The organism is Pseudomonas sp. zjy_15 (assembly GCF_043101865.1).
In the GTDB taxonomy this organism is placed as follows: domain Bacteria; phylum Pseudomonadota; class Gammaproteobacteria; order Pseudomonadales; family Pseudomonadaceae; genus Aquipseudomonas; species Aquipseudomonas putida_Y.
The window spans coordinates 1-42,103 of sequence record NZ_JBICII010000071.1 but is presented as its reverse complement, the minus strand read 5'-3'; the positions used below and the strand labels follow the sequence as shown (position 1 = coordinate 42,103).

The window sequence follows — 42,103 nt, the reverse complement described above, 5'->3', positions numbered from 1 at the left end:
GGCGGGTGGAAATTGGCCAGCAGGTCCGGCCCTTTCGCGGGTGAACCCGCTCCTACGACGACCTGCGTCCAACCACCGATGCGTATGCAGGAGCGGGATATCAATGAGCCCAAGGCAGGATCGGAATAGCAGTCACCGCATTCTGCGGGCTGCCTTCGATCATGCGGTCGCTGTAGACCAGGTACACCAGCGTGTTGCGCTTCTTGTCGAGAAAGCGCACCACCTGCATGGTCTTGAACACCAGCGAGGTGCGTTCCTTGAACACTTCCTCGCCATCCTTGAGCTCACCCTTGAAGTTGATCGGCCCGACCTGACGACAGGCAATCGATGCCTCCGCCCGGTCCTCGGCAAGCCCCAAGCCCCCCTTTACCCCGCCAGTCTTGGCACGCGACAGATAGCACGTCACGCCCTCTACCTTCGGGTCGTCGAACGCCTCGACCACAATGCGGTCGTTCGGCCCGAGGAACTTGAACACGGTGGACACCTGGCCGACCTCTTCGGCGCCGGCCAACATCGGCAGCACGCACGCTGCCACAGCGATTACGTTCTTCAGCAGGCTCATACCAGCACCAGATTGTCGCGGTGTACAAGTTCCGGCTCGGCGCTGTAGCCAAGGATCGACTCGATGGCTTCGGACGACTGACCAATGATCTTCTGCGCCTCCAGGGCGCTGTAGTTGGCCAGGCCGCGAGCCACTTCAACACCGTCCGGGCCGACGCACACCACCATCTCGCCACGACGGAAACTGCCCTGCACAGTCTTCACGCCAACCGGCAACAAGCTCTTGTTGGCCTGGCGCAGCGCTTGCACGGCACCGGCATCCAGCACCAGGGTGCCACGGGTTTGCAGGTGACCGGCCAGCCACTGCTTGCGCGCAGCGAGCATGCCGCGCTCAGGGGACAGCAAGGTACCCAGGCGCTCGCCCGCCTTCAGGCGGTCCAGTACGCGTTCGATGCGGCCACCGATAATGATGGTGTGGGCACCGGAACGGGCAGCCAGGCGCGCCGCACGCAGCTTGGTCTGCATGCCGCCTCGGCCCAGGGCGCCACCAGTACTGCCAGCTACGGCATCCAGTGAGGGGTCGTCGGCACGGGCCTCGTAGATCAACTGCGCTTCGGGGTTGTTGCGCGGGTCGGCATCGAACATACCATCGCGGTCGGTGAGGATCACCAGCAGGTCGGCCTCGACCAGGTTGGCCACCAGCGCCGCCAGGGTGTCGTTGTCGCCGAAGCGGATCTCGTCGGTGACCACGGTGTCGTTTTCGTTGATCACCGGCACCACGCCCAGATCGACCAAGGTGCGAAGGGTGCTGCGGGCATTCAGGTAACGCTTGCGGTCGGACAGGTCGTCATGGGTCAGCAGGATCTGCGCGGTGTGCTTCCCGTGCTCCCCAAAGCTCGACTCCCAGGCCTGCACCAGGCGCATCTGGCCGAGCGAGGCAGCCGCCTGCAGCTCGTTCATCGCGCTCGGTCGCTTGGTCCAGCCCAGCTGGCTCATACCGGCGGCCACGGCCCCGGAGGAGACCAGAACCAACTCCACGCCTGCCTCACGCAGCGCGACCATCTGCTCGACCCAAACGGCCATTGCACCGCGGTCGAGGCCCTTGCCATCGGCGGTCAGCAGAGCACTGCCAATCTTAACGACCCAGCGCTTGGCGCCCGTCACCTTGCTTCGCATCTTCTTCCAACCTATGTCGAATCTGTAGATACCGTGGATACAAAAACGCCGCTCCAGAGAGCGGCGTTTAGTGTACTGCAACCGATCAGTCGCGCACGTAAATGATTTCCGGACCGTCTTCGTCGTCCTCGAAATCATCGTCCCAACCGTCATCGTCGCCGATGTCGTGCACGCTCTTGACGCCGGTACGACGCAGGGTGCGGGCGTCGTCCAGGGCCTGCAGCTGGGCACGGGCTTCGTCTTCGATGCGCTGGTCGAGGTCGGCCAGCTCTTCGGCGTAGGCCGGGTCGTTGGCCAGGCGGTCGGCGCGGTCTTCGAGGTAGCGCATCAGGTCGTGGCTGAGCTTGTCGGTGCCCTGCTTGGAAATAGCCGAGATCACGTAGACCGGGCCTTCCCACTCCAGACGATCGATCACTTCCTGCACACGTTCGTCACGCTCGTCGTCCATGACCATATCGGCCTTGTTCAGCACCAGCCAGCGCTCACGCTCGGCCAGCGACGGGCTGAAGCGGGTCAGCTCGTTGACGATGACTTCGGCGGCATCGGCCGGGCTGCTTTCGTCCAGCGGCGCGATGTCCACCAGATGCAGCAGCACCCGCGTACGCGCCAGGTGCTTGAGGAAGCGGATACCCAGGCCGGCACCTTCAGAGGCGCCTTCGATCAGGCCGGGGATATCGGCGATGACGAAGCTCTTCCAGCGGTCGACGCTGACCACGCCCAGGTTTGGCACCAGGGTAGTGAACGGGTAGTCGGCGACTTTCGGCTTGGCGGCCGAGACCGAACGGATGAAGGTACTCTTGCCGGCGTTGGGCAAGCCCAGCAAGCCGACGTCGGCCAACACCTTCATTTCCATCTTCAGGTCACGCTGCTCACCCGGTTTGCCTGGGGTGGTCTGGCGCGGCGCACGGTTGGTGCTCGACTTGAAACGGGTGTTGCCCAGCCCGTGCCAGCCACCTTGCGCGACCATCAGCTTCTGGCCAGGGGTAACCAGGTCACCGATCACTTCCTGGGTGGAAGCATCGATCACGGTGGTGCCGACCGGCACGCGCAGGAACAGGTCTTCACCCTTCTTGCCGGTGCAGTCGGTGCTACCGCCGTTGGAGCCACGCTGGGCTTCATGGTGACGGGTGTAGCGGTAGTCGACCAGGGTGTTCAGGTTATCGTCGGCAATCATGTACACCGAGCCGCCGTCACCGCCGTCACCGCCGTTAGGGCCGCCGTTCTCGATGAACTTCTCGCGACGGAAGCTCATGCAACCGTTGCCACCGTCACCGGCCTTGACCCGAATGGATACTTCGTCAACAAACTTCATTAAAACCGCCTCTCGTCGGCAGACGAGCTGAATGACTCAAAAACATGAGGCTCTTGCAAAAATGAGCGCGGCGGCCCCGTACGACCGTAGAAACCAACGCCGGCAACCCAGACAAACAGCTTTGCAAGAGGCTCACCACAAACGAAAAAGCCCCGTCGCATGACGGGGCTTCTGGAGCGACGTCGCGATTAAGCGGCGACGATGCTCACGTAACGGCGCATGAACTCGCCTTTCTTCTCGAACTTGATCACGCCTTCGATCTTGGCGAACAAGGTGTGGTCCTTGCCCATGCCAACGCCGTAGCCAGCGTGGAATTCGGTACCGCGCTGACGGACGATGATGTTGCCTGGCTTGATAACCTGGCCGCCATACATCTTCACGCCAAGGCGTTTCGATTCTGAGTCGCGACCGTTACGAGTACTACCACCAGCCTTCTTGTGAGCCATGGTTCAATTCTCCAAATAAATTCAGGGGATCTAGGGGATTAAGCCTGGATGCCGGTGATTTTGATCTCGGTGAACCACTGGCGGTGGCCCATACGCTTCATGTGGTGCTTACGACGACGGAACTTGATGATGCGAACCTTGTCGTGGCGGCCTTGCGAAACGACTTCGGCCACTACTTTAGCGCCAGCAACAACTGGAGCACCGATGGTGACTTCTTCACCGTTGGCGACCAGCAGAACGCGATCGAAGGTCACGGATTCGCCAGTGGCGACTTCCAGTTTTTCGATCTTGAGGAATTCACCTTCAGCGACTTTGTACTGCTTGCCGCCGGTAACGATTACTGCGTAAGACATGGTATTTCTCCGATAATCCTGCTCACCCAGCGCTTTATATGATGAGTATTGGCTGGCATGGCTGCACAGGGCTGGAACGGCCCGGCGCAATTGCGTAAGGCAGGTGCTGCCCAGGAAGTTAGGGTGCGCGATTGTACGCAACCGCGGTTTTGCTTGCAAGTGCCGCCCCCGGCCAGCTGGCACAGCGCCTTGACACACCGGGACCCGCGACCTAGCATGCCGCGCAACCTCACTGGAGCAGCCGATGCAACCCCAAACCTTCTACCGCGCGGTGGCTGATGATTTCAGCGCCGTCGACGAGATCATCAAGAAGCAGCTGACCTCGCGCGTGCCGCTGGTATCGAAGATCGGCGACTATATCACGTCCGCCGGTGGCAAGCGCCTGCGTCCCCTGCTGGTACTGCTGTGTGGCAAGGCCCTGGGCCGCGAAGGCGACGACCTGCGCCTGCTGGCCGCCACCATCGAGTTCCTGCACACCGCCACCCTGCTGCACGACGACGTGGTCGACATGTCCGGCATGCGCCGCGGCCGCTCTACCGCCAATGCCCTGTGGGGCAACGCGCCAAGCGTACTGGTGGGCGACTTCCTTTATTCGCGCTCGTTCGAAATGATGGTCGAACTGGGCTCGATGCCGGTCATGCAGATCCTGTCCAAGGCCACCCGGGTGATTGCCGAAGGTGAAGTGCTGCAACTGTCGCGTGTACGCGACGCCAGCACCACCGAGGAAGTCTACATGGAGGTCATTCGCGGCAAGACGGCGATGCTGTTCGAAGCCTCTACCCACAGCGCTGCGGCGCTGGCCCAGGCCACCGACGAGCAGCGCGAAGCCCTGCGGACCTTTGGCGACCATCTGGGCGTGGCCTTCCAGCTGGTCGACGACCTGCTGGACTACAAGGGTGACTCGCAGACCCTGGGCAAGAACGTCGGTGACGACCTGGCCGAGGGCAAGCCTACCCTGCCGCTGATCTACACCATGCGCGAAGGCTCTGCCGAGCAGGCTGCACTGGTACGCCAGGCGATCCAGAAGGGTGGCCTGGAGGATCTGGAGCAGATTCGCGTTGCGGTCGAGGAATCGGGCGCACTGAAGTACACCGCCGAGCTGGCGCGCGATTACGTGAAACGCGCCATCGCCTGCCTCGAAGTGCTGCCTGCCAGTGAATACCGGGATGCGCTGGTTGAGCTGAGCGAGTTTGCGGTCGCGCGTACGCACTGACAGACCGAGTCGCATTCATTCGCGGGCAAGCCCGCTCCTACACCATCTGTGGGAGCAGGCTTGCCCGCGATGTTTTTGTCCGGACATAATCACTTCCGGGAAAATACCTTTTACAATGTGGGCTTTTAACCGCCCGTCTGTTTGTTTGAGGAACCGAAGTGAGCACTCTGCCACCCTGCCCAAAATGCAACTCCGAATACACCTACGAGGATGGCACTCAGCTGATCTGCCCTGAATGCGCCCACGAGTGGTCGGCCAGCGGCGATGCCGAGGCGGCCAGCGACGAGGTGGTGAAAAAGGATTCGGTCGGCAACATCCTGCAGGACGGTGACACCGTTACCGTGATCAAGGACCTCAAGGTCAAAGGTTCGTCGCTGGTAGTCAAGGTCGGCACCAAGGTCAAGAACATCCGCCTGTGCGATGGCGACCACGACATCGACTGCAAAATCGACGGCATCGGGGCCATGAAACTGAAGTCCGAGTTCGTCCGCAAAGTCTGATCACAGAAAAATCCGGCAATTGGCGCTTGCCATTCCAGTAATAAGAATTATTCTCATTGGAACTGCTATCCAAGGAGAATCGCCATGACTTATCTGATCGACGCCTGGCTGGAACGCCCTCACCCCTACCTGCGCATTCTTCATCGGGAAACCGGCGAAGTGTGCGCGGTCCTTGAAGAAGCAGCCCTCGACGAACTGCGTGAGCAGGGTGACCTGGACATGAGCGGGCTGAATTCGAGTGAGCCGGGGGTGCTCAAGGAACTGGTACGGAATCTGTTTCTGTTCTGCTATTCGCGGGCATTGCGCCCTGGGGGGACAGACTGGAATTGAGGCCGGCAGGGCCGGCCTCTTCGCGGGTGACCCCTACCCCTACAGGGAGGAGCGGGTTTACTCGCGAACGGGCCGCAAAGCGGCCCCAACGACCTTACAGAACGTCGAGCAGCTCGACGTCGAACACCAGTACGCTGTGCGGCGGGATGCTGCCAACGCCTTGGGCGCCGTAAGCCAGCTCGCTTGGCACGTACAGGCGCCATTTGCTGCCAGCGTTCATCAGCTGCAGGGCTTCGGTCCAGCCAGCGATCACGCCGCCTACCGGGAACTCAGCCGGCTGGCCACGCTCGTAGGAGCTGTCGAACACGGTGCCGTCGATCAGGGTGCCGTGGTAGTGGGTACGCACGTTGTCTTCGCGAGACGGCTTGGCGCCTTCGCCGGCGGTCAGCACTTCGAACTGCAGGCCCGAAGCCAGCGTGGTGATGCCTTCACGCTTGGCGTTCTCGACCAGGAATTCCTTGCCAGCGGCAGCGGCGGCTTCGGCCTTGGCTGCAGCTTCGGCTTGCATCACCTCGCGGATGACCTTGAAGCTGGCCGACAGGTCGGCTTCGCTGACGCGGCTGTCGGCACCGTTGAAGGCATCGGTCAGGCCGGCCAGGATGGCTTCCAGGCTGACGCCAGGTGGCGGGTTGTCGCGCAGCTGGCCGCCCAGCTGACGGCCGATACCGTAGCTGACGCGAGTTTCATCGGTAGACAGGTTGAGTTCGGACATTGTCGTGCTCCACTGCAGGGCGCAGTGCAGCCGCGCCCTTGATAAAAAGGGCGAGCAGCCTAGCACACTGGGGCGCTGCGAGCAGCTACCAGGCCGAACGCTGGGAAATCGGCACCTTCAGGTCTTCTTCCGGATGCGTCCCCATACCACACATTTCATCCTGCACCGACCAGTGCACCAGGTTCATCGAGACCATGGGGATGGTTTGCAGCAACTTGCGCGCATCTTCCACCGAGTGCACGCGCAAGCGTTCACCGCGGGTATCGGACAGGGGGTGAGGATGGCCTTTGACCCGGGCCTCGAGCAGGTAGTCACCGCCTTCGATGGCGATCAGGTTCAGTTCGTCGACATGGCCAGCCCTGGCCTCGGTATTGAGCTGATGCAGGTTCATGAGAGCACCTCGCGATGGGAACCACGCATGAGAGCTCATTTTTTGTACAGGAAGGGAGAATGCGCAAGGCATGACTGACGCCACTCGTCAGTTGAGCCTCGATCTCTGTGGGAGCGGGCGTGCCCGCGAAGCAGGCCACGCGGTGGCTGGCACCGGCTTTGCCGGTGTTCGCGGGCATGCCCGCTCCCACAGGAGTTGCAGTGAGGCCTGGCGGGACTCAGTGCTTGGTCAGCTTGTCCAGGTAGCCCATGCAAAACGCCGAGACCACGAAGGTCATGTGGATGATCACGTACCACATCAGGTAATCGGTGGAGATGTTTTGCGCATCCATGAACACCCGCAGCAGGTGAATGGACGAAATCGCCACGATCGACGCGGCAACCTTCATCTTCAGCGACGAGGAGTCCATCTTGCCCAGCCAGTTGAGCTTTTCCTTGCTTTCATCGATGTCCAGTTGCGAGACGAAGTTCTCATAGCCGGAAATCATCACCATCACCAGCAAGCCGCCGACCAGCGACATGTCGATCAGAGACAGGATCACCAGGATCAGGTCAGCTTCGCTCAGCGCGAAGACATTGGGCAGGACGTGGACCACTTCCTGAAAAAATTTCAGTGCCAGGGCCAGCAGACCGAGGGACAAGCCGAAGTAAATCGGGGCGAGCAGCCAGCGCGAGGCATACATCGCGTTTTCGAGGATACGTTCCATGAAGTTCAGGACTCATCAGGTGACTAGAAAAGCGACGGCGAGTATAGCCAGCCACCTGTTACAGCAAAAGCCCGGGGGCCGCTTTGCGGCCCCGACATTCTTCAGGTCTCAGGATGAAACTGGTAATCCCCAAGATTCCGGCACCGCTCGCCATTGATCCGCCGCAACTGCGCCTGCAAATGCAGACACCAGATCTGCGGGTCTTCGGCCACCTGATAACCATGCGTGGTCAGGCTGTCGACAATGGCATTGAGCACCGATTCGGCCACCAGCGGCCCGTGAAACGGCCCCTGTGCCTTGATCGCGGAGGGTTGTTCACCGGCCATGCCGGCGGCGAACAGCAGGGTCCACATGCCGTTATCCCCGGCCAGTGGACGAATGCTGCATTCGATACGAGTCACCAGGCCCAGGCACTGGCGTGTGAGGCTGAGGTTGCGCATGGCCGCGTCCCCTCCAAAGAGCCTTGTTCAGCCTGAGTATCAGGCTGTTTCCATCCTGAACCTGATTCTGTCCTTAAGTTCCAGCATAGAGGAATCGTTCAGAAAGATGAAAAACTGGCGCTGAACGGTAGCACATCGCCGCTAGCGCCAGTTTATTGACTCAGACCGGTTTGGCCTGGGCAATCACGTCTTCAAGGCGTTCCTTTTCTGCCTTCTCGATATCTTCCTCGCTGATCATCTCGGCAATTTCACGCAGGCGCTCCACCACCCGGGCATTGACGCTGCCCTCGGTGAAAAGCCCCTTGTCGTCGAGTACCCCGGCCTCCTCGCCCACCAGCAGGCTCAGCGCTTCATCAGCCTGGCTGACCGCGTAGACGTGGAACATGCCGTTCTCCACCGCCTGCAACACGCGCTCGTCAAGCATCAGGGTGGCGACGTTGGCACGCGGAATGATCACCCCCTGCTCGCCGGTCAGGCCACGGGCCTCGCAGAGGCGGAAGAAGCCCTCGATCTTCTCGTTGACCCCACCCACCGCCTGCACTTCACCAAATTGGTTGATCGAGCCTGTGATGGCAAAGCACTGCTTGAGCGGCGTGCGCGACAAGGCCGAGATCAGCGTGCAGGCTTCGCCCAGCGAGGCGCTGTCGCCGTCCACGTAGCCGTAGGATTGCTCCAGGGCGATGCTCGCGGAGATCGCAAGCGGGAATTCCTGGGCATAGCGGCTGCCCAGGTAACCGGTGAGGATCATCACCCCTTTGGAGTGGATCGGCTGGCCAAGGTTGACCTCACGCTCGATATCGACAATGCCGCTGCCGCCCGGGTACACGGTTGCCGAAATACGCGCTGGCATGCCGAACGCCGAGTCGCCCACTTCCAGCACGGTCAGCCCGTTGCACTTGCCAATGGCAGCGCCTTCCGTGTCGATCAGGATGATGCCGGCGAGCATGTCGTCCAGCACCCGTTGCGACACGCGGCCGGTACGGGTGGCCTTGGCCTTGAGCGCCCGCTCGATGTGGCCTGCGTCGGTCATTTCGTCACTGGCCAGTTGGCGAATGAAATCAGCCTCGCTGACCAGCTGGAACAGGTCGCCGATACGCGCCGACAGGCGCGACTGGTTCTCGGCCAGACGAGCACTGTAGGTGGCCAGACGCGCCACCGCGTCGCTGGTCAGCGGCGCCATGCCCTCTTCGTTGGTGCGAGTGCGCAACAGTTGGGCGAACTGCTCCAGGTTCTCGTCGACCATCGGCATGTCTTCATCGAAGTCCACCAGCACGCGGAACATCTCCTGGAAGTCCGGGTCGTGGTCCTGCAGTGCGTAGTACAGCTGGCGCGAGCCGATGATCACCAGTTTGACGTTCAGCGGAATCACCTGCGGCTGCAGGCTGACGGAGGCAACACGGCCCAGCTCACCGATTGGCGACTCCATCTTCAGCTTGCGCGACTGCAACGCACGCTTGAGCGCATCCCATACGAACGGCTCGCCCAGCATCTTCTCGGCTTCGAGAATCAGGAAGCCGCCGTTGGCACGGTGCAGCGCGCCGGGGCGCAGTTGGCGATAGGAGGTATACAGCGCACCTTGGTCGGTGCTGTATTCAATACGGCCAAACAGATTGTCGTAGGTTGGGTGCGGCTCGAACACCACCGGCGCCCCACCGTCAGCATGGTGGCCCACCACCAGGCTGGGCGCGTACTGCTCTTCGAGCAGCTTGCGGGCCACGGCGTCGGACTTGCTGTCATCGACCAGTTGCTCGACCACGGTACGCAACAGGTTCAACTGCACCGATTGCAGGTAGGCGCAAACCGCCGCGTTTTCGGCGTACTTTTCCGACAGCGGCGCCAGCAACGGCTGCAGCGCCAACATGATGGTTTCTTCGTTGAGCTGGCGCAGCTGGTTGTTCGATTCGCGCTTCCATTGCGGCAGGCTGGCCAGTTCTTCGTTAAGGCGCTCCTCAAGCAGGGCAATGTCCTCGTGGAACTGCTCGCGCACCTCTTCCGGCAATTGGGCAAATTCCGCTTCATCCAGCGCCTTGCCATCAGCCATCGGCGTGAAGGCGACGTTGCTGGCATCGCGGTACAAGGCCACGTCCTTTTCCAGCGACGCGCGCTCAATCACATCCAGCGCGCGGTCATAACGCTGGTTGAAAGCGCGGTCGATGGCGCCCTTCTTCTGCTGGTAGGACGGGTGTTCGAACACCGCCGGGAACGTCGACAGCAGGTTGTCGATCAATCCGCCCATGTCGCTGATGAACTCGGCGGCGCTCCCGGACGGCAGCTCCAGTGCGCGTGGTTCACGGGTGTCGTCGAAGTGGTTGACGTAGACCCAGTCGGCCGGGGTCTGCTGGCGCTTGCCCTCGGCCTTGAGGTAGCGCTTGACGAACGAGAAGCGCCCGGTGCCGGGCTCGCCCATCACGTACACATTGTAACCGGGGCGCGGCATGGCCACGCCGAACTGCAGGGCCTCGACAGCACGTTCCTGGCCCAGGACTCCGCGAAACGGCTCCAGATCGTCGGTATGGGTAAAAGCAAACTGCTCGGGGGAGAAACGCCGGGTCAGGGCTTCAGGCGCAAGACGCAGGCGCGCAGCGACAGGATCGGGCATTGGGTTTCCTTACTTCGGCGGGGCAGATAAGCAGCATTCTGGCGCTGCCCGCGCGCGCCTTGCAAGGCTCCACGGGACTTTATGTCGCAGCCGGTGCAGTCATGTGACAGCAAATTTTTCGCAATCAACAACGCAACCTTTAGATCATGCCTAAACTCCAAGCTGCGCGGGTGGGTGAAAAGCTTTCCCGACCTGGCAACCGAGTTGCCAGAAACCCTGACCCTTGGTTAAGACAAAGAGAACAAATGCTATGAAACGGATTCTTCTGGGTACTCTGTTCACCGTGGTCTCGCTGAACGCCATGGCCGAAGCGCCAGGCGGCCCGAACTGCGGCTGGGGCAACATGCTGTTCGAAGGCCAGCGCGGCACGCCGGCACACTTCCTGGCTTCTACCACCAACGGCACCTCCGGTAACGCCACCTTCGGCATGACCTCCGGTACCAACGGCTGCTCGACCAGGGCTTCGCTGACCTATGGCGGCAAGTCCTGGTTCGCCATGAACGGCATGATGAACGAGCTGTCCGAAGACATGGCCATGGGCCAGGGCGAAGCTCTGACCACCTATGCCGTCGTTCTCGGCGTAGCGCCGGAGGACCGCAGCTACTTCAACTCGGTCACCCACCAGCACTTCAACCAGATCTTCAGCAGCGCCGACGTCACTGCCGAAACTGTCCACAGCAACACCCTGGCCGTTCTGAAGAGCGACCCACGCCTGGCCAAATACGCTACCGAGGCCTAAGCACAGCTGCTCCCGCCCCACCCCTGGGGCGGGTTTCGCCTTTTTCGGCATCGTCAAGAAGTAGTTGCCCGATATGCTCAAACGCTTCGCTTGCCTGGCGCTGTGTGCCTGCGCCCCTGTTCATGCCGCCCCTGTGCTGGATCCAGGCCGTCTCCAGCAATTGGCCAATACCCCTTACTGGCTCGCCATTGGTCATTACGAAACCGCCAAGCTCGGCGGCTGGCGCAGCTATGTGGATGATGATGCGTTCTTCCTCGCCGCAGAGGGCGCGCACCATCCGGATCAGGAACTCAAGGCTACGGTCGACGCGCTGTATGCCCCGGCCAGCCTCGGTGACAAGCACGCCCAGTGCGTATTCCCCGCGCGCACCCGCTGGCTGCGCGAACAGCTCGACCTGCAAGACTTGCCGCAACCGGATTGCCAGGAATTCAAGACCTGGTACCAGTCGATCGACCCGCACAGCGCCGCGTTGATCTTCCCGGCAGCCTACCTGAACAGCCCGTCGTCGATGTTCGGTCACACCCTGCTGCGCATCGACCAGTCCAACACCCGCAGCGACGACACCACGCTGCTGAGCTACGCGATCAACTTCGGTGCCTATATCGAAGGCAGCGACAACAGCATCCTGTACGCCTGGAAAGGCCTGATGGGTGGCTACCCAGGGCTGTTCGCGCTAATGCCCTACCAGGAAAAACTGTCCGAATACCGCAGCCTGGAAAACCGCGACCTGTGGGAATACCAGCTGGACCTGACCCCCGAAGAAACCGGACGCATGGTCGAGCACGTATGGGAGTTGAAGCAGATCCAGTTCGATTACTTCTTCTTCGACGAGAACTGCTCGTATCGTCTGCTGGAGCTGCTGCAAGTGGCCCGGCCGAGCCTGGACCTGACGTCTCAGTTCCCGCTGACCGCCATTCCCACCGACACGGTAAAAGCCGTGAAACAGTCTGGCCTGGTCGCCAGCGAAACTTACCGCCCCTCTCGCGAACGTGAATTGCTGGCCAGGGCCGAGCCACTCGAGCTCAACGAAAAGCGCCAGGTGCTGGCTGTAAGCGCCGACACTGCGCAATTGCAAAGCCCTGAATTCCAGGCGCTGCCTCGTGAACGCCAAGCATTGGTGCAAGATGCCGCGTATCGCCTTGAGCGGTATCGGGCCAATGGCCAGGAACGCGATCCAGGACAGGCCAAGCGCAGTTTCGAGTTGCTACGGGCGATCAACAGCAACCCACCGCCCCCCCTGCAGATCGAGCGCCCCGGGTTGCCCGAGGATGGCCATGACTCGCGCACCTGGCAGTTGGGCGTGGGCACCCGCGAAGACCGCGCCTACGCCGAATATGGCCTGCGCATGGCCTACCACGACCTGAATGACAACGCCTATGGCTTCCCGCTGGGCGCACAGATCGAAATCCTGCAATTGAAGCTGCGCCAGTATGAAGGCAATGATTGGCAGGTGCAGCGCCTGGACCTGGCCACCATCCGTTCACTGACACCCCGTAACGAGCTGCTCAAGCCTTGGTCATGGCAAGTGGCTGGCGGGCTGGAGCGGGTACCGGGCAAGCATGACGACGAAGTGCTGGTGAGCCATGTGAATGGCGGCGCTGGCGGCACCTGGCAGCTGGCCGACGGTTTGCTGGGATTTGCCTTGGGCACGGTGCGGGTCGAGCATCACAACGACTTCGCTCAATTCATTGCCCCGGCGGCAGGCTTCAATGGCGGCCTGCTCTGGCGCAACGCGCTGGGCAACATGACGCTGGAGGCCAAGGGCGATTACTTCACCAACGGCGAAGTGCGGCGCAGTGTAAGCCTGAACCAGCAGTGGGAAATCAGCCAGAACCTTGGGCTTCGGTTGAGCGCTTCGCGTGAGTTCAGCCACCTGGCCACGGCACAGAACGAGGTGATGCTCGAGCTGAAGTGGTATCACTACTGAGGCCGCTTTGCGGCCTTTCGCGGGCACGCCCGCTCCCACAGGGTCCCCACAGGATTCGAGGCCTGGCAAGTACCTGTGGGAACGGGCTTGCCCGCGAATTGGCCGGTTAGGCTAGCAAAGCAGTATGACCGAACCAACTCTTTGACACTGTTTTGACACCTACCCGACAAATAGCCACCTAGACTTTCCACCATCAACTGGAGGGTTTTGTGGCTATGTCGCGGTACTGGTTCGGCGTGTGCGTCGCGTTGTTGCTGTCAGGTTGCGAAACCACCCACGAGCAGATGGTCAACCACGGTTACCCTCCCGCCTATGCGGATGGCTTCCAGGACGGCTGCAGCAGTGGCCGCCAGGCGGCCGGGCTGATGGTAGGCAACTTCCGCAAAAACGTACCGCGCTACCTGCACGAGCGTCAGTACGAAACCGGCTGGGACGATGGCTTCCGCCAGTGTCATGCCATGCAGAACAGCGAAGAACAGCGCCAATACCACGAGCGTTTCTGGGACCAGCGTGACCGCGAGTGGGAGCAGGAAAAAGACCGCGGCGCAGCCAAGGCCTATCGCCACAACTGAGTCGCAAACGGACATTCCTTTAAACCGGCGGCCTGCCATGATGGTCTCACGCACAAGGAGGCCCTTCATGAGCCGAGCATTCGTCAACGAGGACCAAGCCGCCGCCCAGGCCGACCAACCGGTTGAGCGGCGCATCAGCGAACAACCCAACTACGTCACCGCCAGCGGCCTGCGCCAGCTGCAAACGCGTGTGGCCGAGCTGAATGCCTTGCGCAGCGAACTGCAGGCGCAGGGCGAACGGGGTGACAAGCAACGGCTGGCCGATACCGAGCGGGATCTGCGCTACTTCAGCGCGCGGGTGCAAAGCGCCCAGGTGGTACCCGCGGCGACTTCCCATAGCAAGGTACAGATTGGTAGCCGGGTGCGGTTTGTCGATGCGCAGGACCAGGAGCAGGTGGTGCAGCTGGTGGGCGAGGATGAGGCGGATGCCGGGCGGGGCTTGATCAACTGGGGTTCGCCATTGGGGCGGGCATTGCTCGGGGCTGGGCCGGGTGATGAGGTGGTCTGGCAGCGGCCGGTGGGGGAACAGGTGATAGAGGTGGTTGAGATTCTGGGTGAGGGTTGAGGGCCTGGGGCTGCTTTGCAGCCCATCGCGACGCAAGGCCGCTCCCACAGGCCCTTGACTGCCCCCAAGGGTTGGATGGGTGTCCAACTTCTCGGGTGCAGTCCAGCCTGTGGGAGCGGCCTTGCGTCGCGATGGGCCGCAAAGCGGCCCCCTACCGTCTCAGATCAGACCACGCCCTGAGCCAGCATCGCATCGGCCACTTTCACGAAGCCCGCGATGTTCGCACCCTTGACGTAGTTGATACGACCATCAGCCTCTTCACCGTAGTGCACGCATGCATGGTGAATTGACTGCATGATGCTGTGCAGCTTGCTGTCCACTTCACCGGCAGTCCACAGCAGGCGCATGGCGTTCTGCGACATTTCCAGGCCCGACACGGCGACGCCGCCGGCATTGGAGGCCTTGCCAGGGGCATACAGAATGCCGGCGTCCAGGAAGATATCCACAGCCTCGAGGGTAGTCGGCATGTTGGCGCCTTCGGCCACACAGATACAGCCGTTACGCAGCAAGGTGCGGGCATCTTCGGCGCCCAGCTCGTTCTGCGTGGCGCACGGCAAGGCGATGTCGCACGGCAGGCTCCAAGGGGTCTGGCCCTTGCGGAACTCCAGGCCGAACTGCGCGGCCAGCTCGCTGATACGGCCACGCTTGACGTTTTTCAGCTCCATCAAGGCGTCCCACTGGGCGTCGGTCAGCCCGGCTTCTGCATACAAGGTACCTTCAGAGTCAGACAGCGAGATCACCTTGCCGCCCAGGTCCATGACCTTGCGCGCAGCATACTGGGCGACGTTGCCCGAACCAGACACCGCCACGCGGCGGCCGTCGATACGCTTGTCCTGACGCTTGAGCATTTCTTCGGCGAAGTAAACGCAGCCATAGCCGGTGGCTTCCGGACGGATCAGGCTGCCGCCATAGGTCATGCCCTTGCCGGTCAGCACCGAGGTGAACTGGTTGGCCAGGCGCTTGTACTGGCCAAACATGAAGCCGATTTCGCGGGCACCCACGCCGATGTCACCGGCCGGTACGTCGCAGTCGGCGCCGATGTGGCGATACAGCTCGCTCATGAACGCCTGGCAGAAGCGCATCACTTCAGCGTCGCTCTTGCCTTTCGGGTCAAAGTCCGAGCCGCCCTTGCCGCCGCCCATGGGCAGCGAGGTCAGCGAGTTCTTGAACACCTGCTCGAAGGCCAGGAACTTCAGCACGCTGAGGTTCACCGACGGGTGGAAGCGCAGGCCACCCTTGTACGGGCCAATGGCACTGCTCATCTGAATGCGGTAACCGCGGTTGACCTGCACCTTGCCCTGATCATCGACCCAGGAGACGCGGAACAGCAAGGCGCGCTCAGGCTCGACCATGCGCTCCAGGATACCGGACTGCAGGTAGTGGGGGTTGGCTTCAAGGAATGGCCACAGGGTGCGAAGCACCTCTTCTACGGCCTGGTGGAATTCTGGTTGACCAGGGTCACGTTGCTTTAGGCGTGCAAGGAAATCGTCGACAGATTCGATCATGGTAGACATCTCACCAAGAGGATTGGACTTATTGGTTTTTTCAGGAATGTACCAAGAAGCAATCGCACCGGAACAGGGCGAGATGTCGTTTTTATGAAATTATTTGGTGCGTTTTATGTAAGTGTATACAAAATCCATCCCAATTACCCCGCTCCCAGCCTTCCGCCAGGCACAAAAATGGGGCCCTTTGTGGCCCCATATTTGTGCGCCAGTAAACCGGCTTACTGGGCCAGTTTCTTGTGCCGTACACGGTGCGGCTGGGCAGCAGCATCACCCAGACGCTTCTTGCGGTCGGCCTCGTACTCGGTGTAGTTACCCTCGAAGAAGACCACGTTCGAGTCGTCTTCGTACGCCAGGATGTGGGTAGCCACGCGGTCCAGGAACCAACGGTCGTGGGAAATCACGATCGCGGCGCCCGGGAAGTCCAGCAGGGCTTCCTCCAGCGAACGCAGGGTTTCGACGTCGAGGTCGTTGGACGGTTCGTCGAGCAGCAGAACGTTACCGCCTTCCTTCAGGGTCAGGGCCAGGTGCAGGCGGCCACGCTCACCACCGGACAGGTCCTTGACGAACTTCTGCTGATCGCCACCTTTGAAGTTGAAGCGGCCAACGTAGGTACGCGAAGGGATCTCGTAGTTGCCGATGCGGATCTGGTCGGAACCGTCGGAGATCTGCTGGAACACGGTCTTGGCGCCGTCCAGGTCCTCACGGCTCTGGTCCACACAGGCCAACTGCACGGTTTCACCGATCTCGATGCTGCCCGAGTCCGGCTGCTCCTTGCCCATCAACATGCGGAACAGGGTCGACTTACCGGCACCGTTACCACCGATCACGCCAACGATGGCGCCTTTGGGCATGGCGAACGACAGGTTGTCGATCAGCACACGGTCGCCATAACCCTTGGTGACGTTCTTGAACTCGATAACCTTGTCACCCAGGCGCGGACCGGCCGGGATGTAGATTTCGTTGGTTTCGCTGCGCTTCTGGAATTCCTGCGACTGCATTTCTTCAAAGCGCTGCAGACGGGCCTTGGACTTGGACTGGCGGGCTTTGGCGCCTTTGCGCACCCACTCCAGTTCCTCTTTCATGGCCTTCTCGTGGGCGCTCTGCTGCTTGGATTCCTGCGCCAGACGCTCCGACTTGGCTTCCAGCCAGCCCGAGTAGTTGCCTTCGTACGGGATGCCGGCGCCGCGGTCCAGTTCCAGGATCCAGCCGGCGACGTTGTCGAGGAAGTAACGGTCGTGGGTAATGGCTACCACGGTGCCCGGGAAGTCGTGCAGGAAGCGCTCCAGCCAGGCCACCGAGTCGGCGTCCAGGTGGTTGGTCGGTTCGTCGAGCAGCAGCATGTCGGGGGCCGACAGCAGCAGGCGGCACAGGGCCACACGGCGCTTCTCGCCACCGGACAGGTGTTCGATGCGCGCATCCCAGGCAGGCAGCCGCAGGGCGTCGGCAGCGACGTCCAGCTGGCGCTCCAGGTTATGGCCATCAGCGGCCTGCAGGATGGCTTCCAGCTTGGCCTGCTCGGCGGCCAGCTTGTCGAAGTCGGCATCCGGCTCGGCGTAGGCCGCGTAGACCTCGTCCAGGCGGGCCTGAGCGTCCTTGATGACGCTGACCGCTTCCTCGACCACTTCGCGCACGGTCTTGGTTGGGTCCAGTTGCGGTTCCTGTGGCAGGTAACCCACGTTGATGTCGGGCATCGGACGGGCTTCGCCGTCGAATTCCTTGTCGACGCCCGCCATGATCCGCAGCAGGGTCGATTTACCGGCGCCGTTCAGGCCAAGTACGCCAATTTTGGCGCCTGGGAAGAACGACAGGGAAATGTTCTTGAGAATTTCCCGCTTCGGCGGCACGACCTTGCTCAGCCGATGCATGGTGTAGACGTATTGAGCCAAAACCAAGCCCTCTAATCAGATAGGTAAAGACATCACCGATCGCCCCGGCACGCGGTGGCCAGGGGGATGTGTTTACGGGGTGTCATTGAACAAAGTCGACCATTCTACGCCAACGCGCGGCGTTGCATAGAAGGGGCCGATGGTGGGGTGTGATCGGGGTGATCCCTGGGGGAATCTATTGCCTGTCCTGGCCTCTTCGCGGCTAAAGCCGCTCCTACAGGGATCTGACTGCCTTCAAGGGCAATGCAGTACCTGTAGGAGCGGCTTTAGCCGCGAAAGGACCGGCACAGCAGCCGAAGAGGCTCAGACGTGACGCTGTTTGGCCTTGCCCCGCGGCAGGCGGCAACGGTCGCCCTGCTCGGCCAGGCGCGCGGCCCAGGCGGACTTCACGCTGAAGGCGCCGCTGCGGGCAGGTTGCTGCTCGGCCGCCTTGGCCGGTTTGCCAGGTGCAGGCGCAGTGCTGACCACCTTGGCTCCCGGCTTGACCGCCGGTACTGCAACAGCCGGCTCTACTGCCACCTTGGCAGTCTTGCGCAGTTCAGCCAGCGATGGGGCCTTGCTTTTGGCGGCAGCGGCCGCCTCGGGTTTGCCCAGCGAACGCTGGCAAGACTTGCAGGATACGTCCTCGGTCACGGCAGTGCTGACAAGGGTCTGACTGCTGCGCCCGCAGGCGGAATCGAGGCCATTGGAGGAAAAGTGAGTAACCAAAACCGAACATCTCCGATGCGTTGTCATGTGAAGCGGGCGCTATTCTCGCACAGGTTACAGGGGCTTGCCGAACCACCGGGCAGCCACCATCGGTCAGCATGGCTGGCACTTTGCCATAATCCGAGGCATGCTAGCCGGTTTCGGGTGTCCGGCCTTATAGTGCGCCACCGCGGTGCGCAAGCCCGGCGCCGGCACGCACCGTGTACGATCCTTCCCTGCCATCGCCAGCCCAATCGCAGGATCAACGCTTGACCAACCTTACTCATCCGTCGTCATTGCGTTCCGCACCACAAGCACCCGCTACTCTCCTGCGCGGGTCGATCAAGGGTGCGCTGGCGCTGCTGGCCCTGATCCTGCTGGGCCTGTTGCTGTGGCAGCTGTTCGCCCAGTTCAATCATACCCAGGCCGACTTGCGCAAACAGAGCCTGGACGCCTCCGCGGAACTGGCCGACCACCTGAGCCTGAACATGGCGCTCAAGGCGCAGCAGGCCGTGAACGTGGTACAACCCTACCTTGATGCACCAAGACCTGCCGCCCTGCCCAGTCTGATCGGCACCCTGCGCGAGCGCCTCCCCGCCCTGCAGAGCGTGGCCTGGCTGGACAACACCGGGCAGCTGCGCGCCGACAGCCTGGCCGGCAGCCCCGACCGCACATTGTTTGATGAGTTGCTCGCGCTGAGCCAGGGACGCCCGTACTTCTTCACCAATTCGGCCGACAACCACATCCTGTACCTGTTGCTGCACCAGGATGCCGCACAGGGTCGCGGCTACTGGCTACTGCGCCTGTCACCGGACTATTACCGCGAGCTCACCCTCCACCTCGAGGGCAGTGGCCACCCACTGTGGCTGCTGGAAAACAGCCGCAGCAGCGAGGTGCTGCTGCGCCACGCCGCAACCAACACCAGCAACGAACCGCTGCAAAGCGTGATGCTGGCGTTCATCGAAAACAGCACCTGGCAGCTGCGCGGTCTGTTCGACGCCAAACTGGCCCGGCAAACGTTATTGCCGGCGCTGCTCGGCAAATGCCTGCTGGTGCTGGTCTGCGCCCTGCTGCCGGTGCTGGCGCTGATCAACATGCGTCGCCGCCAGCGGGCGCTGCAGGAAGACCGCCGGCGTTATCAGGAAATTTTTGAAGGCACTGGCGTTGCCCTGTGCGTGCTCGACCTGTCCAGCCTGCCCGGCCAGCTCGATCGCTACCACCTGCGTAACCGGGCCGCGCTCAAGCACAGCCTGGCGCTGGACCCGAACCTGCGCCGCTCGCTACTGCTGGAGCTGAAGATCACCGAGGTCAACCAAGTGGCGCGCCAACTGCTGAACATCGACTGCCACGAAGGTGCCTGGCAGCGGCTGATCGATGGCACTGGCGACAGTCGAGACAGCGTTGGCATGCAACTGATCGATGCACTGATCGAACAACGCCCGTTGCTGGAGCTGGAAGTGCGCCTGCCGACACCGCAGGGCACCGAGCTGCACCTGTGGCTGATGGCGCGCCTGCCGCTGCAGCGTCGTGATTACCAGGCGGTGATCCTCAGCATCAGCGATATCACCAGCCGCAAACAGGTGGAGCTGTCACTACTGGAACGCGAAGGCTTCTGGTCGGACGTGGTACGCACCGTACCCGACCAGTTGTATGTGCAGGATGTGCCCAGCCAACGGATGATCTTCAGCAACCGCCACCTCGGCCAGACTCTGGGCTACGACCGCACCGAGCTGACCCAGATGGGCGACCGCTTCTGGGAGCTGCTGTTGCACCCTGAGGACGCCGAACACTACCAGGCACTGCGCCGGCAACAGCGCGACAGCGGTCATGACCAACCGCTGCACTGCCAGCTGCGCTTCCGCCACCGCGACGGAAGCTGGCGCTGCTACGACATCCGCGAGCAGGTGCTGAGCCGCAACGCCGAAGGCCTGGTTACGCGCATCATCGGTGTGGGCAAGGATGTGACCGTTCAGATCGAGGCCAGCCAGTCGCTACGTGACAGCGAGCAACGCTACCGCATGCTCGCCGAAAGCATCAGCGACGTGATCTTCTCCACCGACAGCCAGCTCAAGCTCAATTATGTCAGCCCCTCGGTAAAGAGCGTGCTGGGTTACCAGGCCGACTGGATCTTCGCCAACGGCTGGCAGTCCATCGTCGCCAACCCGGCCCAGCTCACCGGCATCTACAGCCTGATGGAGCGCGTCAGCAAGGCCATGGTCGATCCGGCGCAGATGGCGCAACTGTGCAGCCAGTTACCCACCCAACTGTTCCTGTTCGACTGCCTGCGCGCCGATGGCCGCAAGATCCCGATCGAGCTGCGCCTGGTGCTGGTGTGGGACGATGACCAGCGCTTCGAAGGCGTACTCGGGGTGGGCCGCGATATCAGCCAGCAACGCCGTGCCGAAAAAGACCTGCGCATGGCCGCGACCGTATTCGAACACTCCACGTCGGCGATCCTCATCACCGACCCGGCCGGCTATATCGTTCAGGCCAACGAAGCGTTCAGCCGCGTGAGCGGTTACGCCGTCAGTGAAGTGCTCGACCAATTGCCGGGCATGCTCACTGTCGACGAACAGCAGGAAGGCCACCTGCGCTATGTGGTCAAGCAACTGCATCAGCGCGGCAGCTGGGAAGGTGAGGTGTGGCTCAAGCGCCGTGACGGCGACCACTACCCGGCCTGGGTCGGCATCACCGCGGTACTGGACGACGAAGGCGACCTGGCCAGCTACGTATGCTTCTTCACCGACATCAGCGAGCGCAAGGCCAGCGAACAGCGCATCCACCGCCTGGCCTACTACGACGCCCTTACCCACCTGCCCAACCGCACACTGTTCCAGGACCGTTTGTACAACGCCCTGCAGCAGGCCGAGCGGCAGAAAGCCTGGGTGGTGCTGATGTTCCTCGACCTCGACCGCTTCAAACCGATCAACGACTCCCTCGGCCATGCGGCCGGCGACCGCATGCTCAAGGACATGGCCCTGCGCCTGCTGGCCTGCGTGGACGACGACGACACGGTGGCACGCATGGGCGGCGACGAGTTCACCCTGCTGCTGCAGCCGCGCCCCACCCGTGAAATGGCCCTGAACCGCGCCATCCACGTGGCCGAAAACATCCTCGGCAGCCTGGTGCGGCCGTTCGTACTGGAAAACCGCGAGTTCTTCGTCACCGCCAGCATCGGCATCGCCCTCAGCCCGCAGGATGGCAGTGAGCTGAGCCAGCTGATGAAGAACGCCGACACCGCCATGTACCACGCCAAGGAACGCGGCAAGAACAACTTCCAGTTCTACCAGGCCGAAATGAACGCCAGCGCCCTGGAGCGCCTGGAGCTGGAAAGCGACCTGCGCCATGCCATGGAGCAGAACGAGTTCATCCTCTATTACCAGCCGCAGTTCAGCGGCGACGGCAAGCGCCTGACCGGCGCCGAAGCGCTGCTGCGCTGGCGTCACCCGACCCGCGGCCTGGTGCCGCCGGGCGACTTCATCCCGGTGATCGAGGAACTGGGCCTGGTGGTGGACGTGGGCGACTGGGTGCTGCGCGAGGCCAGCCGCCAGCTCAAGGCCTGGCACAAGGCCAAGGTGCGGGTGCCAAAGGTGTCGGTGAATATTTCGGCGCGGCAGTTCTCCGACGGCCAGCTGGGCACGCGGATTGCCAACATCCTGGAAGAAAGCGGACTACCGCCGGCATGCCTGGAACTGGAGTTGACCGAAAGTATCCTGATGCGCGAGGTAAACGAGGCGCTGCAGATTCTTGCCAGCCTGAAGAACCTTGGCCTGAGCATTGCGGTAGACGACTTCGGCACCGGCTACTCGTCGCTCAACTACCTCAAGCAGTTCCCCATCGACGTCCTGAAGATCGACCGTACCTTCGTCGACGGCCTGCCCGAAGGCGAGCAGGACGCGCAGATTGCCCGGGCGATCATCGCCATGGCCCACAGCCTCAACCTGGCAGTCATCGCCGAGGGCGTGGAAACCCACGAACAGCTGGAGTTTCTGCGCGAGCATGGTTGCGACGAGGTGCAGGGCTATCTGTTCGGGCGGCCGATGCCGGCGCATCAGTTCGAGGCGCAATTCTCCAACGAGACCTTGTTCATGTTCCATTGACCCGCACGCTGCCTGCTCGCAAGGTCCCCCGTAGGAGCGGGTTTACCCGCGAACACCGGCGAAGCCGGTGCCATCCACCGCGCCGCCTTCTTCGCGGGTAAACCCGCTCCTACAAGTACGGTGCCGCGACTGAATTCTGCATAAAAAAGCGGACCTGCGAGTCAACTCCCGCCCCCGCCAAGCCCAGAAACGGCGCGGGATGCAAGATGAAGCCCATTGGTCCGCGACTTGATGCCACTTCATATGCCAGCCGCGAATCAATCGGTTAGAATGCACACCCAAATTACCCCGATCCTTGAGGACCGCCATGTTCAGCCGTGATTTGACCATTGCCAAGTACGACGCCGAGCTCTTCGAAGCCATGCAGCAAGAAGCTCTGCGCCAGGAAGAGCATATCGAGCTGATCGCTTCGGAAAACTACACCAGCCCGGCAGTCATGGAAGCTCAGGGCTCGGTCCTGACCAACAAGTACGCCGAAGGCTACCCAGGCAAGCGCTACTACGGCGGTTGCGAGTACGTCGACGTCGTCGAGCAACTGGCCATCGACCGTGCCAAGGAGCTGTTCGGCGCCGACTACGCCAACGTACAGCCGCACGCTGGCTCCCAGGCCAACGCTGCCGTCTACCTGGCCCTGCTGTCGGCCGGTGACACCATCCTGGGCATGAGCCTGGCACACGGTGGCCACCTGACCCACGGTGCTTCGGTAAGCTCCTCGGGCAAGCTGTACAACGCCATCCAGTACGGCATCGACGGCAATGGCCTGATCGACTACGACGAAGTCGAGCGCCTGGCTGTCGAGCACAAGCCGAAGATGATCGTTGCCGGCTTCTCGGCCTACTCGCAGGTTCTGGACTTCGCCCGCTTCCGCGCCATCGCCGACAAGGTCGGTGCCTACCTGTTCGTTGACATGGCCCACGTTGCCGGCCTGGTTGCCGCTGGCGTGTACCCGAACCCTGTTCCGTTCGCCGACGTGGTCACCACCACCACCCACAAGACCCTGCGCGGCCCGCGCGGCGGCCTGATCCTGGCCCGTGCCAACGCCGACATCGAGAAGAAGCTGAACTCCGCCGTCTTCCCGGGCGCACAGGGCGGCCCGCTGGAGCACGTCATCGCGGCCAAGGCCATCTGCTTCAAGGAAGCCCTGCAGCCAGAGTTCAAGGCTTACCAGCAGCAGGTCGTGAAGAACGCCCAGGCCATGGCCAGCGTGTTCATCGAGCGCGGTTTCGACGTGGTTTCCGGTGGCACCCAGAACCACCTGTTCCTGCTGTCGCTGATCAAGCAGGAAATCTCCGGTAAGGATGCTGACGCCGCCCTGGGCAAAGCCTTCATCACCGTCAACAAGAACTCGGTACCGAACGACCCGCGTTCGCCATTCGTCACCTCGGGCCTGCGTTTCGGCACCCCAGCCGTTACCACCCGCGGTTTCAAGGAAGCCGAGTGCAAGGAACTGGCAAGCTGGATCTGCGACATCCTGGCCGACCTGAACAACGAAGCGGTGATCGACGCCGTCCGTGAGAAGGTCAAGGCCATCTGCAAGAAGCTGCCGGTTTACGGCAACTGATTGGCGCTTGCCTGAAGTGAAAGAGCCCGGCCCAGTGCCGGGCTTTTTCGTGAACGGACCATGAAACACGTTCGCAGGCCTGATACACATCCTGTGGGAGCGGGCGTGCCCGCGAAGAAGGCTACGCGGTGGATGGCACCGGCTGCGCCGGTGTTCGCGGGCACGCCCGCTCCCACAGGGAATGATTTCGAGCAGCCACGTGCCATCACGTATTACCCTGTTTGACACCACCAACCACAGGCCACACCTTGACCAGAGAGCAACTCGAAACCCGGCAGATCCCCATCTACTTCGCCGCCGTACTGGCCGCGATCGTTTTCGGCCTGCTGGCCAGCGACACTGCGCGCCAGCTTGAAGCCCTGATCACCCCCGCCATCGCCGTGCTGATGTACGCGATGTTCCTGCAAATACCCTTCCTCGACCTGCGCCAGGGCCTGGGTAACCGCCGCTTCATCACGGCCCTGCTACTGGCCAATTTCGTTCTCGTTCCGCTGCTTGTCTGGGCCATTACCCGCGGGCTGGTGGAACACCCGGCGATCCTCGTCGGGGCCTTGCTGGTGCTGCTCACGCCCTGCATCGACTACGTGGTGGTGTTCACCCACATTGGCAAAGGCGACTCACGCCTGACCCTGGCCGCCACCCCCCTGTTATTGCTGGCGCAACTGGTGCTGCTGCCGGTGTACCTGGCCCTGATGCTGGGTGGCAGCAGCCAGGTGGCAATCTCCATCACTCCGTTCATGGAAGCTTTCGTGCTGTTGATCGTGGTGCCGATGGCCCTCGCGGTACTCACCAGCGCCGGTGCCCGGCGCTCGCGCGCCGTCGCGACCTGGAACGACGCCTGGGCGTGGTTGCCGGTGCCGGCCATGGCCTTGGTGCTGATGGTGGTGATCGCTTCGCAGATTGTCGTGGTACTGCGTGATTTCGACCGCCTGCTGCCGGTGGTTCCGGTATACATCGGCTTCATGCTGCTGGCGCCGGTGCTCGGCTTTATCTGTGCGCGCCTGCTACGCCTGCCTGCCAGCGAGGCACGCTCGGTGACCTTCAGCGCAGCCACGCGCAACTCACTGGTGGTGCTGCCGCTGGCGCTGGCGTTGCCAGAAGAGATGCGCGGGTTGGCGGCAGCGGCGGTGATCACACAAACCTTGGTAGAGCTGGTGAGTGAACTGATCTATGTACGGGCGGTACCACGGTTTGTGCGCTGACCCGTGGCACTCGTCATAGAGAAAAAGACTATTCGGGGCACACAGCGAACACCTGCACCTCTACCAGGTAGCCATCCCCCAGGTCGGCGCCCACGCAGGCCCGCACCGGTTTTGCACAGCCTTGCAACCAGGCGTCGTAGACTTCGTTGACCAGGTCGAAGTGGCGGTAGTCGGCAAGCCACATCTGAACCCGCGTCAGCTGCGCCTTGCCGACGTTGGCCTGCACCATCAGGCCGTCGATCACGCTCAGCGCCTGACGCAACTGCCCCTGCACATCCTGTTGCAGGTCATCGGCCACGATGCCTGCCGTTTCGAACAGGCCCCTGTAACTGACCGCCAGTGACATCCGCGCGCTTGATCCGTAGCGAGTGATCATCGAGGTACCCTCCCCCTCAACCCATCTGGTTGAAACAGACGACTTTGGGTTGGGTCATGTCCTCGTAGGCGAACCGCACCCCCTCACGCCCAAGACTCCCATACTTGGCGCCACCAAATGGCATGGCATCGAAGCGGTAGTCGGAAGAGTCGTTGATCATTACACCGCCGGCCTCGATACGCCGGGCCAGGCTCAACGCCAGCGACAGGTCGCGGGTGAACACACCGGCATGCAAGCTGTACTCCGGGGCATTGGCCAGCGCTATCGCCTGCTCGACAGTCTCGAAGGGCGCCAGCATCACCACCGGCGCAAAAACCTCCTCAAGCCACAGCCGGCTGACGGGGTCAACGCTTTCGAGCACTGTCGGCGCATAGATCGCCCCCTGACGCTGGTGGCCGCAGAGCAGGCGGGCACCGCCCTCAAGCGCCTGGTTGACGCGTTCTTCGATCTGTCGGGCAGCCGCTTCGGTGATCATCGGCCCCATATCCGTTTCGCGCCGGCCCGGATCGCCCCAGACCATCGCCTGGGTCAATGCCACGAAGCGTTCGCGGAACGCCTCATAGATCGAGGCATCTACGAGAATGCGCTGGGTGCCGATGCAGTTCTGCCCGGCCGCCCAGAACGCGCCCGACACACACGACTCGACCGTGGCCTCAAGGTCGCAGTCCTTGAGCACCAGCACCGGGGCATTGCCGCCAAGGTCCATGGCAAGCTTTTTCAAGCCAGCCCCGTGCGCAATCTGTTCGCCCGTCGCGAAACCGCCCGTAAAGGAAACCATGCGCACCTCACGCACAGCCACCAGCGCCTTGCCCAGTTCGGCGCCCCCCGTGGCTACGGTAACGACGGCCTCCGGCAGCCCTGCATCAACCAGGTACTGCACCAGTTTCAGGGCAGAAAGAGGGGCCAGTTCCGAGGGTTTCAGAATGACCGCATTGCCCCCTGCAAGTGCTGGCCCCAGCTTGTGCGCCACCAGGTTAAGCGGGTCGTTGTACGGGGTAATGGCCAGGATCAACCCCAACGGCTCGCGGGTGAACCAGCCCTGACGCGACTCGGAGCCTTCATAGGCATCGAAAGGCACCACCTCACCGGCGTTGCGCCGCGCCTCTTCGGCAGACAGCTTGAGCGTGTTGATGCAGCGTTTGACCTCTTTTTCGGCCTGGCGCAGGGTCTTGCCCGCTTCATCGACGATCAGGCCGGCAAAGTCTGCCGCATCCCGTTCAATGAGCTGAGCGGCGTGTTCAAGAATGTGCGCCCGGCGGTGCCGGGGCAGCGCCGCGCTTTCACGCACACCCTGACGGGCACGGGCGAGCAATGCAGGCACCGCTTCTGCGCCGAGGTTGTCGACGCTGCCAACCAGGCTGCCATCGAAGGGGTTGTACACATCGATCAAGGCGGGTTGCTGAACAAGCGCCCGCGATACGGAAGTCAGGCTCATGAACGTTGCTCCTCAGGCCGAATGGCCGGCCGCGTGAATGGCGACAATGTCCGACAGCAGGGCAAAAGCCGTTTCGATGCGCCCCGCCCCCGGGCCGGACACGGTTACAGCCCCCAGCAACTCGGTGTCGAACGCCAGCGCATTGGTGGCGCCTGAAATACCCGCCAGGGGGTGATGGCCAGGCAACAGCATCGCTTCGACGCTGGCTCGCACCGAACCATCGGCTTCACGGCGGGCACTGCCGATCAGCTTCCAGCGCTCGCCCGCCGCCCGTGCTTGCTCGATAGCGGCGCTGTCGATGGCACTGATACCGCTGCAGGCCACATCACCCACCTGCAGACAGGCGCCGAGCAACTCATTGGCGAGGATCACCACCTTCAGGCGTACGTCATGGCCTTCCACATCGGCGGTCGGGTCAGCCTCGGCAAAGCCAAGCGCTTGTGCCTGGGCCACCGCCTCGTTGAAGCCAAGCCCTTCCTCCATGCGCGTGAGCACATAGTTCGAAGTCCCGTTGAGAATGCCCTCGAAACCCACCAGGCCGGCGCCCGCCAGGGTCTGGCGCGCCATGCGCAGTACCGGCGTGCCGCTCATCACGGCGCCTTCATATTCGAACGACACTTCGTTGGCCTTGGCCAAAGCCTTGAGCGCCTGGGCATGCAAGGCAATCGGCCCCTTGTTGGTGGTCACCACGTGCTTGCCCGCCTCCAGCGCCCAGCGGCAGAAGGTTGCTGCCGGCTCACCGTCCTTGGGGTTGGTGAATGTGGCCTCGGCGATGATGTCGGCGCCTGATTGCTTGATCACCGCCTCATTGAACGCCTCGGCCGAACCTTGAGGGAGTTGCGCCAGCGCGCCCTTCTGGGCCGGCAGCGCGGCCAGCATGGCGGCATCCAGGCCGTCGCGGTCGATCACCGACCCCAGGAACAAGTCGGTGACACCAACGATTTTCAGGCCAAAGCCCAACTCTTGCTGCCAGCGCGCATTGCGTTCGGCGATCAGTTGGGCAAGCGCGCGGTTAACGCCACCAAAGCCAACGAGTGCAATTTTGTATTCGGTCATGGTTTGCTGTCCTGTCCAGGCAGTGGGTCGATGAGGACAAGCGTAAGAGCCGAGCACTGCCAGTTGAATATGGCAATCCGCTGTATTTATTGGCCAATCTGGCCAGTGCAAAACGCACGCTTGCGCCAGGGCAGAACGCACAACGCCGCCTGGGCGCGAACCCAGGCGGCGTTGTGCTAGCCAATGCTAAGACGCGCTTCAGACCACCGCAGCCAGGACGAACGATGTCACCGTGTTCTCCACCCCAGGCATGGCAGCGATTTCCTTCCACACATGGTGCACCCGCTCCGGGCTGGAGGCCTCGACGCGCAACATCAGGTCGAACTCGCCGCTGAGCACTTCACACTGGATCACCTCGGGGATCTGGCGCAGCGCATCGAGTACCGCCTCACCGCGCATGCGGTCATAGCGGTAGACGAAGATCACCGCGTTGATCAACGACGCCGGCCGCCTGCCCTCACCGATGCGCAGGGTATAACCCTGAATGGCGCCGTCGCGCTCCAGGCGCTCGATGCGCTGGCGTACCGCATTGCGCGACAGGTTCACCTTCAACCCCAACTCGGCGTGGGCGATACGCGCATTGGCGGTGAGCTCGGCGAGAATGCGCTCGTCCAGGGGGTCGAGGATGCGCTTCATCGCCCAGCCTGCAACCGGGCCAACAAGGCATGAACACCGGCCAGATCGTCAGGTGCCAACAGCGGCCCATCGCCCGCTGTGCCGACCGCGCCGGCGGGCACCTCACCGTGCCAGGCCCCCAGCTCCGCCAGCAGCCCGGCAGACTTTTCGGGGGCAAACTGCCCCAGCGTGACGATGGGCGCACCGATGTTGCGCCGGTGCAGGCGCCCGGCGAATACCCCGGTTGCGGCATGGGGGTCTACTGCGCTGCCCGTTTCGTGGAACAGCGTGACAATTTCTTCGCGAATCAGCACGTCGTCCACGGCATAGGAGTCGAACAGCATGCGCGCATGCAACCACTGGCGGTTGCCGATGCTCAGCTCGCCACACGCCTCGAAGTGCTCCATCAGCGCCCGGGTCGCCCCACCATCGCGGTCATACAGTTCCCAGACGAAGCGCTCCAGGTTGGAGAACAGCGAAAAGTCCATGACCGGTGACAAGGTCTGGCTGGGTGAACCACGGCTGTAGCGGTTGCAGTGGATGAACCGATGCAAGGCATCGTTGCGGTTGGTGGAGACGATGATCTGGTTGATCGGCAAGCCCATTTTCTGGGCAAGGAACCCCGCGTAAATCTCGGCAAAACTGGCCGTGGGGATGCTGAACCCGACCGGGCGTATCCCGCCACCGAGCTGCAGCGCCGCGTGGAAATAGAACACGATCTGCGCCAGCACGCCGACCCAGTTGGTGGAGTTGAAGCTGACCGGAATCAGCCCGGGGCATGGCCAGTCACGCAGCAGCGCCGACACCAGCGACTGGCAATCGTCAAAGCTGCCATCCACGGCCACGCAGCTCACGCTGTCGGACGCGGCGCTACGCATCACTGCCGCGCGGTCGGCGGGCGTGCCTGCGCTGGGGTATAGCGCCAGCAAGCCTGCTGCCGGGCAATGCCGCAACGCTTCGATAGCCGCTACTGCGGTATCGCCGTTGCTGGCACCGACCAGCATGACCCGCTCGCACTCCGCCCCCAGAAAGTGCCGGATAAAGCGCGCCTGCAACTGCGCGGCAAAGTCCTTGGAGGACCGGGTAGGCCCATGGAAAAGCTGCAGGATCCATTCGTTATGGCCAAGCTGCTGCAACGGCGCAATGCCGCGGTGGCGGAACCCGCGATAGCTGTCGCTGACCAGCGCCCTGAGCGTAGGCTCGTCGAGGGTATCGCCGACAAACGGTGCCATTACCCGCCAGGCCAGTTCGTCGAAGGGCAACCACGACCAGCTGGCAATTTCCTGTGGGCTGAACACCGGCACCGAGGTGGGCACATAAAGCCCGCCATCGTCGGCCAGGCCAGAAAGCAATGCCGTGCGGAAATCGACCCGTGTCTCGTTGCCGCGCGTGGATGTGTACTGCATCGGTGCTCCAGATAGCTACATAAGTTAACGATGCGCCATGGCCACCAGCCAATGGCTGAACGCCTGGGCATCCGGGGACAACGCTTCACCCAGGCCGCGTACCAGGAAAAACGACTCGCTTGCCTCGATACGCTGGGTAAAAGGAGCGACCAGCCGTCCCTCCTGCAGCAGGTCCTCTACCAGCGACGAGCGTGCCAGCGCCACCCCCAGCCCCAGCTCCGCCATGCGCAGGGTCGACACCAGCGTGTCGAATTGCAGGCCGCTGGAAGAATCGACCTGATCGGCACCGACCCGCTCCAGCCAGTAGCCCCACCCCTCCTCGTAACCCAGCACATGCAGCAACGGCACACGGGCCAGGTCGCGCGGGTCGCGCAGCGGGCAACCGGCCAGCAGCGCGGGTGCGCACACCGGCACCAGCACGTCGCGGGTCAGGCGCTGCGCCTCTACGCCGGGCCACTGCCCGCTGCCCCAGCGGATTTCCAGATCATCTTCGGCATCCAGCTCCTTGACCCACAGGTTGCTGATGTAGCGGATGTCCACCTGCGGGTGCGAACGCCGAAAGTCGGCCAGCCGCGGGGCCAGCCAGAAGTGCAGGAACGACAGGCTGCCCCGCACCTTCAGGGGCCGACGCTGGCGTTGCCCGAAGATTTCATTGGTGCCGACGGCAAGGCGGCTGATGGCGTCCTGCACCACCGGCAGGTAGGACTGCCCTTCTTCGGTCAGCCCCAACCCGCGCGGCAGGCGCTTGAACAGCGCCACACCCAATTGGCTTTCCAGGTGGCGAATCTGCTGGCTCACGGCCCCTTGGGTAAGGTGCAGCTCTTCTGCCGCATGGGTGAAGTTCAAGTAACGCGCCGACACTTCGAAGGCTCTCAGCCAGTTCAGGGGGGGCAGGGTTTTCTGAGTCATCGGCGGCTTCTCGTGGCTAGGTTCCGGTGGCCTAGTATCACCTGCTCAGGCGGCCTCGGAACCTGGGGCGACAATTTCCACCGGGCCCGTACGGCGGCTGCGATACTTGCACGTCAGCCAATAGGCCAGGTAGCACCAGGCAATGAAGGGCAAGCCGAAGTACAAGGCAACACGCTGAGCAGGGTCGAAGGCAATGCCGACGCAGGCCAGTACGCAGCAGAAAATGGCCCCCAGTGGTACGAACGGGTAGCCACGCACCCGGAACTTGAGGTCCTCGAGCTTGCCGCCGCTGGCGATGTAATGACGGCGGAATGCGATCTGGCTGGCCGCGATGCTGATCCACACCACCACCACGGCCAACCCTGAAATCGACACCAGCGCCAGGTAGATAGTGTCGGGGGCGAACACACTGCTCAACAGCGAAGCCATGCCGCCAGCCATGCTCAGCACGATCGCATTGAAGGGGGTGCCGCGGCGCGACAGCGTGGCGTAACGGCGGGGCATGTTGCCTTGGTCGCTAAGGGTCCAGAGCATGCGCGAAGCGGCGTAGAGGCCCGAGTTGGCGGCAGACAGCAGCGCGGTGATGATGACGAAGTTCATGATATCAGCCGCATACGGGATACCAATCATCGCAAAGACCATCACGAACGGGCTTTCAATAACCCCGGCCTGTTCACGCGGCAGCAAGGTGGCCAGTACAAAGATGGTGCCGATGAAGAACAGCGCCAGGCGCAGGACCGTGGTGCGAATGGCCTTGGGCACGTTCTTTTCCGGGTCTTTGGTTTCACCGGCAGCGATGCCGATCAGCTCGGTACCCGAGAACGCGAAGGCCACTGCCAGCAGGGTCATGGCAATTGACCAGAAACCGGTGGGGAACAACCCTTCACGGGTGAAATTGCCCAGCCCTGTACTGTGCGCCTGCTGGATCTCGAAGCCACCCAGAATGGCCCCGCCGCCCACCACCAAAAAGGCAATGACGGCCAACACCTTGACCAGCGACAACCAGAATTCGGTTTCGGCGAACGATCGCACCGAAATGATATTGCTGATGAACACCGCGGCACCGAACAGCGCACTCCACATCCATACCGGCGTGTCGGGGAACCAGCGCACCATCAGGATGCCCGCGGCGGTGAATTCGGAGCCGATGGCCACCGTCCAGGTCAGCCAGTACATCCAGGCCACCATGTAACCGGTGCCCGGGCCGAGGTAACGCGTGGCATAACTGCTGAACGAGCCGACTTCCGGCATGTGTACCGCCAGTTCGCCCAGGCACATCATGACCAGGTACACCATGATTGCGCCGAGTATGTAGGCGATGACCGCGCCCAATGGGCCGGCCTGGTTAACGGTGTAGCCCGAGGTGAGAAACAGGCCGGTGCCTATCACACCGCCCAGTGCCAGCATGACGATGTGGCGGGTTTGCATATCCTGCTTGAAGGTATGCGCCGAGGCATTTCTAGTTGTGGTTGTTTGCACGGACATTGTGGGTTACTCATGAAAGTTGGCGGGCAAGGACGTAGCAACGACCTCGTCTTGGCAGAGCGAATCGAGTTGCCTTGCATATTGTTTTTGTTCGACTTCATGAAGTGGCACCCACCGCATGGGTGAGTGCTACGCGCCAGCCTCAGGCCTGCACCTGGCTCTGGCAGGCATACGCGTCAGTGTGCAATTCCTTTGCTGCGGCCAGTTCCTGACGCACCGATGCACAGGCCTGTGCCAGGTCCGCCAGCAGGTCATCGGTTTCCTCGATACCCACTGAAATGCGCACCAGCCCTTCGGAAATGCCCAGCGCCAGACGCTCTTCCAACGTGTTCTCGACATGGCTGGTCGTGCGCGCCGGGCCATAGATGGTTTCTACCGCGCCGAGGTTGCCGGCCCGATGGGCATACTTCAGTTGCGGTAGCAAACGAGCCACGGTTGGCATGCCGCCCTTCAGCACGAAGCTGACAATGGCGCCAAAACCGCGCATTTGCGCCTTGGCAATGGCATGCCCGGCATGCGCCGGCAAACCTGGGTAGTTCACCGCCTCGACCAGCGGCTCGGTGCTCAGGTAAAGGGCCAGCGCCATGGCACTGGCTTGCTGCTGGCGCAGGCGCACTGCCAGGGTCTTGATACCGCGGATGATCAGGTAGGCTGAGAACGGGTCCAGCGCCGCACCGTTGATTTCCCGGTAGTGACGCACTTGGGCCATCAACGCCTCCGCGCCGCAGACAACACCACCCAACACGTCACCATGCCCGGACAGAAACTTGGTCGCGCTGTGCACCACCACATCCACGCCCAGCGCCAGCGGGTTCTGGTTCAGTGGCGTGGCAAAGGTGTTGTCGGCCACCACCAGCGCCCCCACCTTGTGCGCAGCGGCGCTCAGCCGACGAATGTCCAGCACCTTCAGCGTCGGATTGGTGGGCGTTTCCAGGTACAGCAGGTCGCAACCGGCGGCAATCTCGCGCTCCAGCGCTTCAGTGTCCAAGGTATCGCACAGGCACACTTGCACGCCCATGCGCGGCAGGAACTCTTCGAAGATCTTGTTGGTGCCGCCATAGCTGTCGCGGGTCGACACCACGCGTTTGCCGTTGGACAGGAAGGTGTGCAGCACGGCACTGATGGCCGCCATGCCGCTGCTGAACGCGACTGCCGACTCGGCTTGCTCCAGTTCGGCCAGTTTTGCTTCCAGCGTGGCGACCGTGGGGTTGCTCATGCGGCTGTAGATGAAGCCAGGCTGCTTGCCCTGCGCCACGTCGTACCAGGCATCGATATCGTTGTAGCCATAAGCGGCGCTGACCACGATCGGGGTCTGCGTGGCGTTGTACGGGTGCTGCACCTGCTCCCCGCTCCACACGACCCGCGTCCCCACACCGGCCGCAGCATTGCCCTCGAATTTTTCGTTGTTGTTCATATCCGGTTCCCGCCCAGCTGAGTTGTGTACACCGATGCAGCATCGGCCTTCAGCGGACTATAGGGAGATGGCGGGGGCCTGAAAAACGATGGAATCCGGGTCTGAGTGGCGTTTTTTTTAATGGCTGCGGGCCGGGCGCTGAAAAAGCCGCCCGGCCACGTAGGCGCTTAGGCGAGGTTGCGCTTCAGCTCGGCGATGTGCTCCGGGCCGATGCCACAGCAACCGCCGACCATGCTGGCACCACGCGCACGCCAGTCCTTGGCCCATGCCAGGTAACCCGGCGGATCGAGGTCTTCGCGCAGTTCGTCCAGGCCATCGTTGGCAGTGGCTTCTTTGGGCTGCGGCGGGAAGGCGTTGGCATAGGCGCCGATGGCAATCTCGGCGTTGTGTCGCTCGATGACCGAGCGCGCGACATCAATGGCGGTGCCGATCACCTCCGGCTGGCTGCAGTTGAACAACACCGCAGCCACCCCCAGGCTGGCTGCGGCCTCGATGGCTTCGGCCACGGGTTCACCGGAGCGCAGGCGCGGAACGTCGTCGACGTCCTCGTCCTGCAGGGTGAAGGACACCCAGAACGGCCTGCCGTCTGCCGGCAAATGGCTATGTATGGCCCGCACTTCGGCCACGGAACTCTGGGTTTCGGCCAGCCACAGGTCGACATGCGGGGCCAGGCCCTGAAGCAGCGGGGACAGCACCTCTGCCACACGCTCGGGCTGGAACAGGTCGGGCCGGTAGGACCCGAACAGCGGCGGCAGCGAACCTGCCACCCTGACCGGGTGCGCGCCGCTATCTGCCGCGTGCCGCGCGAGCTGGCCTGCGATATGGGCCAGCTGTCGCCCTTCGGCGGCAAAGCGTTCTTCACCGATGTGGAACGGCACTACCGCATAGCTGTTGCTGGTGATGACCTGCGCACCCGCATCGATGAAGGCTGCATGCACGCCCACGACCGCCTCCGGCGCCTCGCTCAGCGCCAGCGCCGACCACTCGGGCTGGCGAAACGGCGCACCGCTGCGCTGCAGCTCTCGGCCCATGCCACCGTCCAGAATTACCATCGTTCGCTCTGCCATATAACTTCTCTGAAGGTTCTTATGAATAAAATTCATTATGGGGATTGGGGTTATAACTATTAAATACCCTATCACCCATTTGCCCAACATATCAGGTATGTACATGCGATTTTCTTCTCTGCTGGGTGCGGGCCTTGTACTGCTCGCAACTGCCACCCAAGCCTTTGCTGGCGCCACATTGGAGCGGGTTGAATCGCGCAAGGAAATGGTCAATGTGCTGATGGAAAGCTACCCGCCGTTTTCCTTCCTCAATGACCATAACCAGCTCGACGGTTACGACGTGGACGTGGCCAAGGCAGTGGCCGACAAGCTCGGCGTCAAACTGCGCCTGGAAACACCGTCCTGGGACGTGATTGCCGCTGGCCGCTGGAGCGGGCGCTACGACATCTGCATTTGCTCGATGACCCCGAGCAAGGCGCGCGCCGAGGTGTTCGACTTCCCCGTGGAGTATTACGCATCGCCCGCCGTGATCGTGGTCAATGCCTCGGATGAGCGCATCCATGGTGCCAAAGACCTGGAAGGCCGTAAGGTGGGTTCGATCAGTGCATCGAGCTACGAAAGCTACCTGAACAAGAACCTGGTCATTGAAGGCAAGGAAGACCAGAAGATCGATTACCCGTTCGACTTCGTGCAGGCTGCGCCCTACGACACTGAAAACGTCGCCTTCCAGGACTTGGGCCTGGGCACTGGCGTGCGCCTGGACGCCATCATTACCAACCTGGTGACCGCGCAGCCGCGCCTGCAGCAGGACAAGCGCTTCAAGCTGGCCGGCGCGCCGCTGTATGAAGAGCCCAACGCAGTGGCCATCGAAAAAGGCGACCCCGAGTGGGATGCCAAGGTACGCCAGGTGTTCGCCGAGCTGAAGGCTGATGGCACCCTGGCCAAGCTGTCGCAGAAATGGATTGGCGCCGACATCAGCAAATGAGCACCTTCCCTCCCTCCCCCAAGCCCGTGGCAAAGCCTGCGGGCGCCGGCCTGTTCGGATTTCGCACCCGGTTACTGCTGACCTGGCTGGCGCTGTTCGGGCTGTTTGTCGCCTTCTTCCTCAGCTTTGACCTGAAGTTCGCCATCATTCTGGAGAAGTTTCCCAACCTGGCCGGTTTCAAGCTGGGGCCCAATGGTTTTCTGCAAGGCGCCGCACTGACCCTGTTCCTGTGCCTGTGCTCGATGGTGGTATCCGTGCTGCTCGGCTTTGCCGCCGCGCTGGCACGGTTATCCAACAGCGCGGTGCTGGTGGGTGTGGCCAGCTTCTACACCTCGTTCTTCCGTGGCACACCGCTGCTGATCCAGATTCTGCTGATCTACCTGGGGCTGCCGCAGGTGGGCCTGGTACCCGGCGCTATCAGCGCCGGCATCATTGCCTTGTCGCTGAACTACGGCGCCTACCTGAGCGAGATCTTCCGCGCCGGCATCCTCGGCGTGGCCCGCGGGCAACGTGAAGCAGCATTGGCGCTGGGCATGCGCACGCCGCAGATCTTCTGCCACATCATCCTGCCCCAGGCCATGCGGGTGATCATTCCGCCCACCGCCAACCAGTTCATTTCGATGCTCAAGGACTCGTCGCTGATTTCCGTGATGGGGGTTTGGGAGGTGATGTTTCTGGCGCAGTCGTATGGGCGTTCGAGCTATCGCTACCTGGAAATGCTGACCACCGCCGCCGTGATCTACTGGGTGCTGTCGATACTGCTGGAACTGCTGCAGGCGCGGCTGGAACGGCATTTTGGCAAGGCTTATCAGCGCTGAGGGCTGCACGGCTCGTGCAAAACCGACAGGCCTGACCGCGCCCCATGCAGGAGCGGCCAGGCTACGCGTAAGTGAAAATAATCAGCGCGGTTGCCAGCAGGATGTGAATGACCAACAGACTCACCAGCAGTCGTCTCATGCTTGAGGGGAAACGTTTGACTTCATCGAAGTCAATCAACCCCCTGCGCACGAAGAGGCTCGGTATAGCCAGCACCATGGAGATCAAACCCGTACGCATAACCTTGCCCAGAAGGCCTGCATGTTGAAACGTGATTTTATTGCCGGTCACGAAGCTACAGCGCGTTAGCAACGACTCGTAGTACTCAGTGTATTTATGTGCGATGAAACACTGTACGACCATCGCCAGCATCATGGGTGCAAGAATCAGAATCGCAATTAGCCCAGGCTCAACTTCATTCACTCCGATACCTCGCCATACAAAAAGTCACCAAATATCTCGCCCCCCTTGCCCCCGGCATCTCCGAGGACTTTACCGCCCACTGCTCCTCCGACGACAGCACAAGCAAGTGCACCGGGGCCGCCTGTAGTGACCCCCAGAACGACGGCACAAATACCGGTGCCTGCCATACCCCCCAAATAGCCCCCGGCGCTGCCGCCCGCCAGGCTACCCATCAACGTCGAGGTTTCGACATACTTGGCGCGCCGACACTGATCCTCCCGGCCCGTGGTGCAGGCCTTATGAATTGAGAGGCCGGTGGACGCCACATCCAGCGCAGTACCGATATAAGTGCCCCTTTTCACCAAGTTCGACGCCCTGGCAACGCCAGATACCTTTTCGGCATAACCGGAAATCTCGCCGGTATGCAGATAACTGCGGGTCGAGATGCCCAATGCCTGCTTGATCTTGCCCTGACGGCGTAAACCAGAACCATACGCAGCAACGTTGCCCAATTGCTTTTCAAGCTTCATGAAAAGTGCAGAGCGCTTGGCGTAGAAGGCATCACGGGCAGCGAGAGTGCCAGAACTGAGGTAGTCGCGGTGCAGTTTCTCGATTTCTACAAGGGTGGTCTTGATATTGGTCAGGTGCTTGCTCCAGCCCTCGCTAGCGGCGCCCGCCCCAATCGAGGCGTTAGCCAGCAAGCTCTGCAGCAAGTCGAAGTGCTCGAGAAAAAAATCATCCGCGTCTACGCCGCTAGTTAGCAGGCCAGCATGCACCTCGACAGCTTTGGCCATCAGTAATGCTTCGTGGCTGGTGCAGGAAGGAGTACCAGCGTCACCCAGGATGACCAACTCCCCGGCCATGACCACGCTGTTGGCAATGTGGGCATTCAACACATCGAACTTGCTCTTGGCATACCCCGACAACGGTGTGCTGGCTTTAAGCGACTGATAAGACTGGGTTCTGGGGTTGATGAAGCTGCGTGCTTCGGACATGGCCCTACCTCACGCGTACTTCTTGTTGTTGATCCGGTCCCAACCGCCGGCGACATTCCCGCCACCGCTGCCGTCGGAACGTTTCTGGCGGGTATAGGTGGTCTTGATACGCCCATAGTTCAACTGGACGATTTCGATGGGAACGCCCGAGCTTGCATTCTGCGAGTAGTCGGCGATGATGACCTCTTCCAGCACGATCTCGTAATATTTGAGTTTGTCGGTGCCTGCCCGGCAAAGCGCAAGTTTTACTTCCTTGAGATGCTGGCCCGAGCAGCTGGCTTCCAGCAGCTTGCAGCTCGCGCTGTCGAGAAACTTGGTGAACGTAAAGTTGGTCAAGGTGGTACGCCCCGACGTTGCACCGCCGGAAGAGCTTGCGGTAGCGGACGTGCTTTGATTGACACCGAAGTTATAGCCGTTGATCTCGATCCAGTTGGTGTACTGCTCATCCAGCGCTTCGCCAGCGATGTCGTCGATTTGGATAAAAGCGTCGAAAGCCATGCCTACCTCTCCTTGGTAATGGTGGGTCTGAATCCCAATGAACGGGTGTGACAGGTACGGAGGCAAAATGTTCCCCCACTGCCCGAGCCGCCACACCCGGTGCATGACGCTTCAAGCCCTACAACGCCTTCATCTCTGCAATATCCCGCGCCACCTGGTCTGCCGAGTGGTCGAACATCGCCTGTTCCTGCGCATCCAGCGGCAACTCGATCACCCGCGCAAGCCCCTTCTCTGCCAGTACACAGGGCACACCCATGGCGATATCCGTTCGCCCATACTCGCCCTCAAGAATCGCCACCGCCGGCAAAATACGGTTCCGTCCATTGGCAATGGCATCGACCATCTGCGCAATGGCCACGCCCGGTGCATCGCAGGCGCTCCCCGTCTTCTTCAACCCCAGAATCTCGCCGCCGCCCTTACGGGTGCGCTCGACAATCTGTTCGATCTGCTCGCTGGACAAGAAGTGCGACAGCGGCACCGAGCCGACTTGGCAGTAGCGCATCAGCGGCACCATGCTGTCGCCATGCCCGCCCAGCACCAGCGCCGTGATATCCCGCGCAGAAAACCCGGTTTGCTCGGCGATGAAGCACTTCATGCGCGCGGTATCCAGCACCCCCGCCTGCCCGAACACCTTGTCGCGCCCCTGCCCGCTGACGCTCCAGGCGCGATAGGTCAGCACATCGACCGGGTTGGACACCACCAGCACCGTCGCTGTCGGCGCGTGTTTCTTGATATTCGCCATGATGCTGTCGAGAATTGGCAGGTTGGTACTCAATACGTCCTGACGCGACTGGCCGGGCTTGCGCGGCACGCCCGCCGTGATCACCACCAGCTCGGAACCCTCCAGCATCTCGGCTTTGGCCCCGCCGTGAACGTGGGTATCGGAACCTGAATCCACAGCCGCCTGCCAAACGTCCAGCGCCTTGCCCTGCGCCAGTTCACCCTGCACGTCCATCAACACCAGCTCACGGCACAACTCATCCCGGGCGATGATCTGCGCCGCCGCCTCGCCGACCAGGCCGGCACCCACAATCGTTAATTTGTTCACCAGACACCTCCCAGCGGCGCGCGCCACCAGGAACACGCCTGCGTATAGAGAGAAGTATTGACCGCCACTGCGAAAAGGCCACCCGAAGGCTGATGGCTGGTAGCTGAGAGGACGCTGGGGCTTCTGAGGCTAGCGCCAGCTTGGAACGATTCCAGCCCCGCGTTTTTCCGGGGCCCGGGGCGATCGTGTCCCGGGAAGTGGTGTAACTGAACCAGACTTAATGCCGCAACCTATCAGTTAGAGAAAAATGGGATGAGACTTTATTTGCATCCCACATCAATCTCACTGTTCCCGACTGCTTTTCCGTGCCCGTGGCGATGCCGGCCTCGACACTGCCTTCTTCGCTTTGGCTGCCGCAGGGCTTTTCCCTCGTTTCGCTCCGGCCACCACGCAGGAACTGGCCAGCGGCGTGGCCACAGCGGTTGGCCCACCGGCCTTCAACTGGCCGACAGTGTTGCCGACGAGCGTTGCAGTGGGCTTATCTTTGGCGGTCATCACCATACCCATCCGCACGCCAAAAAGACGCAGCACGGCCTCCAAAGTGCTGAGCTTCGGATTCGACTTCCCGCTTTCCAGTTCGTACAGGCTTTTCGTGGACATTTTGCACATGGCCGCGAAGGTCTCTTGGTCAAGACCGGTGACTTCGAGCCGCAGGCGGCGGATGGATGTCCCGATTGGGTCGAGCCCCGCCGCGTTGCGCTTGACGATATCTTCTACGAGCTGGGCGCGCTCTTCAGGTTGTATTTTTTTCATCGCAGTCCCCACTCCACGAGTCGCTTGTCCAGGTTATTCACGGGTAGAGAGGCGGCATTGCGCATCGATTCGGGCGCATCGGTCAGCAGATCGGGCAACGCCCTGAATGCCTCGGCCGCATGCATCAACCGTTGCAGCAGGGCATCGGGATCGGTGTAACCAACAAGCTCAGCGCAGTTATCACGCCAATTGGAAGACCCCTTGCGCTCCGCTGCCCACTTCGTCGTCCGTGTGATGCCCTCTTCATCCAGGATCATTGGCGCGAGGTCATAGATTGGCGCCAAACGAAACCTCCCACCCACACGCATGATGGAGGTGTTGCGGCCGTGGTTATCGGTGTTCGCTAGAATGCGGTTCAGCAGATCGCGATGAAGGAGTCGTCGTAGGCGACAAGGCAGCTTCCATCAGCAACACGCTCGGGGTTCTCAACCGAGAGTGTCGCTGCCTCGCGCCATGCACCATCGGAGAAAGCTTGGATCGTGAGTCTGAACGGCATCGCGACACCATTAATCAGCATTTGAATGCCGATTAAACTAATGCGCACGGCAGGAACCGGCAATATTTTGCCGATTAAAAGCTTAAGCACGAGCAAAACCGGCACCCACTACCGATTATGCATTCACAGCGCGCCGGTGGGTTTAGAGGTCGCTGCTGCGCCTGGGAAGCAGGAGCCTTTGGGTTATAGGACCATGTTTAATTGCGTTGGGTAGGTGGTGGATGGCACGGGCTTCGCCCGTGTTCGCGGGTAAACCCGCTCCTACAGGGGGGTGGAACGGCTAAGTCCGAGGTTTGCAGGCCTGATGAGAAAAGACAGGCATAAGAAAGCCCACACCTGGCGGGCTTACATTGATGGCCCAATAGCAAAAAACCACCATCGGCCAAATTGTCCTACGCGGAGACAGGAGTCGAATCGGGCACCTTTTCCCCAGCTAAATATGGCTCTAAATAGCTTGATGCCACCACTGTATACCTAAACATATACCTAAAACGAGAAGTACCTACGCTCCCGCCCTAGCATGTGACTTCATCCACCACCCCGCCGCGGGGTACTGGGCGGCACCTGCTACGAGTAGGTCACGGGGTGAACCGATTGTTCACCCTGCCCGATGCGGACACAATCGAGGCTCGGGAACCGGGCGCTTAATCAACGCGAGCCCAGGTCTACCCCGGTCGGTTTTGCTCACCACTACATGCCCGCAATTCCGGGTATGTACGTTGCAGCCAAGCCGATGCCAGGGGGGTTGTGTATAGCCATTGTTTAAGCGATGCCCAAGGGGTCGTGTATAGCCGGGCCTGACTAACCCGAAACGGTGGGGCGCACCAGGCGTTGCGATGACAGCAACCCCTTGCCAGGCAATTACGTGGAATCCCGTAATTACAGTCCCATCTGCCTGATGATCCTGCGCGGCTCCATTCCATCGCGCAGCGCCCTGCTGGCGTCCATAGTCATCTGATCGAGCGCCTTGCTCTCGAATGC

General features: G+C 61.9%; 40 protein-coding genes and 1 pseudogene. 12 read left to right on the top strand and 29 right to left on the bottom strand.

What is annotated here, in order from left to right; translation table 11 throughout:
* Positions 1-100: 100 nt before the first annotated feature.
* The 5 genes from ACF8EF_RS14140 to rplU form a co-directional block, all read right to left on the bottom strand.
* A complete protein-coding gene (locus ACF8EF_RS14140; protein WP_176685627.1) occupies positions 101-562 on the bottom strand; it encodes a CreA family protein in 462 nt (153 codons plus the stop codon).
* Positions 559-1,677, bottom strand: coding sequence for a glutamate 5-kinase (proB, locus tag ACF8EF_RS14135; RefSeq protein WP_176685626.1), 1,119 nt, complete (start codon positions 1,675-1,677; stop codon positions 559-561). Before proB ends, ACF8EF_RS14140 begins: the two co-directional genes overlap by 4 nt.
* An 85-nt stretch (positions 1,678-1,762) precedes the next feature.
* Positions 1,763-2,989 (bottom strand): Obg family GTPase CgtA, encoded by a 1,227-nt coding sequence (gene cgtA / locus ACF8EF_RS14130; RefSeq protein WP_176685625.1) that lies wholly within the window; start codon positions 2,987-2,989, stop codon positions 1,763-1,765.
* 188 nt (positions 2,990-3,177) lie between these two features.
* Positions 3,178-3,435: a 50S ribosomal protein L27 gene (gene rpmA / locus ACF8EF_RS14125; protein WP_003247464.1), complete on the bottom strand. Its 258-nt coding sequence runs from the start codon at positions 3,433-3,435 to the stop codon at positions 3,178-3,180.
* A 38-nt stretch (positions 3,436-3,473) separates the two neighbouring features.
* A complete protein-coding gene (gene rplU / locus ACF8EF_RS14120) occupies positions 3,474-3,788 on the bottom strand; it encodes a 50S ribosomal protein L21 (protein WP_003247466.1) in 315 nt (104 codons plus the stop codon).
* A 244-nt stretch (positions 3,789-4,032) separates the two neighbouring features.
* Between rplU and ACF8EF_RS14115 the strand changes: the two genes are divergently transcribed.
* The 3 genes from ACF8EF_RS14115 to ACF8EF_RS14105 all read left to right on the top strand — a co-directional run bounded on the left by ACF8EF_RS14115 (position 4,033) and on the right by ACF8EF_RS14105 (position 5,831).
* Positions 4,033-5,001, top strand: a complete 969-nt coding sequence (locus ACF8EF_RS14115; RefSeq protein ID WP_209968080.1) for a polyprenyl synthetase family protein — start codon at positions 4,033-4,035, stop codon at positions 4,999-5,001.
* Positions 5,002-5,159: 158 nt separating this feature from the next.
* A complete protein-coding gene (locus ACF8EF_RS14110) occupies positions 5,160-5,501 on the top strand; it encodes a zinc ribbon domain-containing protein YjdM (protein WP_009686103.1) in 342 nt (113 codons plus the stop codon).
* Between the two features lie 84 nt (positions 5,502-5,585).
* Complete coding sequence (locus ACF8EF_RS14105; RefSeq protein WP_176685623.1) at positions 5,586-5,831, top strand: hypothetical protein; 246 nt, start codon at positions 5,586-5,588, stop codon at positions 5,829-5,831.
* 94 nt (positions 5,832-5,925) lie between these two features.
* Here ACF8EF_RS14105 and ACF8EF_RS14100 read toward each other — a convergent pair whose 3' ends face one another.
* The 5 genes from ACF8EF_RS14100 to ACF8EF_RS14080 all read right to left on the bottom strand — a co-directional run bounded on the left by ACF8EF_RS14100 (position 5,926) and on the right by ACF8EF_RS14080 (position 10,679).
* Positions 5,926-6,543 (bottom strand): FKBP-type peptidyl-prolyl cis-trans isomerase, encoded by a 618-nt coding sequence (locus ACF8EF_RS14100; RefSeq protein ID WP_176685622.1) that lies wholly within the window; start codon positions 6,541-6,543, stop codon positions 5,926-5,928.
* Between the two features lie 85 nt (positions 6,544-6,628).
* Positions 6,629-6,934, bottom strand: a complete 306-nt coding sequence (locus tag ACF8EF_RS14095; protein ID WP_014589631.1) for a DUF6482 family protein — start codon at positions 6,932-6,934, stop codon at positions 6,629-6,631.
* 217 nt (positions 6,935-7,151) lie between these two features.
* Positions 7,152-7,640, bottom strand: coding sequence for a TIGR00645 family protein (locus ACF8EF_RS14090; protein ID WP_003247486.1), 489 nt, complete (start codon positions 7,638-7,640; stop codon positions 7,152-7,154).
* Between the two features lie 101 nt (positions 7,641-7,741).
* Complete coding sequence (locus tag ACF8EF_RS14085) at positions 7,742-8,080, bottom strand: hypothetical protein (protein ID WP_176685621.1); 339 nt, start codon at positions 8,078-8,080, stop codon at positions 7,742-7,744.
* Between the two features lie 160 nt (positions 8,081-8,240).
* Positions 8,241-10,679: a Lon protease family protein gene (locus ACF8EF_RS14080; protein WP_392460862.1), complete on the bottom strand. Its 2,439-nt coding sequence runs from the start codon at positions 10,677-10,679 to the stop codon at positions 8,241-8,243.
* Between the two features lie 250 nt (positions 10,680-10,929).
* Here ACF8EF_RS14080 and ACF8EF_RS14075 point away from each other — a divergent pair, with 250 nt between their 5' ends.
* From ACF8EF_RS14075 to ACF8EF_RS14060, 4 genes are all read left to right on the top strand, one after another.
* Complete coding sequence (locus ACF8EF_RS14075) at positions 10,930-11,418, top strand: DUF3015 domain-containing protein (protein WP_021784170.1); 489 nt, start codon at positions 10,930-10,932, stop codon at positions 11,416-11,418.
* Positions 11,419-11,491: 73 nt separating this feature from the next.
* A complete protein-coding gene (locus ACF8EF_RS14070; RefSeq protein WP_176685619.1) occupies positions 11,492-13,345 on the top strand; it encodes a DUF4105 domain-containing protein in 1,854 nt (617 codons plus the stop codon).
* Positions 13,346-13,560: 215 nt separating this feature from the next.
* On the top strand, positions 13,561-13,917 hold the full coding sequence (locus ACF8EF_RS14065) for a hypothetical protein (RefSeq protein WP_176685629.1): 357 nt from the start codon (positions 13,561-13,563) through the stop codon (positions 13,915-13,917).
* A gap of 67 nt (positions 13,918-13,984) precedes the next feature.
* Entirely contained in the window at positions 13,985-14,482 is a 498-nt protein-coding gene (locus tag ACF8EF_RS14060; RefSeq protein ID WP_176685618.1) for a GreA/GreB family elongation factor, read from the top strand.
* Between the two features lie 164 nt (positions 14,483-14,646).
* Here ACF8EF_RS14060 and gdhA read toward each other — a convergent pair whose 3' ends face one another.
* The 3 genes from gdhA to ACF8EF_RS14045 form a co-directional block, all read right to left on the bottom strand.
* Positions 14,647-15,987 carry an NADP-specific glutamate dehydrogenase gene (gene gdhA / locus ACF8EF_RS14055; protein ID WP_392460861.1) on the bottom strand — a complete coding sequence of 447 codons (1,341 nt, stop codon included), beginning with the start codon at positions 15,985-15,987 and terminating at the stop codon, positions 14,647-14,649.
* Between the two features lie 221 nt (positions 15,988-16,208).
* Positions 16,209-17,876 carry an energy-dependent translational throttle protein EttA gene (ettA, locus tag ACF8EF_RS14050; RefSeq protein WP_003247499.1) on the bottom strand — a complete coding sequence of 556 codons (1,668 nt, stop codon included), beginning with the start codon at positions 17,874-17,876 and terminating at the stop codon, positions 16,209-16,211.
* Between the two features lie 303 nt (positions 17,877-18,179).
* Positions 18,180-18,584, bottom strand: coding sequence for a hypothetical protein (locus tag ACF8EF_RS14045; protein WP_176685616.1), 405 nt, complete (start codon positions 18,582-18,584; stop codon positions 18,180-18,182).
* Between the two features lie 248 nt (positions 18,585-18,832).
* Between ACF8EF_RS14045 and ACF8EF_RS14040 the strand changes: the two genes are divergently transcribed.
* The 3 genes from ACF8EF_RS14040 (at position 18,833) to ACF8EF_RS14030 (ending at position 25,426) form a co-directional block, all read left to right on the top strand.
* The gene (locus ACF8EF_RS14040; protein ID WP_392460860.1) at positions 18,833-22,663 is read left to right on the top strand and encodes an EAL domain-containing protein; all 3,831 of its coding nucleotides are present in this window, start codon (positions 18,833-18,835) and stop codon (positions 22,661-22,663) included.
* Positions 22,664-22,970: 307 nt separating this feature from the next.
* Complete coding sequence (gene glyA, locus ACF8EF_RS14035; RefSeq protein WP_014589625.1) at positions 22,971-24,224, top strand: serine hydroxymethyltransferase; 1,254 nt, start codon at positions 22,971-22,973, stop codon at positions 24,222-24,224.
* A gap of 248 nt (positions 24,225-24,472) precedes the next feature.
* Positions 24,473-25,426, top strand: a complete 954-nt coding sequence (locus tag ACF8EF_RS14030; protein ID WP_176685614.1) for an arsenic resistance protein — start codon at positions 24,473-24,475, stop codon at positions 25,424-25,426.
* Between the two features lie 28 nt (positions 25,427-25,454).
* On the opposite strand, the gene ACF8EF_RS14025 is transcribed toward ACF8EF_RS14030, so the two are convergent.
* The 9 genes from ACF8EF_RS14025 to ACF8EF_RS13985 form a co-directional block, all read right to left on the bottom strand.
* Positions 25,455-25,802, bottom strand: a complete 348-nt coding sequence (locus ACF8EF_RS14025; RefSeq protein ID WP_256122407.1) for a RidA family protein — start codon at positions 25,800-25,802, stop codon at positions 25,455-25,457.
* Between the two features lie 16 nt (positions 25,803-25,818).
* A complete protein-coding gene (locus ACF8EF_RS14020) occupies positions 25,819-27,237 on the bottom strand; it encodes an aldehyde dehydrogenase family protein (RefSeq protein ID WP_176685613.1) in 1,419 nt (472 codons plus the stop codon).
* Between the two features lie 12 nt (positions 27,238-27,249).
* The gene (locus ACF8EF_RS14015) at positions 27,250-28,293 is read right to left on the bottom strand and encodes a homoserine dehydrogenase (protein ID WP_176685612.1); all 1,044 of its coding nucleotides are present in this window, start codon (positions 28,291-28,293) and stop codon (positions 27,250-27,252) included.
* A 198-nt stretch (positions 28,294-28,491) separates the two neighbouring features.
* Positions 28,492-28,929, bottom strand: a complete 438-nt coding sequence (locus ACF8EF_RS14010) for an Lrp/AsnC family transcriptional regulator (protein WP_010951921.1) — start codon at positions 28,927-28,929, stop codon at positions 28,492-28,494.
* On the bottom strand, positions 28,926-30,314 hold the full coding sequence (locus ACF8EF_RS14005; protein ID WP_176685611.1) for a threonine synthase: 1,389 nt from the start codon (positions 30,312-30,314) through the stop codon (positions 28,926-28,928). Before ACF8EF_RS14005 ends, ACF8EF_RS14010 begins: the two co-directional genes overlap by 4 nt.
* Positions 30,315-30,338: 24 nt before the next feature.
* Positions 30,339-31,223 carry a LysR substrate-binding domain-containing protein gene (locus ACF8EF_RS14000; RefSeq protein ID WP_176685610.1) on the bottom strand — a complete coding sequence of 295 codons (885 nt, stop codon included), beginning with the start codon at positions 31,221-31,223 and terminating at the stop codon, positions 30,339-30,341.
* A 45-nt stretch (positions 31,224-31,268) separates the two neighbouring features.
* Complete coding sequence (locus tag ACF8EF_RS13995) at positions 31,269-32,708, bottom strand: amino acid permease (RefSeq protein ID WP_392460859.1); 1,440 nt, start codon at positions 32,706-32,708, stop codon at positions 31,269-31,271.
* Between the two features lie 142 nt (positions 32,709-32,850).
* Complete coding sequence (locus tag ACF8EF_RS13990; protein WP_392488372.1) at positions 32,851-34,122, bottom strand: cystathionine gamma-synthase family protein; 1,272 nt, start codon at positions 34,120-34,122, stop codon at positions 32,851-32,853.
* A gap of 167 nt (positions 34,123-34,289) precedes the next feature.
* Entirely contained in the window at positions 34,290-35,174 is an 885-nt protein-coding gene (locus tag ACF8EF_RS13985) for a homocysteine S-methyltransferase family protein (protein WP_209968104.1), read from the bottom strand.
* Positions 35,175-35,292: 118 nt separating this feature from the next.
* Between ACF8EF_RS13985 and ACF8EF_RS13980 the strand changes: the two genes are divergently transcribed.
* Together ACF8EF_RS13980 and ACF8EF_RS13975 are read left to right on the top strand one after the other, a co-directional pair.
* Positions 35,293-36,114, top strand: coding sequence for an ABC transporter substrate-binding protein (locus tag ACF8EF_RS13980; RefSeq protein WP_003247511.1), 822 nt, complete (start codon positions 35,293-35,295; stop codon positions 36,112-36,114).
* Complete coding sequence (locus ACF8EF_RS13975; RefSeq protein WP_003247513.1) at positions 36,111-36,932, top strand: amino acid ABC transporter permease; 822 nt, start codon at positions 36,111-36,113, stop codon at positions 36,930-36,932. The genes ACF8EF_RS13980 and ACF8EF_RS13975 overlap by 4 nt, the downstream gene beginning before the upstream one ends.
* A 61-nt stretch (positions 36,933-36,993) precedes the next feature.
* On the opposite strand, the gene ACF8EF_RS13970 is transcribed toward ACF8EF_RS13975, so the two are convergent.
* The 7 genes and pseudogenes from ACF8EF_RS13970 to ACF8EF_RS13940 all read right to left on the bottom strand — a co-directional run bounded on the left by ACF8EF_RS13970 (position 36,994) and on the right by ACF8EF_RS13940 (position 41,212).
* Positions 36,994-37,353 (bottom strand): hypothetical protein, encoded by a 360-nt coding sequence (locus ACF8EF_RS13970; protein WP_020191670.1) that lies wholly within the window; start codon positions 37,351-37,353, stop codon positions 36,994-36,996.
* Positions 37,350-38,327 carry a hypothetical protein gene (locus tag ACF8EF_RS13965; protein ID WP_209968109.1) on the bottom strand — a complete coding sequence of 326 codons (978 nt, stop codon included), beginning with the start codon at positions 38,325-38,327 and terminating at the stop codon, positions 37,350-37,352. Before ACF8EF_RS13965 ends, ACF8EF_RS13970 begins: the two co-directional genes overlap by 4 nt.
* 9 nt (positions 38,328-38,336) lie before the next feature.
* On the bottom strand, positions 38,337-38,825 hold the full coding sequence (locus tag ACF8EF_RS13960; RefSeq protein WP_047605116.1) for a type VI secretion system tube protein Hcp: 489 nt from the start codon (positions 38,823-38,825) through the stop codon (positions 38,337-38,339).
* 118 nt (positions 38,826-38,943) lie between these two features.
* Entirely contained in the window at positions 38,944-39,873 is a 930-nt protein-coding gene (locus ACF8EF_RS13955) for a malate dehydrogenase (protein ID WP_392460856.1), read from the bottom strand.
* Between the two features lie 282 nt (positions 39,874-40,155).
* Positions 40,156-40,626 (bottom strand): helix-turn-helix domain-containing protein, encoded by a 471-nt coding sequence (locus tag ACF8EF_RS13950; protein ID WP_392460855.1) that lies wholly within the window; start codon positions 40,624-40,626, stop codon positions 40,156-40,158.
* A pseudogene (locus ACF8EF_RS13945) lies at positions 40,623-41,000 on the bottom strand (HipA domain-containing protein); the annotation flags it as partial. The gene ACF8EF_RS13950 and the pseudogene ACF8EF_RS13945, both read right to left, overlap by 4 nt.
* Positions 40,982-41,212 carry a hypothetical protein gene (locus ACF8EF_RS13940; RefSeq protein WP_392460854.1) on the bottom strand — a complete coding sequence of 77 codons (231 nt, stop codon included), beginning with the start codon at positions 41,210-41,212 and terminating at the stop codon, positions 40,982-40,984. The gene ACF8EF_RS13940 and the pseudogene ACF8EF_RS13945, both read right to left, overlap by 19 nt.
* Positions 41,213-42,103 lie beyond the last annotated feature (891 nt).

Coding starts and splice junctions, on each gene's coding strand:
- ACF8EF_RS14140 (WP_176685627.1), bottom strand. CDS start 562: ATGAGCCTGCTGAAGAACGTAATCGCTGTGGCAGCGTGCGTGCTGCCG.
- proB (WP_176685626.1), bottom strand. CDS start 1,677: ATGCGAAGCAAGGTGACGGGCGCCAAGCGCTGGGTCGTTAAGATTGGC.
- cgtA (WP_176685625.1), bottom strand. CDS start 2,989: ATGAAGTTTGTTGACGAAGTATCCATTCGGGTCAAGGCCGGTGACGGT.
- rpmA (WP_003247464.1), bottom strand. CDS start 3,435: ATGGCTCACAAGAAGGCTGGTGGTAGTACTCGTAACGGTCGCGACTCA.
- rplU (WP_003247466.1), bottom strand. CDS start 3,788: ATGTCTTACGCAGTAATCGTTACCGGCGGCAAGCAGTACAAAGTCGCT.
- ACF8EF_RS14115 (WP_209968080.1), top strand. CDS start 4,033: ATGCAACCCCAAACCTTCTACCGCGCGGTGGCTGATGATTTCAGCGCC.
- ACF8EF_RS14105 (WP_176685623.1), top strand. CDS start 5,586: ATGACTTATCTGATCGACGCCTGGCTGGAACGCCCTCACCCCTACCTG.
- ACF8EF_RS14100 (WP_176685622.1), bottom strand. CDS start 6,543: ATGTCCGAACTCAACCTGTCTACCGATGAAACTCGCGTCAGCTACGGT.
- ACF8EF_RS14095 (WP_014589631.1), bottom strand. CDS start 6,934: ATGAACCTGCATCAGCTCAATACCGAGGCCAGGGCTGGCCATGTCGAC.
- ACF8EF_RS14090 (WP_003247486.1), bottom strand. CDS start 7,640: ATGGAACGTATCCTCGAAAACGCGATGTATGCCTCGCGCTGGCTGCTC.
- ACF8EF_RS14085 (WP_176685621.1), bottom strand. CDS start 8,080: ATGCGCAACCTCAGCCTCACACGCCAGTGCCTGGGCCTGGTGACTCGT.
- ACF8EF_RS14080 (WP_392460862.1), bottom strand. CDS start 10,679: ATGCCCGATCCTGTCGCTGCGCGCCTGCGTCTTGCGCCTGAAGCCCTG.
- ACF8EF_RS14075 (WP_021784170.1), top strand. CDS start 10,930: ATGAAACGGATTCTTCTGGGTACTCTGTTCACCGTGGTCTCGCTGAAC.
- ACF8EF_RS14070 (WP_176685619.1), top strand. CDS start 11,492: ATGCTCAAACGCTTCGCTTGCCTGGCGCTGTGTGCCTGCGCCCCTGTT.
- ACF8EF_RS14065 (WP_176685629.1), top strand. CDS start 13,561: ATGTCGCGGTACTGGTTCGGCGTGTGCGTCGCGTTGTTGCTGTCAGGT.
- ACF8EF_RS14060 (WP_176685618.1), top strand. CDS start 13,985: ATGAGCCGAGCATTCGTCAACGAGGACCAAGCCGCCGCCCAGGCCGAC.
- gdhA (WP_392460861.1), bottom strand. CDS start 15,987: ATGATCGAATCTGTCGACGATTTCCTTGCACGCCTAAAGCAACGTGAC.
- glyA (WP_014589625.1), top strand. CDS start 22,971: ATGTTCAGCCGTGATTTGACCATTGCCAAGTACGACGCCGAGCTCTTC.
- ACF8EF_RS14025 (WP_256122407.1), bottom strand. CDS start 25,802: ATGATCACTCGCTACGGATCAAGCGCGCGGATGTCACTGGCGGTCAGT.
- ACF8EF_RS14020 (WP_176685613.1), bottom strand. CDS start 27,237: ATGAGCCTGACTTCCGTATCGCGGGCGCTTGTTCAGCAACCCGCCTTG.
- ACF8EF_RS14015 (WP_176685612.1), bottom strand. CDS start 28,293: ATGACCGAATACAAAATTGCACTCGTTGGCTTTGGTGGCGTTAACCGC.
- ACF8EF_RS14010 (WP_010951921.1), bottom strand. CDS start 28,929: ATGAAGCGCATCCTCGACCCCCTGGACGAGCGCATTCTCGCCGAGCTC.
- ACF8EF_RS14005 (WP_176685611.1), bottom strand. CDS start 30,314: ATGCAGTACACATCCACGCGCGGCAACGAGACACGGGTCGATTTCCGC.
- ACF8EF_RS14000 (WP_176685610.1), bottom strand. CDS start 31,223: ATGACTCAGAAAACCCTGCCCCCCCTGAACTGGCTGAGAGCCTTCGAA.
- ACF8EF_RS13995 (WP_392460859.1), bottom strand. CDS start 32,708: ATGTCCGTGCAAACAACCACAACTAGAAATGCCTCGGCGCATACCTTC.
- ACF8EF_RS13990 (WP_392488372.1), bottom strand. CDS start 34,122: ATGAACAACAACGAAAAATTCGAGGGCAATGCTGCGGCCGGTGTGGGG.
- ACF8EF_RS13985 (WP_209968104.1), bottom strand. CDS start 35,174: ATGGTAATTCTGGACGGTGGCATGGGCCGAGAGCTGCAGCGCAGCGGT.
- ACF8EF_RS13980 (WP_003247511.1), top strand. CDS start 35,293: ATGCGATTTTCTTCTCTGCTGGGTGCGGGCCTTGTACTGCTCGCAACT.
- ACF8EF_RS13975 (WP_003247513.1), top strand. CDS start 36,111: ATGAGCACCTTCCCTCCCTCCCCCAAGCCCGTGGCAAAGCCTGCGGGC.
- ACF8EF_RS13965 (WP_209968109.1), bottom strand. CDS start 38,327: ATGTCCGAAGCACGCAGCTTCATCAACCCCAGAACCCAGTCTTATCAG.
- ACF8EF_RS13960 (WP_047605116.1), bottom strand. CDS start 38,825: ATGGCTTTCGACGCTTTTATCCAAATCGACGACATCGCTGGCGAAGCG.
- ACF8EF_RS13950 (WP_392460855.1), bottom strand. CDS start 40,626: ATGAAAAAAATACAACCTGAAGAGCGCGCCCAGCTCGTAGAAGATATC.